This is a genomic window from Vibrio sp. 779(2023) (genome assembly GCF_033344285.1).
GTDB classification, from domain to species: domain Bacteria; phylum Pseudomonadota; class Gammaproteobacteria; order Enterobacterales; family Vibrionaceae; genus Vibrio; species Vibrio alginolyticus.
Genome location: NZ_JAWPOM010000009.1, coordinates 115,343 through 173,013, shown reverse-complemented (window position 1 = coordinate 173,013; position 57,671 = coordinate 115,343). Strand labels below are relative to the sequence as shown.

Genomic DNA, 57,671 nt, shown 5'->3' with positions numbered 1-57,671 from the left:
ATGGTTGCGTTCACAGATTAAGCAAGCAGGAAAAGTCATCAACCAATAGGAAGTGCAATGAAAAAGACAATACGTGCCATCCTTAACGGAAAAAAAGCTGGGAATCCAGAGTTAAGAGATGCAATCATGAAAATGAGAGAAAAAGGCATCGACGTACAGGTGCGTGTGACGTGGGAATCTCAAGACGTGCCGCGGCTAGTGAAAGAAGCGGTTGATGAAGGCATTGAACGTATTGTTGTCGCTGGAGGCGATGGAACCGTCAATGAGGCGGCTTCTGCGGTTATTCAAATTGACGAAGAAAAACGCCCTGAGTTAGCCATTATTCCCCTTGGTACCGCCAATGACTTTGCTACCGCTATTCAAGTACCTAATTCCATTAAGGCGTCTTTATCTCTTGCTGTTGAGGGGCAGTCCGCCTTGGTCGATTGCGTCAAAGCGAACGATCGCTGCTTTATTAACGTGGCAACAGCAGGGTTTGGCGCAGAAGTTACAGCAGAAACGCCTGTTGAACTCAAAAACTTTCTTGGCGGTGGAGCTTACACGCTAACTGGTGTTGTAAAAGCACTTGGCTTTAAACCATATGACGGAACAATAACGATTGAAGGTGGTGCGTATCAGGGAGAAATGTTGCTCGGTGCGTTTTGTAATGGGCGCCTTGCTGGAGGTGGGCAAGAGTTAGCTCCAAAAGCGATGATTAATGATGGGCTGATGGATCTAACATTGGTGCGCCCATTTTTACCTCATGAGCTGCCTAAAGTAATCGACGAGATCAATAACCCGAGTGAGAAAGGAGAGTTTGTGAAGTACACAAGAGCAAGCTGGTTGGAGATAGACTTCCCGAATCCATTACCTCTTAATTTAGATGGAGAACCCTATCATTCGAGAACCATTAGATTTGATGTTCAGCCTAAGAGTATACGATTAGTCGTACCGCAAGATTGTCCTTGCTTGACTAGCTAAACGAGCGTTCTCCATGATTATTGCTTAACACAGCCACTAAAATGTGGCTGTGTTGCTTGTGTTGAGGTATCGTCAACTTCTTAACGTTTTTGAATGGTCTCAACGTCTATCTGCGTAGTTGTCCAATCTGCGTCAACCTCTCCTCGAATCATTACGGTATCTTTTGGTGTCACTTCTTGACCCATCCAATCTTCGTTGTCGATCTCTACTTCGATCTCACCAGTGTTGTCTTTGAACAAGTAAGTCTCGTTACCAAATGATTGAACAATATGCCCGGTTAGCACTACAGCGCTGTCGTCGGTTGCGTTGCGCGCCTCTTTCACCGTATTGATTGCACTGACTTCTGGACCATTAAACGCGGCGAAAACCGAGCTTGAAAGTAGGGCAAGCATGGATGTTAACAATACTCTTTTCATTATCATCTCCTTATATTAGAAGTAATAAGTTGTGCCTACGTTAAAGGATGCAGTGTTCGCGTATCGGTCTAGTTGATATTTTGCGTTTACACCTATGGTGAGCTGCGGGAAAATTCTGTATTCCGCACCCACTGAGAACATTGCGCCTAGCTCGTTGTTTTTCTCCGAGCTATGGAAAAGCGTGTTGCTTATTTCCACATCGTCATTCGCGACAAGCTCATATTCTTGATGTTGAGCAACCTTGGCGTCGTATTGCGTGTAAGTTAAACCCGCTTTGAATTTTGTTGTCCATTTATCACTTAATGCATAGCTAAACACTGGTGCTAGCGAGACTTGTTTGGCTGTGATAGAGGAATCCCAATCCATTTCATGATGGTAATCTTTGCCATCAATTGTCTTGATACCAAGGTTCTTAGAACGGCCGTCATCAAGGTCAAACTGGCTGTAACCCAGTTCCAATGCCCAGTTGTCATTAAATGCGTAACCGACAAAGCCTGAGAAAATACCATCCTCAAGTTCTGGGTTGAGTGTTACGTTGTCAGTTGAAAAGTGAGGTTCCAAATCATGGTCAGTGGTGCCTAGTCCATATTCCAGACCTACATAAGGAGCCGCAGATACCGAAACTGAGCAGGTAACAAGTAACGCAAGAAGTGTTTTGTTCATTTTATTTTGCCTCTTCAAATCAACTTAGTGAGTAGAAGCGCATTTTGTGTGAAGAAGCGTGAAGCGATCGTGAAGAAACGAAAAAATGTTTAGAAAAAAGAGCAAGGGGCGATAACCGAGGGGCGGTTTGAGTGAACAAACACCAAGCTCTTTATATAGAGTAAGTTAAGTTGCTGCGACGTAACACACCGCAAACGGGACATTAAGGCGAGTAAACTCTTTGATCCAACGCCATTGGTTATCCTGGAGTTTATCGCCAGGGCCTTTCACTTCAATCCACTCGAACTCGTTTTCTTTAAAAGCAATGAGATCCGGCATCCCATTACGGTAAAGCTTAAGGTCGCTCAATTGTATTTTGAACAGCGCCATCAGCATATTGGTTGGGATAGTGTTGAGTGCTGTTTCGAGTAGCTCTTTACTTATTAAGTTCCAATGTACAAATGGATTACTGATGCCAAACTTCTCATCGTATTTTGTCAATAACATCTGGGTGTTGCCCGCTTCTAGTTCGGCAAAAGCGGTGTCTATCAAAGCTTGGCGCTTGGTAACAAAATCCGAGTGATATAAATCTAAAGGACGGTGTTGATAAGCGTTAATGAATGCCCCTTCAATAGGAGCAAAAATCGCATCCCAAAAAGTGAGACCAAGTAATGCATTAAGCAGTGCATTTTCGGCGTAAAATACAGTCCAGCCTAAGGACTCAAAATACGCTTTGCTGGCGAGTTCGACTCTCTGTTGAGATAAATCCAGTTCAAGGCGGTATTCCGTACAGGTTGGCTTCGTCACTCTTGGCACTTTCTCGCCTTGTTTTCGTTTTAACCGTTGCTCAAGTTTTTGTGCAACTTCGAGCTCAGACACATCGATCGGTGAGTTAAGCATATCTGTGACAATGTCACAAAATAAATCATCATGGTTTAATTTGTCATAGATACGTGCGCGTCGTTCTCGGCTCGGTGTGAGTTGAGTTTGGCCAAATAGAGATAGGGCGGTCTCTAGATCATTAAGCCGTTCGTAATCACGTGCTATGTCATTCAACATGTGCTCGCGTTTACGATCTACGTAACGGTGTTTAACGGGCTGAGGCATTGCCTCAATTAATAAGTCGAGATTGGCTTTGTCTTTTCGGTCAAATTGCCAGTACAGGTTGGCCAACTGGCTCAGTTCAATTAAGCGGTCTATTTGCTCACGTGAATCAAAGAAACGGCGCACTTTACTCAATTGATATTGCTCGAACTGATGCAAACCTAAGTCATCAAGCACAAACTGACTTAAGTCTTGATGGGTGTTGGCAAAAAACAGAGTGAGTAACACGTCGATCATATGAGCAGAATTGAGTTTGACGATCGTAAACTCAAGCCGCTCTATACGATCAAATTCCGTATTACTCAAATGTTCGACAAGGGCGTCTTTCTTGAGTGATTTCGGCAGTTCGGGATAAAGCGCGGAGATTTCTGGTTTGGTCAGTAAATTAGCCGCTAACTCTTGATGAGAAAGGGGTGGGGAAAGGGCTACAAACTCATGCTGACTCAATTCTGCCAGTGCTTCATTGATAGAAGGTATTTCTTGATAACTCAGCTTATCACTTCGAAACCAACATCCCTTTCGGCTGTATAAACGCACCAAAAGGCACTGGGCGTGTTTGCTCAAAGAATCAAACGAGCAAAGCCATGCGTGTTCTTCCTTGGTCAGTAAATCGCTGTACCAAGTTATTGCGTGATGAGTCAGCTTGAAGAAGTTCTCTAGATAGTAGTCTGGTGCAAGTTCGATAGGGCTTTCCATAAACGACCGATAACAAAAAAGGCTTAACCCATAGGTTAAGCCTTTTCGCTATCAAATCAATTCGCAATTATGCGTTTTTTAGCTGTGCTACTTTCGCTTCAGACAATGGCTTAGTGATGAACGCTAGTACGATACATACTGCCATCATTGCTGAAGAAATGGTGTAAGCCAAGGTGTAGCCGTCGCCATTTGTCATCGAGAAACCAACAACCGCTGCGCCGATTGCACCACCGATACCCCATGCTGTGTAAAGCACGCCGTAGTTAGTGCCGTAGTTTTTCAGACCGTAGAACTCAGCCGTTAGAGTAGGGAATACCGCTAGAAGTGTGCCGTAACCTACCGCTGCGATTGCTGTACCGATGATCAGTGTAAACTCAGAGTCGAACGTCGCGAACAGCACCATGTTTACGCCTTGTAGAACGAACGCGAGTAGAAGCGTACGAACACCGCCGATTTTATCTGCAAGCATACCCGCGGCAACACGACCGCCAGAGTTAAATACAGCAAGAATAGACGCTAGGTAAACCGCGTTTGGCAAGTTTGCTTGAACGCTTGCGATTGTCGTGATGTTACCAATGATCATTAGACCAACAGAAGCTGCAAACGCGTACATGATCCATAGAGAGTAGAACTGTGGCGTTTTCAACATTGCTTTCCAAGTTAAGTCATCTGACTTTTTCACCGCTTTAGGTGCTTGGCCTTCTTTTACTTTAGGCTCCGCAGGTGTGTAGTCTGCTGGTGGGTTGTTGATGGTTGCTGCAAGAGGAACCGCAATCGCTAGGATACCAACACCAAGAACCATAAAGCTAGTTTGAATGCCCATGCTGTCTATTAGCGCAGAAGTTACTGGCGCAAGGTAAATAGCCGCTAGACCAAAACCTGCCGCAATAATGCCGTTAACCATACCTTTCTTCGAAGCGTGGAACCACTTCATCGCAGAAGGTGATAGGCATGCGTAACCAAAACCGATACCTGCACCTGTGATCACACCGAAGGTAATGTTCAGCATGAGTGGAGTGTCAACAAAGCCAGACGCGATCATGCCCAGACCTGTAAGAACAGTACCTAGGATAAGGATCATTCGAGGGCCCATGCGGTCTTGGAGAATACCTGCAATAAGAAGACAGATAGAGAAAGTGATGGTTGCAGTTGCGTAAGGTGCAGAAGCTTCTGCAGCACTCCAGCCTGATTCAGTTACCAGTGCCTTGTTGAATACACTCCAAGCATACAGGATGCCAAGACAAAGGTTGATACAGAACCCTGCTAACAGGATGCGCATAGCTTTATCAATCTTGCTCATTTTTATTCTCAGTTTTTCCTCTTATTGGCAATGCCGCAAAGAAGGTTGGTTTAAAGATGTTTTTTCTCAAAATTAGTTTGCGTTTTTCAACGTTTAACGCAATGAGCGCGGATTATAACCAATAAATATGTGATTGGAATCTCTTTTTACGGTTACTGATAAAATAATTTGCAACATTAAAAGTGGATGTGAATTCATGGTTTTGTATGTAGTAAGAACGTTGTAAAAAAGTGACATTTTTTGTTCACTAATAACGAATGATGAGTCAAGAGAGAGAGGTTTTACGCTGTTGAGTGCACAGTTCACATTTCAAATAAAAAATTTCTAAATGTTTCCATGTTAACCATCTGTAACAAAAATGGCGAATTTATCATCTGACTGTCGTAAGTATCAGATGCAAAGGGTTTCTTAATTCTTAATTGTTAACCTTTTGTAATAATTGAAGCTGATTAGCTTTTATGTACATTAAGTGAGCAAAAAAGTAACTTGTAATTGCTGATTTTAGGCGCAGAATATAGTGAAAAATGAGTTTTCATTTATGAAGGGATGCTTTTTAGATTTGTTGTGAGGTGACTTATGAAACTGTTCCTATTACTCATGGCTTCGGTATCCGCTGGTATCGCATCAGCAGACCACATCCATTCATTTATGTTGGGCTTATCTATTGCTTCTTTAGCGGTAGGTAGCTGTTATTTCTTCGCATTTCGCAGCTCGCGCTTTCCACAGCTTGCTTTATTCCTACTCATTTGCGGTATGCTTTCTAAGTTGACGATAACCGTAGTCGGTGTGATGTGGGGAATGTCCGCGGAATTAATCACGTCTCCAATCGTATTCGCACTTTCATATTTATTCTTTTCGCTTGCCGTTACCTACTTATGGTTTAGCTACAGAGAGAGCATCACTAAGATTCCTGACCGATTTAAGTCAGCGTAAATCAACACATTAGAATAAAAAAAACGCCAGCACATTTGCTGGCGTTTTTAATTAAACGTAATTTTGTTCGGATATTGCTTTTAGTTTGATCGTGGCAATACCGTTAGGCACTCATTGGAACAAGCACCATAGTACCAATAATCACCGTGATAAGGCCTGCTAGAACTGGAACGGATGTGCGTTTTACAACCTCAAACGGGCTGATGTTTGCCATACCTGATGTCGCAACGATTACGCCAGATACTGGTGAGATAGTACGGCCTAGGTTTGATGCTTGAAGCATCGGGATAATTAGGAAAGCAGGGTTTAATCCCATTTTCGCAGCCAAAGATGGTGCTAACTCCACGAACGCATAAAAAGGCGCGTTACCCGAACCCGTTGCAATTGCTGCTGCAACTGTCAATGCAGTTAGAATAAGCATTAAAGCAACGCCGCCTGCACCAGCATTATCTGCTAGATGAAGTAGGTTATCGATAGCTCCGATAGACATCAGACCTTGTGCAAAAACCCCTGCGGCAACCAAAAGCATCACAACGCCTTTGAACGCGTCAGCCATGCCTGCGTAACAAGAATCTAAATCTTCTAGTGATTTCTTACCATCGAACTTATTTACAACATAATGGATCAGAGCTCCAAGGAAAATCGAACCAACCACAATAGTGTAGATGTCTAGACTAAGTCCTGGAATGGTACGACCGTTGAATAGGAAAACGCCGATGATAGGTAGAAAAGGAAGAGCTGCATAAAACGCTGGTGCGTCAGCTTTGATCTCTGATACATCAATTTTTTCCATTGGTGTATTTTCTTTCTTATCTAAGTATTTGTTCCAGAAGAACGCTGCCGCTGCCATGACAATGATTGCGCAAATAGAAACAGGCAACACAGTTTGTACCGCAAACACATCAAGCTCTAAACCAGACTTTTCTGCTGCGATAACAACATCACCAGAAGTAGGAGAAAGGATGATTGCCGCTGGAGAGGCACACACTGCAACGGCTGCTGGACGAGAAATGCCCATCGCGACCATCATTGGGAATAATGTCGCCATTAATAGTACGCCAAGGCCTGTTGCAGAACTTACCGCAAGAGACATTAAACACGCCACAATGTAAGCCGCTACCAAAAGGACGTAAGGAGACTTGATGACAGAAAGCGGTTTAGAGAACTGTTTCACTACCACGTTGTTCGCGCCGATATGAGTCATGTATGACGCAAAACCACAAAGCAGCATGATTTGCATACCAAGACCGCCACCGCGGTATTGAAGCATGTATTTCACGTATTCAAGCGCATCTGTCACCATGTTACCAGTTGAGGTGATTTTTGACGGCAGCACGTCGTGCCCCAAAACGCCAGTCATAAGAAGTAAAGCAATACCAGCTGTCAGTAACACGCCTGCAGCTTTATAGCCTTTGACAATAAAGTAACCCACCGCAATGGTAACCACTAAGCCAATTAAGAGCTCTAACATAGGGATCTCCGAATGTTATGTAAAAAAGAAAGAAACTGTTTCAGTTTATGACAAGGAATTTACAGAATTCTTAGCTGTGGCACGAGACAAATATGGGGCTTGCATGATCTGAGACAAATAATAATTTAATAAATAATTTCGTTAGATTGTATTGTTGGAATTTGGTTTTCTAAGTGTTATGTGCTGGTTTGAAGCTATTTATAGGAAGGAAAATATGACTAGGAAAGTGAATGAATAATGAGTGAATTGATTCACAATAGGAAAAAGACTTTACTCAATAAGCAATTATTGGAAAACACTCTTCACAACAAAAAAGCTTCGCCGAAGCGAAGCTAAGTAATCGTAAGAATGAGGATAAACTATGCGTATCGACGAACCATAAGGTTCCAACTACGCTGCTGCCGTTCGAACTCTGCTTTAATTTGCTGATACTTCATTTTTGTTACAGAACATTCGTATTTTTTTACCACACTGGCAGTTTTGGCACCGAGTACTTCTTTGCGCATCTCGTAGTATTCCTGCATGTGATGAACTAAAGTATCAAACTCTTGCTGTAGCTGATCGAGGATCGTTTGCGTGTTCGGTTTCGATTCTAGCTTTTCTCTTGCTTTCTTCAAAAGTTGACTCGCACGGGCTTTTTCAATTCTAAATGTAGGCGTTGTGCGCAACTTAGATGTGAGTCCTAGCCAAGAACATGACTTTATCAACCACTTCGTTGGGTCGTAATGCCACCAATACACGCCATTGCGATAGTCATTCTCGAAAATATGATGGAAATTATGGTAACCCTCTCCAAATGTGAAAAAGGCGAGTACACCATTATCGCGAGCAGTGTTTTTGTCTGTGAAAGTTTGCTTACCCCAAATATGTGCGAGGGAGTTAATGAAAAAAGTTGTATGGTGACTCATAAAGAGTCGAGCTGCACCAACGACCAATAACATCCCCCAGATATCACCGTATATCAGTCCTAGTATTACTGGGAAACCAATATTAGTCAGTAGGGCAAGTGGAACATAATACTTATGCTGCCACATGACGATTTTATCGCGCTTTAGGTCACGGCAGTTTGTATATTCGTTTTCCTTTGATTTATTGTAATCACGTAACATCCACCCAATGTGAGAATACCAAAAACCCCGCTTGGCTGAGTACGGATCTTTATCGTTATTGTCGACATGTTTGTGATGCACACGATGATCAGAAGACCAATGTAATGCACTATTTTGCAAAGAAAATGCTCCTCCAATCGCAAAAATGGCGCGCAAAATAGGATGAGCTTCGTATGTTTTGTGGCTCCAGAGACGATGATAGCCTGCTGTAATAGAAAGGTTAGTAAAACTAAATGCAATCACTCCCCAAATTAGATGTTCCCAACCCAGTCCAAAATGATATGCATACCAAGGCATTACAATAAAAGTTAGAACAAAACTGGCAGAAAATATTAATGTATTCAACCAGATAACAGGTGGTTTGTTTTGAGTCACAGGTGTATCCCTAACTTTGAGCTAACAACTGTTCGCCAGAATATCAGCGTACACATGTAAGTCAAATTAAAGTTAGACAAATGTGACTATTCCTTTGGGTGTAGATTAAGGAACTTGATGGGATATTTTGCTTTTAATTGAATAATGAGTAGTATTAAAAAATGAGCTCTGGCTTAAGGTGTATAAAATCTGCCAAGAAACAAGTGTTATAAAGGTGGAATATACCGAGACTCTATAAAGAAGCAAAAATGTAAGAAAATAGGAATACGTAATGGATTTACGATTAGCGGAATATAAGGACTACGAGCGCATTGCGCATCTTCATGCGGATAGCTGGAAGCGTCATTACCGTGGCATTCTTAGTGATAACTATCTTGAGAAAGAAGCGATTGACGACAAACTACTGATTTGGCAAACCCGTTTGACCAACCCACCATTCAATCAGCACATTGTCTTGGCGGAGGAGGGAGGTTTGCTACTTGGCTTTGTTTGTGTGTTCGGCAACCATGATTTCGAGCGTGGAACCTTTATTGACGCATTGCATGTTGATGACAGTTACCGTGGTCGTGGGATTGGTAAGCAGCTATTACTTGCTGTCGCAGAATGGCAACAGCAGTACTTTAAAGACACAGGTCTTTATTTAGAAGTTGTGTCGCAAAACATTTCTGCGATTGAATTCTATCGCCACATTGGTGGTCAAGAGGATCAAGAGCGAACTTGGCGCGCACCTGATGGCAAAGAGGTGTTAGAAAAAGTATTCCGTTGGAAGAACGCCCAGTCATTAGTTAGTGGGATTGAGGAAAACGTGATTTACTCCTAACCTAGCGTTCTAAAACATTAGATAAGAGCAGTCTCAACACTGCTCTTTTTTGTTTATGCACCCTAACGTTATGTTTTATTGAAAGCTTTCTAGAAGTTAACCCCCATGGCTTTTAGTTCGAGCTCACATTGCTGAGCATTTTCAAACTGAATAGCAGCCATGCCAACTGCTCGGGCACCTTCAACATTGTAAGGCATGTCATCAAGAAATACTGTCTCTTCGGGGTTAAGCTGATACTTTGAAAGTAGAGTTTGGTAGATCTCCGCTTGTGGTTTTAGTAATTGAACTTCAGAAGAGATGATTGCTCCATCAAACAGTGGCCAAAACTCATAGGTAGTACGAAGATGTTCCACAATTTCGTTGATGTTGTCTGTGAGCGCATATACGCCATATCCGGCTCTTTTTACTCGTTTTAACAGCTCTATACTGCCGTAAAGTAATATTTGAGTGTGTTTTACATAATAAAAGAAGCGGTCCATTTCTTCCGTCGTTACTTGGTGTTCACGTTGATAACGCTGTTTTGCTTCCCTTTCGGAGATCGTCCCTTTATTTAAATCTTTCCAGATTTGTGATGAAAATAGCATCTGAGCCATTTTCTCTGATTCTACGGAACCACCAAATGTTAAGCGAACGATTTCTACTGGAGACCAGCGTACCAACACATTACCTACATCAAAAATGACATTTTTTATCTGGACAGAATTCATAACACACCCCAAGCCAATTGTTCTTCACCACGCTATATGCGGTGAGTACTGTTTTTGAATCGTTGGAAAGTCGTGCCAAAGGCGCGACTTAAGTTTCTTGCACAAAATGAGATTAACATCCAATTGGATACAGAGCGATTATCGCAAAATTACACTAAACTATATGCAACTTTGTTTATTTGGTTGTAAATCAAGTGTAGCTGTCTTAAAAGATTGAAACTAAAGATAAGTATTGCGAGCTGTTTACGTCATTTCGCGCTGCTTATAAATGATGATTAATATATAATTAGTTAATAATAAAATGATAAAAGTGAATCAAAATCACATTGTTGTGCGTCAGGCGGAGTAAGCAAAACAGATTATATGGACTCGATACGTAAGGTTTATCAATATGCAGAACCAAACCTAACTCTCGTTGGCTGGATGGGGTTTCTTGGCTTTCCGCTGTACTACTTTGTCTGGGAGTTTGCCTTTCCACAGGCTTATGAAAATTTACCTCTTAGATTGTTTTGCTCGTTATTGTTTTTCGGCATCATTTTTAGAAACCGCTTATCATCGACTTGGAGAGATTATGTTCCTATTTACTACCAAGTGACGATAACGCTGTGCTTACCGTTTTTCTTTTTTTATATGTTACTGATGAATGACTGGTCCAATGTATGGGTTATGTCGTTTATGTCTGCAATTTTCTTACACATTTTACTGGTTCATGTTACTAGGGTCATGTTTGCTCAAACCTTTGCTGGGATAGGTTTAGCAACATTCTTCGCTTGGGTTGCAAAAGGGTTCCATCTTGACTTGACCATGGATTGGACTCATGTGCCAATCTTTCTGTTTATTTATGTCTTCGGTAATTTGTTCTATTTTCGTAACCAAGTTGAACATGAAGCGAAAGTCTCGCTGGCAAAATCATTCGGGGCAGGGATTGCACATGAAATGCGTAACCCGTTGAGTGGGCTTTGCACTTCAATAGATGTTATCCAGTCGATCTTGCCCAACATGAAAGAGGCAGGAAAAGAGCAGTACGTCATGAGTGTAGAAGATGTCACCTTATTACGTGAAGTGAGTCAGGATGCAATGAACATTATCCAATCGGGTAATGAAACCATCGATTTATTGCTGACTTCGATTGATGAAAATCGAGTTTCTCGTTCTAGCTTCAAAAAATATTCAGCTCACTCGGTCGTTGAACAGGCAATTGAAAGCTTCAGTTATAAACGTGCCACTGATCGATTTGCCATATCGTTGGATGCGAGAAGTGAGTTTGAGTTTCTAGGTAGTGATACGCTGCTTAAATACGTTATGTATAATCTTTTCAAGAATGCCTTCCATCACCGTAAATCTGAAGATTTTCACATACATGTATCCATGATAAGTTCAGAACGCTTTAATCAAATTGTTGTAACCGATAATGGTGCTGGTATTGCTCCTGATGTTCTACGCAATATCTTTCAAGACTTTTACACCACCGGCAAATCAGGAAGTTATGGTTTGGGCCTACCGTTTTGTAAAAAAGTCATGCGTTCATTTGGGGGGAACATTGAGTGTCAATCTCAGTTAGGGGAGTGGTCTCAATTTACGTTAACTTTCCCACTAACGACATCTGATACCGTTACTGAAATCAAAAACGATCTGACTAAACTCAAAACCATTCTAACGGTGACTAGCCAAGATATCTTGGTGTCTAAAGTAACAGATATTAGCCGTTTTATGGGCTTTGACTCGACAATTTTAGATGTCAACCAAGTACTCAAAAAGAAAGAGTACGAGTTCGAATTCGATCTGATTTTTATCGATCTTGAGAGCTTAGATCCAAGAGCAAACCAATTGGATAGATTAGAATCTCTCTTGTCTTTCACTGAAGCACGCATCGTTTATCTTTTTGAGCATCATCCGACTCAGAGAGCACGTAAGGCTGCATATGAACCTATTTGGATCGAAACGCAAGCCTGGTTATTGAATACTAAACCAACTATTGAGCGTCTCTTATATGATTCAAGCTATGTATCGACACCAACGGCCTCGGTGACGTTAGATAATTCAAATAAGCGCACAATTATGGTCGTTGATGATAATGAATCTTTGCGTAAATTCACGGCAATGTTACTTGAAAAGCAAGGCTTTGAAGTGATTCAGAAAGAAGACGGGCAGCAGGCTCTGGATACACTAGAGCAAGAAGATGTTGATCTCATTCTGATGGATATCGAAATGCCAATTATGGATGGTGTAGAAGCGTCTAGGCGAATTCGAAGCTCGGATAAAAACTATGCGTCGGTACCTATTATTGCACATACAGGGGATAGTTCACCTGTCACGTTGGACAAAATTGGGTCTTCGGGTATGTCTGACTTCATCGTAAAACCGGCGGATAAAAATCGTTTGTTCGATAAAATCGCAAACTGGATCTAATCATTCGCGACTTGTTTTCTTGAGGCGAGTTGCTCACAACGAATAATACGAATAAAGAGCTCAGCAAAACTGTTGAGCTCTTTAGTTTTATCTACACACTAACTTACACAAACTCTAAGTCAGGGTGTGCAAATGCTTGTTGGCAGACAGTGAGTACATGATCAACTTCAGCAGCTGTCATGTCTGCATTGACTGAAAAACGGATGATGTTTTTGTTCCTTCCAGTTGCAGGGCGGCAAAACACTGCGCCGTAAACATTTCGCTCTTCGAGAAAGTCGCGGACTCGCTCAGTGTTTCTCTCGTTACCACATTCTAATGCGATAATTTGTGATTCACTGCGAATAGTAAATCCAATGCGTTTTAAACCAACGGCTAAAGACTTGGCTCTTTCAAACAGAATATCTCGCTTATCATCTGATTTTCTTATGACGTCCAGTGTTTTCTCTAGCCGAATGATCTCTTGCGGTAATACGGTAGAACTAAATATTGCAGGGTACGCCACAAATGGAAGCGTCTTCGCCAGTTTTTCTGGGCCTAAAATCGCGCCAGCACGATAAGCAAATGTCTTGGCAAGACTAACGGTAATAAAATCTACCTTATGAGTTAAGCCAAGACCCTGCAGTATCCCCGCACCTTGTGGACCGTGTGTACCTAAAGAGTGTGATTCATCTACAACCAGGCCGCAGTCAAACTCCTGTGCTATTTCGTAGATATCACGTAGAGGAGCGATGGTCCCGATAGTGCTGTAAACCGAATCCACAACAATGATCCCTGAACCGTGACGTGAAATCTGTTTTCTTAGGTGACTGGTGTTGTTATGCATGAACGGATGAATTTGTGCTCCGGCAATACGTGCGCCTTCCCACAAAGACATATGTGCAAAGAAATCAATGTACACAGGTATGTTCGGTGCACAAATAGTCTGCAATAAACCGACATTCGCAGCCCAACCAGATTGAGAAAGTAGACAACTAGGCATACCAACGAAACTGGCTAGTTGCGTTTCAAATACAGGTTTCGATTCATCGTCTTGTAAGAAAATCGCGGACATCACGACGTTGTCATCGTGCTGGGAAATCGCATCACGATGCGCGTTTTGAATCTCCTTATTATGAGACAGTGCAAGGTAATCATTGCTTTGCAGGACAACGGCATTACACGGTGGGCGTTTACCAAGAACAAGGTGTTTTTTGTTCTCATTCGGTTCGATTAGATCTTGAATATAAAAATCTAGGCGTTCCTCGATAAAGGAGGGAAGTGGTTTGCTTTGTATAGTTTCACTCATAATAAATCTCTTCTTCATATGGAAAAACGCCAGCGCTGACACTTATTCATATTGCGGATTTTGGGGAGAGTGTCACTAACCAGGTTGCATAAGTTTGCAGACCCTTGCAAACTCGACATTTGAGGGTTGGATGGTGGCTGTAACTCTATAGGGGCCCGGTGTCTAAACTAGTTTGTGCTTAAAGTTTATACGGCGATTTTGCGGTGTTTTTTTGTGCTTCATATCTGGATTTTGGATGAGGAATGTAAAGTTTGAAAAGTGAAAAAATGGGCGCATTAGATAACAAAAAAGGCGCGAAAATCGCGCCTTGAAACATGAGTAGATAAGAGACAAGCTTATCGCTTATTACGTAAATAGCGCTTACGACGCTCTTCTTTACGTTTCGCTTTCTCTTCTTCTTTACGGGCGGTTTCAATCTCGACTTCAATCAGCTCTTGAGTGATCATTTCTGGGCGTTCTAATGTAATTTGGCCCAAAGTGCCTTGACGAAGTTCGTGCAATAAGATCTCTGATACTTTGTGCAAGTCAACACGTCCACCTGCACGTAGTGCACCGCGGCGACGACCAATTTCTTCCATGATCTCGATATCTGATTCTGGAAGCTCTTCAATTTGATAACGCTCTTTAAGCTTGTCTGCATAATGAGCTGCTAGGTATTCAATGGTATAGAATGCGACTTCGTCATATTCCATCGCTGTATCTTTTACCGCGCCAGTAGCCGCAAGGCGGAAGCCACTGTGTGGATTTTCCACTTTTGGCCATAAAATTCCTGGAGTATCAGATAATACGATGCCATTTTGCAGGTTGATACGTTGTTGACGACGTGTAACCGCGGGTTGGTTACCTGTTACAGCGATTGTTCGACCTGCGAGGGTGTTAATGATCGTCGACTTTCCAACGTTTGGGATGCCCATGATCATGGTGCGAATGTTTTTACCAATTTCTTCTCGGTGTGGGGCAAGTTTGCGGCAAAGCTCCATGATTCGATGCACTTCTTGTGGTTCAGAAGTCGTGATCGCCATTGCTTTTACATGTTGCTCTTGCTCCAAGTGCTCAATCCACAGTTGAGTTAATTCTGGATCGGCCAAATCACGTTTGTTCAAAACTTTAACGACAGGTTTGTCACCACGGATTTGAGAAATCAAAGGGTTTTCACTACTGAAAGGAATACGAGCATCCAGTACTTCGATGATCACATCCACTTGAGGGATTGCTTCTTCGATCTCTTTACGTGCTTTGTGCATGTGGCCAGGAAACCACTGGATTGAGTTATTAACCATTTGAATTTAATACCTTAATTTTTCTAATGCTCCAGCGGTTGTAAAAGTAGCAATGTGAGTCTTGAGTAATACAATACTAGAACGCATTTTCTAAAACTGTGTTTACTTCAAGCTGCTCGAAACCGCGGAGTTGAGCTTTCTTTCATGTTAATACGCCAGTTTATCATGGAATGATGATGAATCATTCAAGATGAAAGTAAAAAGCTATGGCGTGCAAACCTAAAAGCACACATCCCTTATGTATACCGACTCGCAGTGAATATCCGTCTGGGTGAGAGACCGAACGCAAACACTGTGTAGTCAAAGGTGGATTGTGTTGTCAGATTGTTCTGACGAATTTTGGTTTTTTGGTTTTATATCAAAGCTTTATTTTTATTTCGCTATTGAGCGAAGTTTGACTTTTATCTGACAAAAACTAGTCTGAGCTTCCATTCAGAGGAAGCAGTCATGCTCAGTATTCTTAGAAGTATTACGGTATCGTCCGTCGCCTTAATTTTTTTAGCGAGTTCTTTTTGCTCAACTGCCAAACAGAGTCCTAAACCGAAGGTCATCGTTGGCGTTATTGCGCAAGACGAAGCTAAAGACTCGTTTGACGGTAGAGTTGGTCCTTCGTACGGAATTAGTCTTGAGTATTTGTCTAACATTACTAAAGCTTTGGATTATGAGTTAGAACTTCGGACTTACAAGCATATTCCGTCTTTACTTGCGGATGTCGAAAGCAAGAAGATTGATGGTGCGGTTGGATTTAGTAAAACAGCAGCAAGAGAAAAGCGTTTCTTGTTTTCGATGCCTTTCTTTTCGAGCACTATCGCTGTTTGGTATCGGAATGCCACTTACCGAGATAGTGATGCGCGTGATCTTAAATGGGTGTGTGTTGAGGGCAGTGTGTATTGTGACAACCTCACTGAACGTGGTATCGATAAGATACATTACGTTAAAACACGTTTAGAGGCGTTTAATGAAGTTAAGCGAGGTAAAGCGAACGCGCTGATTTACACTTATGTTGGTATTACCCAATATTTGGATTTGAATGACATTGTAAAAGGGGTTGTCGATATTCCCAGTTGGTTGAAAAACGAAGAGGTGAGTTTTATCGCTTCGTTGGACAAACAGAGTCTGATCGATGACATCAACAAAATCCTTCAGTGGGAGCAAAATGGAAAAAACATTCGCTCCGTCGCCTCGAAAAATCCTTACCATATCAGTGATAAGTTATTGGTAGATTACCGACGTAATCATCAAAACAAACTAGTGATAACTTACAGCAGCAGTGACGAAGCTTATCCGTTTCTCTACCGAGATTCGCAAACGGGCGAGTTAGATGGCTTCTTTCCAGATTTTGTCGACTTATTGCAGTCTCGTACTGGCTTGAGCTTTAAGTATGTGAAGCCGACGTCGAGCCTTTCTAATGGATTAACGGCATTTGATGCCGATATAGTCCCCATCTCTTATGTGGGTGAGCTACCTAAGTCAGATTGGTTGTTCACTAAACCATTCATGCACAGTAATTACGTGGCTATCCAAACGGAGCAGAGCAAGCGCGATAAATCTGCACTGAAAGAAGCGGGTATTCTGCTCACTTTGAAAAAGCAAGGGTTAGTTCATTTGGGCACTTGGCAGCAAGGCCAAGTTGATCATTATGATGATTTGAAAAAGCTGCTTACCGATTTGAAATCGGGCGTTTTGGATGTGGCTTACATTCCTGACGACATCGTTCACAACATGATTGCACAAGATCAAGTCGATGGCTTGGTGATCAATGCGGAGGACGTTTTGACGTTCTCTAATGCATTTGCGGTTGCAAACCACAATACACAACTTCAACACATGTTGAACAGCATCATCGAAACCATTGATTCTAACGAGATCGAAAAACTGCTGCGTTCTCACCGAAGCTTCAAACTGACTTATGGCTATGACGCGGAGCAGATCGCTACATTTGTTGTTGCTGGTTCATTCATATTCTGTCTCATGTTAATTGCGGCGTATTTCATCTTATCTCACATGCGACTTAAAGTGAGGTTAGCCGAATTTAATGCTGACAATGAGGAAGCGGAAAAGCAATGGCTGATGGACATCATCAAAGAGATCAATAGCTTGGTTTTTATCCATAGTGAAAATAACCATATGGAGATGAGCAATTGTGCCAACTACAACAGTAAACAGTGCCAACAATGTAAGTTGAAAAGTGATTCTGCGCACGCTCCTCTGGTGAATAATTTTGATGAACTGACCACTGTTATCGCTGGAAAGCGTATTTCAGAAGAGGTTGCCTCGTCGGGCTGTGAACTTGATATTAAACATGTATATCGAGAACGCAAAGTCATCGCTTCTCCTAGCGGTAAGAACAAGTTTGTACTGACTGTTATTCAAGATATTACCCAGCAAAAAGAACGTGAGCAGGCGTTAATCGATGCGCAAAAAGAAGCGCAAACCGCGGTACGTGCGCGCGAAAACTTTTTGGCAACCATGAGTCACGAATTAAGAACGCCATTGTCGGCAGCACACGGCATCCTCGATTTGCTAAATCGCCAAGTGACGGCAGATTCAAATCGCGAGTTAATTGCCCAAGCCATACGCTCGCTCAATCATTTGAATACGCTAGTAGACGAAGTACTGGATTATTCAAAGTTAGAGGCAGGGCACTTAACCGTCGCCCCAGTTAAGACCGACTTGCTTAAAACCTTGTGCGATGTGTTTCGAAGCTTTGAACCACGAGCGCTTGCGAAAGGTTTGGATTACAAAGTGACAATCAAACCATTTTCGAATGCTTTCATTGAAATCGACGCGCTGCGATTGGTGCAAATTACCACCAATCTACTCTCCAATGCGATGAAATTCACTGCCGAAGGAGAAGTTGGAATCAGTGTCATTCTTCATGAAAAGCAGCTTATTTTGAAAGTGGCGGATTCAGGTATCGGCATGACGGATGACCAACTCGAAGGCATTCTCAATCCTTTTGTTCAAGCGGATGACACTATTACGCGTAAATATGGCGGTACTGGATTGGGGCTAAGCATTGTTGACCGATTGATCGACTGCATGGGCGGCGTGCTCTGCATCGATTCACAATTTGGCTTGGGCACGACGATTACTGTCAGACTGCCAATTGAGCATTGCGACTCTGAGCCAGACGTTTGTTTGAACTGGACGTATAGCGAGAGCTTACCACTTAATATTCGCCAGTGGTGTGACGCGTGGAAAATGCGTCCAGCGACGTTAAAAACAATGGTGGCGAACCTTCACCCTATACACGACAGCGATGCCAGTTTTAATGGCCTAATGCTGCGTGACGAACAAAGGGTACTTGGCAGTCTTACGCTAAGAGAGATTCAATATCCAGATACATTGTTCAATTTGCTCAGCCAAACGCAGCAAGAAACCAAGCTTAGTGACGTAAATCAAGAAGTGGTTTCTTGGGTTCTCGGCACGGTACTGGTCGCAGAAGATAATCCCATTAACCAAAGTGTGATAGCAATGCAGCTTCATGAACTTGGAATCGAACCTGTCATTGTGAATAACGGCCGCGAAGCATGGGAATACATCAACCAAGATGAAAACGTTGTGTTGCTGCTGACCGATTTTCATATGCCAGAAATGGATGGCTATGAGCTTGTTAGGCACGTGAAAAACTCCGAATTTAAAGCAATTCCAATCATCGGTGTGACAGCAGAAGATGCTCGTCTTGCCATTGAGCGCACACAGGATATCGGCATTGATGATGTGCTCTACAAGCCCTATGACCTTAATCAATTAAAAACCGTTTTGATTCCATTTATTGGCGAAAAAGAGAGGGGTAGGCTGCCCGGCTGGATTAAACGGTTCAAAGCACAGGACGCAAAAGAGATTGCGCGCGTGTTTAGTCAATCAATGTCTACAGATATAAAAAACTTAAACGCCGCATCGACTGAGCGAGACAAAAAACGGGTCATTCATGGCATCAAAGGAGCGGTTGGGGCGATAGGGGTAAGCATGCTGACTGAGCTTTGCATTGAGGCAGAACGAGTTACTGCTGCGGAGTTTGACAGGCGAACAGCGGAGCTAATTTTACGAATCGAGCAGGAGATCGAAAACATAAACTATTGGGTAGAGACAAATGAATACACAATTTAATGTGATGGTGATTGATGACCATCCGCTACAAACCACAATACTTACGCAAATATTGGATCGCTATTGCGCGCAAGTCATCCCTTTTAACTGTGTGGATGCCGCTATTCAGAGTGTGCAGGAACAACATTTTGACGTAATTTTTTGTGATATCCAAATGCCCGGAAAAGACGGCATCGATATGATGGAAATGCTCGATAAAGTCCAGTACCAGGGGCAAGTTGTACTGGTCAGTGCAATGGAATTGACCATTATTTCTGCGGTAAGAGCCATGTGCGAGGGATTTAGCTTTGAAGTATTAGGGAAGCTGCCTAAGCCATACGATGAAAATGAAGTCGTTGATTTGTTGGGTAAAATAAAAGATGAAAAAGCGAAACAAGTCAGCTTTGCTCAACCTATTGAAGTGGAAGATCAAGAATTCCTGTTTGCTCTGGCTGAAGGGCGAGTGAAAAATTATTACCAGCCTTTAGTCGATGTGCAAAGTGGGGAAGTGCTTGGGTATGAAGCGCTCGCGCGTTGGAATCATCCTATTTATGGTGTGTTACCCCCTCATTATTTTTTGCCAATTGTAGAGCGTTGCCGCCTTTCTGGAGAGTTGTTTCAAGCTGTATTGAGTAATGTTATCTATGACATGAAACACCGCGGATTGACGCAAAACGTATCCATCAATGTAGACCATGAAAACTTAGAAGATACGGCGTTCTCTCATTACTTTTTACAGCAATGTTTAGAGAGCGAGATTGACCCATCACAAATCACCATTGAAATTACAGAGCGAGATACATTTCAGACTAGCGCGTCCCTGTACAAGAATTTACTCAAGTTGAGGATGAACGGTGTCACTGTCTCAATAGATGATTTTGGCACGGGGTCATCGACGTTTGAAAAACTGGCTCAACTGCCATTCAACGAGTTAAAAATCGATCGTTCGTTTGTACAAGGTGTCGAATGCGACATCAAAAAACGCAACATCGTTGTTGCTATTTGCGCGTTAGCGAAAAGTTTGAATATACGACTGGTCGCGGAAGGTATTGAAGACGAAGTCACATTGCAAGCGATACGTGAGTATGGGATTGATCTTTGCCAAGGCTTCTACATTGATAAACCCATGCCACTAGAAGCCATAACCATACTAAATGAAAGATATGAATAAATTGAATTACTTGATCTTTGACGATCATCCTCTCGTTTGTGTTGCAATCAAGTCGTTGTTGGAAGAGTTAGGCAAAACAAATGGGGTATTTACTGCAACATCAGCGAAGATGGCATTACAAATATTGAAAAAGGAAGAAATTCAACTGTTGATCTTAGATGTGAACTTGGCAGATTGCGATGGGTTTGATTTCTACAAACGTATCAAATCCCATGGTTATGAAGGCAAAGTCATTTTCTTCTCCGCTGAAACTAGCCAAATGTACAGCCAAATGGCTTTTCGTTCTGGCGCTGATGGCTATGTGTGTAAATCGGAAAATCACGACATTCTTAAAGACGCGATAGAAGCGGTAGAGAAGGGGTATACCTTCTTCAAATTTAAGCAAGTTGTTAATAGCGTTCGAGAAATGCCACAACTTTCAAGCAGAGAAAGCGCAGTAATGAAGTATTTATTACAAGGAAAGTCCAATCGAGAAATCGCTTCAGTGCTATCAATAAGTGACAAAACAGTCAGCACATACAAACGTCGTCTATTGGATAAATTTAACGTAAAGAACATTGTTGAGCTAACAAGAGTGGCGGGGGCGTAAGACCGCATCATGACACTTAAAAGTATCGCGTTGTCTCTTTTCATCGCAACATTACTATTCGTCACTTCTGTCACAATGATTGGTGCGGTGTTAATTTCTTATGAAGTAAAGCAGTTCAACACTTACGCGAATAATTTAGCCAAAATAAAACAAAAAGTGATTCTCATGGGGCTAATGACGGAAGCGCAGCTCGAGCAATACAAAGGCATGAGCGTGAGTGAAGTAGAAGCGCAAACAGAGCTGAGCTTTCAAGATGCGATTTACTCCCTGTCACCTTATGAAAAACTCAATTACGTTGAATCTGTTGCACGGAAATCGCTTCATCAGGCTGAAGCGTATTTATCAAATGCGTTCAATCGACAAAATGCCGTTATGTATTTTCGTTCTTATACTGGAAACAAACTCATCTTAGAGAGACCGATTGAAGCGTTAGAGGGAGTGAAAGCCACATTTGATGTTGATTGGTGTAAAAGTAATTATTCTTGTGTGTTAGCTGCGTGGAAAGAGCAACTGACGGACCGGGTATTGTTTTCCCTACCATTTAAAACGACATACTCCGATGACATGGCGATAAGCATCATGAGTCCGGTTTACTTTCAAGGTGAGTTAGTGGGGGAGTTCTCGGAACAATTGTACCTCTCGCCGCTTTACAATGATGGGAAAGCGGTAGATGTTCAAATAGCGAATGGGAACAAGCAAATGGTGATTTATTTCGCTGGCTACCCCTTTCCATCATTCGCGTACACCCAATCATATGTTGCAGACAACAACAATCTTATCGTTTACATGTACCCATTCAGTAAAATTGTATTGGATTACGTGTTCTTGTTTATCATCTTCTTTTTCGTAACCTTAGCGTATTACAACAAAGCTTATGAATCTAAAGAGAGCAAACTTCGCCTCGCGAAAGCACTGACGAACGTGACGAAAGATGATTTAACGGGATTGTTTAACCGCAGAGTCTTTCAAGATAGCGAATTCAAACGTCGTTTGGAAACCGCGCCATATTCTGTCATTGCAATAGATGGCGATAGGATCAAGCGAATCAATGACCATTACGGTCACCATGTAGGGGACGAAGTTATTGGGATTATTGCTGATGCTATGTCTAAAGTGTTTCGAAATAGTGATTATCTAGTTCGAACTGGTGGTGATGAGTTTGTTGCGATTCTGCCGGGTTGCAGTATCAGTCAATCTTCAATATTGGCGAAGAAGCTTCGTAGTGTCGTTAAAGATAACCGACTAAAGACCTTGGATATCGAAGTTAGTGTGAGTACTGGTATCGCGACGAATGAATTACACGAAACGCTTCAGGACGTTATTGTACGTGCAGATGAAGATCTCTATGAGATGAAAAAACACAGACAAAAGTCCCATTAAGCAGCGCTAGTATTGACTCAATGTTAAGTTACGGAACATAACCATGACATAACTGTTTGATTAATTTGACCAAACAGAATGAGTGGTCTTTTATATTAGAGCAGTCAACAAATAGTGATTGCTCTATTTATTCTCGACCTTACATTTGGTGTCGCACGTGAACAAAGATCTCGACTTAAACTTACTTAAAATACTTGTCTTACTGGATAAGCACCGTCAGCTCAAGCCCGTTGCGAAAGCGATGGGGAAGAGCGAAGCGTCAATTAGCAAATACCTTGCCCGATTGCGACTCCAGCTAAACGATGAATTGTTTATTCGGCATCCTCACCACATGGAACCGACGGACTATTTAAAACGTCAATTACCTAAAATTTCCGATGCACTCGAGAAGCTTGAAACTTGTCTAATTAGAGATGAGTTTGAACCGGAAAATTACGAAAAAGACATCACCATTTGTTTACCGCAAACCGCTCAATACTCATTTGGGCATTTACTTGCAATGGATTTAATGGCGCTGTTTCCCAAGGCGCACATTTCGATAGCAACGATTACAGAGTATACGATAGAAGAGATAATCCTAGGCAAAGTGGATGCGCAGTTACATTACTTCAACGAGGATGTTCCGAAATCTGTTTATCAGAAGTTCATCGGCTATGCGCCTGCTGTAGTAGTTGTCCCTGAAGAGCTGGGAATTACCACCCTGGAAGAAGCGGCCAAACTTCCCTTTATCATGTTAGAGATTATCGGTTGGAAAGAGAAAGAGCAGCTCGTTAAGCGTGCAATGGAAAGCCACGGTATGGTCATCAACCGTATTGCGGCTCTAGACAACGTAAGCAGCGTATTGAAGCTAATTAAGCAAAAAAGCGCCGCAACCGTGTTACTTGAATATCAGGCGCCAATTGATGGATATAAATTTATAAGAGTGCCAGAGCATTTTTACCCAGATGGCTGGCCAAAAGTGGTTGTACAGGTGAAGCAAAGCTTAAGACATGATGCAATGCACCAGTTGTTAATCGGTGCTATTGCAAAATACATGAGCGCTTAGCGGCAAAACTCAATGTTTTCTGACTGAGGAATAGTATGCAGAAGTTCAATCAACGTGTCCGCATGGTACTTTTTCAGAATACGCGTTTTGTAGGTGCTGATTGTTTTAGCGCTGAGTGAAAGTTGTTCAGAAATCTTCTTATTTGAGTAGCCTTGTACAAGATAATGGAACACCATGGCTTCGCGATTTGAAAGTGTTACGTTACCTGACGATGGTGTGTGAGTCGACTTAAACATTGAGTAACCGCGTGAAACACTCACAATTGCGTCAATAATGGTCTCTCTTGTTTCATGTTTGCTTAAGAAGCCATTTGCGCCCATTTCGTACGCTGCTTTAGAAAGACTCGAGTAGTCGCGTGAAGAAACAAATAACAGTCGGCCACGATATCCTGTCGCTAAAATGTTTTTGGCTAAACGCATACCATCGCGGTCGCCAAGCACTACGTCTAAAATAATCAAATCAATCTTTTGGCCTCGGACAAGATCCATCACTTCCGCACTGCCAGTGGTTTGAATCACTTCAGCTGCGTTGATTACAGATTCAACTAGAGAAGCAAGTGCTTCGCTATACAATGGTTGAGCGTCGATAATAAGAACATTATTCAAAGTTAACCTCACCTAATACATCAACTAGTGTGCTGTCAGGCGACAGCGCAATTGGATGAATAGGATTGTAGGAAAAACCTTGCTAAGAGGAAGGAAAATGACTCTTTCCAAAAGTGAAAATCAGTGTCTTGATTATGGGAATAGCGATGTCAGGTATTGAAATACCTAGTGATAGGATGATTGCTTAAAACTTACGCTGACAGAAAACTAACAAACTGAAAGTGTTCTTTCAGTGTTCTATGCCTTCAGATTTTCTTGCGATGCCTCTAGCGCTTCGATTTAAACCCGTGTGTTCACAAGCGCAGTTTTATACCATGCCACTTGAAGAGAGCTTGTTCTACACCAGGCATGAGCACGCTAGCCAACTTTGCACTGATATCTGTTGGATAGGTTTGGCTATTGACGCTGAACATCACTTCAAATTATTTCTAAACTTTTCATTGACTCGGCCGCTAAAAGTGGAGGTGTTAATTCGCACTTTGGCCACTCATAATTTCGTGTTCAAAAATGAGACAATTTTACATGGTTTGGTATGGAAATGTGCGTTAGCCGTCCTTTTGATGGTTTACAAATTTTGTTGTAACGACTAAAAAGGACTTTTGGATTTTTAGCCAGAGAATGGCTTCTCATGGCGTTTGCATCAAACTTTTTCTGATGCGTATTTTTGGTTGGATAATTGGCTTTATGAGTAACGTAACCAGCACCATTTTGACAGAAAGTGGTACCAATGAGCTTGAAATCATCGAGTTTCATTTAGAAAAAACATTGCCAGATGGCAGCACAAAAACTTGTTATTACGGCATTAACGTTGCGAAAGTACGAGAAGTGATTCGCGTGCCAGAAACAACCGATTATCCAAACGCACAACCTCATATGATTGGTGTGTTCTCATCCAGAGATGTACTGACGCCTTTAGTGGATTTAGCTGGTTGGTTAGGTGTACCAACACGACAAGATCTGGAGCGCAAGTTTGTAATCGTTACGGATTTCAACAAAATGACCAACGGCTTCTTAATTGACAGCATTTCGCGTATTCATCGCATCTCTTGGAATGATGTGGAATCACCAAGTCAGTTTTTGGAAGCGGGCGAACAAGATTGTGTAGTAGCCGTTGTCCGTAAAGAAGGCAACCTGATCATGATTCTCGACTTTGAAAAAATCATCGCAGACATCAACCCAGAATTGAGTATGGAAAAATACGATGTGAAAGGGGACAAGTCGGTGGATCTCAACCAGAGAATGGTCGGTAAGCGTAATGCTAAAACGATCATGGTGGTGGATGACTCAGCATTTATTCGCTCTTTGATCCAAGATACATTAGCTTCTTCAGGCTACAATGTGATCACATGTAAAGACGGTGGTGAGGCGCATGAGAAGTTGATGAGCTTGATCGAGGTTGCGAAAGAAGAAAACTTGCCAGTTAAAGAGCTATTAGATGCGGTGGTTACGGACGTAGAAATGCCTCGAATGGATGGTATGCACTTAGTGAAGAGACTACGAGATACCGAAGCGTTTCATGAAATGCCGATCATTATGTTCTCGTCATTGATGAGTGAGGATAACCGAGCGAAAGCACTATCTCTTGGCGCAAATGATACGATTACCAAGCCAGAGATTGGCCGCATGGTGAATATGATGGATAAATACGTGTTTAACTTTGCGTAAAAAACCGATCAGATGAAACAAATAAGGCTGCCGATTGGCAGCCTTATTTTTATTGAGGGCAGGGAAGAATATCTAAGGTGTAACTCTCGTTTGGAGTCTGCGGTGGCCCATATAAAATTCCGCATTGAGTTAGGCTACTATTTTTATCATCTCTTGCTGAAATGACGACTTTAATGTTGTTAGTCTGAACAATTTTCCAGTCACTATCACCATGCTGATTCTCAAGTTCCGAGACTAATAGAGCTAAGCTTGTTTCATCTGCATCTGGGTAACCGTACCTAAATGTACAGTTAAGAGAGCCATTTAACTCACAGCTTGAGAAAGGCAGACTTTCTGGGCCCTTACCTGAACCTGCGTCGGTGTGTTTATTTGATATATATGGATAATGTTCCAACCCTGCAATCGCCATTTTCCCATAACCCACGCCTAATGCTGACGCAATAGCGCCTTTCATTCCTTCCAAACGTGCTTCACGTGCATCACTTTGAAGGTTTAAAAAGCGTGGCGCGGCAGTGACAGCAAGAATACCGAGCACGACAATAACTACGACTAACTCTATTAGAGTAAATCCCGTTTGTTTTTTCATATTATTTTCACAGCAAGTTAAAGGTAGAAAAACACTGACCGTACACTTGTCTATTGTGTAAATAAGTACGGTAATGATAAATCGATCAATAGTATAAAGAGGTGAGTTGTAAAGTGCTATACCGACGCCGCACTAATTGACTGAATCCATTAAATGCTACGGAGAATTCACGGGTCTAATTCGGCTAGATTTTAAGAGGTCATTAATTCCGCTGAAGAAATGCTGCGTGAACAGGCGAGCATGAATCCTCTTCGATGTAAGCAAACATGTACATCAGCGGAATGAAATACAAAATGCAAATGAGGGCGAACCGCACAAATGGATTGTCTTTTTATTCACTTTGATGAATGCTACGCGGAATTCATATCGCAGTATGCCTGAGGTATTCATCATGCGAATGTGCTTTGGTTTTGTGTTTATTTTTCAAATATAAGAATAATCTAAATGGAATTCGATTCGATAAACTTCCTTGCAATAGGTTTGATATTTCTTGGCTCTTATGTCCAGACCGCAATCGGTTTTGGCTTGGCTATTGTTGCCGCACCTTTACTGATTCTTTGGGCACCAGAATATGTTCCTGCGCCAATCTGTTTAGTCGCGTTGTTTATTTCGTTGATGAATGCGATGAAGCACCGCAGTAGTGTTGAAATCGGCGGTTTAAAGATGGCGTTGATTGGGCGAGTGCCGGGATCAATTGCTGGTGGCTTGCTACTCTTTTTTGTATCTACACAAACTCTCACGCTTTGGATTGGTTTGTTGGTGCTGTTTGCAGTCGTGGTGAGTGTTTTACCGTTTCGGGTTGAGCCTACGCCTTCGCGTATGACATGTGCTGGTTTCTTTTCTGGGTTGTTTGGTACCAGTTCTGCGATTGGAGGCCCTCCGATGGCGTTATTGTTGCAGCATCAAGAAGCGAATCAGTTACGCGGTAATTTATCGGCTTTTTTTGTTTTCAGTTCGATTATTTCACTAATAGTACAAATCCCAGTGGGCTTCTTCACATTGCATCATTTGGTCATTACTATTCCTCTATTACCTGCTGCGGCGCTTGGTTACTGGCTAGCAATGAAAACTACCCAGTCGTTACCAAAAGAAAAGATTCGGTTTGGGGCACTTATGTTGTGTTTTGTGAGTGGCTTTACCGCCGTCGTACAAGCGTTGAGCCAATAATGCCATCTGCATCATAAAGTCACTGCGGGATTGCATTCCTTTTTATGTAAGGCGGACTTGTTTACTTACGCCAAATTGGTCGTTTAGATGGGCGATAGTTTTATGAATAACACTCGTTATGGCACTTTTATGGCAGCATTCTCCTTTGTGATCTGGGGATTGCTACCAATTTATTATCGTTATTTACCGAATGCTTCTATGGATGAGTTGCTAGCATGGCGAATCATTGGGTCTGTACCTGTCGGGTTTCTAATTGTACTTGGGATAACCCGTCGAGGGCTGAATTGGAAAGAAATCTGGCTTGATAAAAAATCCTTGTGGTACACGTTTGTGGCGAGCAGTTTGATGTGTATTTCTTGGAGTGCGTTCACTTGGGCTTTGACCCATCATCGGGTCATCGATGCCAGCTTAGGCTTCTTTATTGGACCATTAGTATCTGTTGCGCTGGGCGTATTTATTCTTGGGGATAGGCTCTCAAAAGGCAAACTTATTGCAATAGTGTTGGCAACAATTGGTGTTATGTATCAAGTGATTCACTATGGTCAGCTACCCGTTATCGCACTAACGATGGGGTTGTTCTTTGCTTTGTATGGGCTGTACAAGAAGAAGATAAATTATGACTGGAGTACAACCTTGTTTGTTGAGGCGTTGTTACTGACTCCAGTTGCACTCGCATATTTGCTCTATAAACAATGGGCAACTGGTGAACTGGCTTCGGGCACAGATACCACAACATTGCTTTTGTATTTTGGCAGTGCACCTATCACACTTTTACCACTCGTATTTTATTCTATCGCAATACGTATAACTAATTTATCAACCGTCGGTCTAATGCAATACATCGAACCAAGCTTGCAGTTTGTGTTGGCAGTTATGTTTTTTGGCGAGTTGTTTGACGAAGTGAAAGCGGTGACCTTTGCATTTATTTGGGCAGGGCTGTTGTTCACAATTTTTGAAAGTATTATCAAAGGGCATCGGCGCAAAAAGCTGGTCAAACACCCCTTATAGTGGTTTCAATATTCTCACATATTAGCTTCTTTATTCTTATGCCCTCCATTCGAGGGCATTTTTAATGTCATGAAGCATTGGCTTTCGTTTTTTGCCCGAATAGAAATCATAACTTGAGATTATTTGACGCATTATCATAATGATACCGCTATAGTTATAGCCAAGTGACACGCTTATATAAGTGAAAACCAGATCAAGAAGGACGACATATGATCACAGCTCTGTATGCCAACATTCTCGCAATACTCATTATTTGGTTGGCTGTTCAAGTAATTAAGCAACGTCGCTTAAATCAAATTGCTTATGCCGATGGTGGGGTAGAGGCTCTACAAATTGCTCGTAGTGCCCAGAGCAATGCGACAGAATATATCCCCATCACCCTGATTTTAATGGCACTTTTAGAATTCAATGGTGCTTACCCAACATGGATACATCTCACCGGTATTATTTTTGTAATTGGTCGAGTTATTCATGCTAAAGGCATATTGAAAAAAGACTTGAAAAAGCGCATTAGAGGGATGCAGGTGACATTTCTGGTGATACTTTCATTGGTTGTGTTAAATATGATTTACCTGCCATACGATAAGTTATGGTAAGTCTGCGACGTTACATTCCACCACCTTGGGTACTCGTTCTGATTGGATTAGTACTGAATATTGGCGCGATCATCGTTACTAGCTTAGTCCTTGATAAGTTGGGTAAACAGCACTCGCAGCTCGCAGAGCAAACAGCAGAAAACTTGTATTCCATCCAACTCGCATGGAATAGTGTGGAAACCCTAGAAAGGAAAAGAGAAGCTTTACTGCTGCATGTGCACATAAGTCAGAGCGTAGCGATACCTTTAGAGCTAGAAGAGGTATTAGCAGGGCATTTATCTTCTTGGGTTCTCAACGAGTCGGATGAAATAAAAATTGATCAACTTCCTCAACTAATGTCAAAGATAAATCAGGCACAAGCTTCGTATAGAGACCGCATCGATAATTACTACATTGAGAATGTAGAGCTCAATGAGGTAATGGCAAAGCAGGATGAAAAGATCGCTTGGTACAAGAATATCGGACTCTTCTTGCAAGTATTCGGACTTGCGTTAATCCTTGCACGCGACTTAGCTAGGAAGCAATAAAAGCAAGAGCTAAAGATCAGGTTTATTGCGAAATGCCAATGGTAGTTTGCAAATTGCAATTTATTCTGTGAGCAAACAGTAGCTATTGGTTAAGTTTTAATGAAAGTGATTAAATAACAACCTGTTTTTGTGCGCTGAAAAGTTGGCACGCCTCATGCTTTAGTATGAGTGACCCTTTCTAAGCCGAGGGTCACCTAGCCAACTGACGTTGTTAGTGAACCATCTTGTTCACAAATATATACAGCCAATCACGACTCCTTGTGGTTGGCTTTTTTTTATGCGGTCTAGAACTGTGCTTTAATCCAGATCATGCGATGGTCGGAAGATACATCCTTACCATCACCATACTTACCGATACGTGCATCGTTAAATAGTTTACGGCCTTCTTCATAAGACGCTGACCAGTACACACCAGAGTCTATTACATTCAAATTTGCTGAAGGCAAGGCATAGTCTACCCCTAAGCCAAACGTTGAAGTGATGCGATTCGGATATGGGTGAGTTGAACTGCGGTCAACAGCGTGTTCAGCTGCACCAAAGCTTGTTGGGTAAAGCTCACCATTCATCACGGTTTGATTAACCAATGGATCGTTGTGCAGCTCTTGCATTACAGAGCTAATACCGTCACCAGCCACTGGATCAAGGTTTTGATCACCCATCATTACGAATTTAGTGCCGTTCGTTAAGCCACCTGTTTTACCCGCATCGTCGTAAAAATAGTCTTTGCCTTGAATGTAATGATGCCAAAACTCCACTTCTGCTGCGTTTTGCGCTTTGTTTTTACCGGTGTCGAATACTGGTGGAGTAGGATGAGACATCAACAAGTGTACAACTTCTTCGCCATTGCGAGTTGGAATGATGATTGGCGCGTCGACGTGATTTTTCGAAGATAGACGCACTTGATCCCATTCTTCCGCTGAGTACCATTCATCACCACACTTCATGCCGTCTGGAATCTTTTGCGAACCGTCACAGATAGTAATGGTTGGAATTTTCGCACCTTCCATATCTTTCCATTTAAATGCTTGGAATGTACGTGTGTTTGCCGTGTCAATTTTATACTTAGACATAAGGGCAAATGCATATTGACCATGGTACATGCCAAAGCCCCATGCATCACCTGGCATTTGACCAGCGGTTCCGTTGTTGTCGAGATCAAACTCACTCAACAACCCTGTATTGGTTGAATAAGATTCAGCATAAGGGTATTCAATAGGCTCAAGGTTTGCTTCACCGCCCGCGCCATCGATACTTTGCGCGACAGACAAGTAGTTCTTCTGGAATCCTTCAATGGCTGCTTCGTTTTCGCCTGTTCCGTCGTTGTTGTATTCCGCCATCATAAGAACATCAGGACGATTCTTTTGAATGATTGCTGCAACGTTACGAATTTGAATGACTTTTTCCGCAGTGGTTTTGTCTTCGGCTGCGATTGAACCGTCTAAATAAGAGGTGACCAACGCAGTTTGCTGCGTTGGTTCAATTTGCATTTCATCTACCAAAGTTTCGAAGGTAGCGCGGTCAAAAGAGAGGTTGTAAGTCGCTATTTTTACTTCTTTAGGCTGAACATTGACGTATTCAGTATCGTCATTACATCCAGATAGTAGAGCGGCGCCAACAAGGACAGCGATAGAGGTTTTGATTGCTTTCATGGGTACGTCATACCTTATAATTAATTCGGCTGAATATTAAAGTCATCAGTCATTGTTTTAAGCGATATTAGTCACACAAACGTTTTCATATTTACATGTTCAATTAGTTTTTGTGTGATTTGTGCAATAAATGCAACACTTTCAACACCAGAAGGTTATATGTAAATTGTTAAAAAACGGTGTCGTTATTGATGCGAAATAGAGAGTCCGCCACCGTTAAAAAGAAAAGCGTAGAATTTAAGCGTACATGAGATGTTTGAGTTGTATGCTTATCGCCGTGTTTTATTTTTTATGTTTAAATTTCTGTATATAATAAGCAGTCAATCAGAAGTGAGGACGACCTCACCGCTCTATCTTTTCTCGGGGACGACCCCATCTCGTTGGGAAATGTGACATGGCTTGGGGAATTCTCTTCATTGCGGGCTTGTGTGAAATCGCATGGGCTGTCGGTCTTAAATATTCACAAGGGTTTACCAAATTCGGTGCTTCGGCATTCACTATTGTCTTTATGTTATTGAGCTTTTGGTTGCTTGGCATTGCGTTAAGAACCTTGCCTTTAGGCATTGCTTATGGCGTATGGGTAGGGATTGGCGCAATAGGCACGGCAGTCGTGAGTATTTATCTGTTCAATGAGCCAGCAACACTTATCAAAGCCTTAAGCTTGCTAATGATTGTCGCTGGTATCGCAGGGTTAAAAATATCAGCTTAACGTTAGGCTAAACACAAAACAGCCAGAGTCACTCTGGCTGTTTTTCTAAATGTCGTGTTTACGGTTCTGGGTAGGTATATCAAGCGTTGCGCTTAATAAGAGGTAACCGTAAGTGATGACCAAACGCATTAATTAATGCGCCTGTAACAATCAGACCGCCACCGACGTACGTCCAAATGATCGGAACCTCGCCAAAGAAAATGATGCCTAACAACACAGAAAATACGATCTGGATATACGAATAAGCGGAGGCTTTACCCGCTTGTTGAGTTTGCATCGCTTTGGTTAACCCCAATTGCCCAATTTGGGTAAAGACACCAACTAGAACCAACATGAAAGTCAGATATAGATCGGGCATTACAAAATCGTCGCCAATCAGTAAGAGTGAAGCGGGGAGAGCAACCAACGGGAAATAGAAAATGATCACTGAGCTGTCTTCTGTCTGACTCAGTTTTCTGACAATGACGTAGGCAATTGAGCTACCAAATGCGCCTAAGATCGCAATCATGACGCTAAACATTGGTAAAGCGCTATCTGAGCCTTGCCCCGTTTCTGGGCTTACCATGATATAGATGCCGAGTAAGCACAACGCAATACAAAGGAAAGTTGACGGCTGGATGCGCTCTTTCAAGAAAAATACGGCGAGTAGTGCAGTAAACACCGGATGAATATATTGGAATATCGTCGCTTCTGCCAAAGGTAAGGTGGTCACTGAATAATATACACACATCAGAGCCATCGTGCCCACAGCACCGCGTGCAAATAGTAATGGCTTATTATTGCCCCATACAGAAATTCGTTTTCGCTTTACATCGAAATAACTAATGATAAGTGAAACGAGCGCTCTTGCTGCAACGATTTCAAAAACGGGGATACCGTAGTTGCCGACGTGCTTTACTGTAGCCGACATCAGAGCAAAGCCGAACGCGGAAAGCACCATAAAGCGCACACCGATGGGAATCATAGTGTTGAATGAATTGGACATTTTACTGCTCATTTGTTGCGACAGATCTCACTTTAGCATACTTAGTTAGCGATTAAATCCTCTCAACTCAAACACTTCTGTCGACAAGATGAATAAACAGTAGAATACGTAGCAATTAATCTGCCTCTCTCAGCGTAACAATAAAAACTCGATATTTAAGGAGCTTACATGATCCCGATAAAAGCAACGCATGTTTCAGGCGTTGTCATTTCAAAAATTGATGGCATAGAAAAAATGCTGTTACTCAAACGCGTAAAAGGTGGCTATTGGTGCCATGTTGCAGGTGGTATCGAAGCGGGTGAAGCCGGGTGGCAAACCATTTTAAGAGAGTTAAAAGAAGAGACACTAATTGGCCAAGTTGAGTTACATACAGCAGACTTCCTAGAGCAGTTCTACGAAGCAAAAAATAACCGTATCATGGTTATCCCATGTTTTGTGCTATTTTGTCCGCCTAACCAATCAGTTGTTCTTAACGAAGAGCATACAGAGTATCGCTGGTGTACGCTTGAAGAAGCTAAGCAGCTGGCTCCGTTTGCCAATCAGCATCACCTATATGAACATGTATGGAAACATTATGTAGATGTGGCATCACTAACGCCATTTACGCTGATCGATCAAAAGGGCTAAATGAACGGCAACGGCTTTGATTAGTTTTTATAGAGAGGTTTGTTCTCATAAAATGAAGCGTTAGGATTTGCGCTGAGCGTTCACAATAAAAAGGAATAACATCTATGGATGAAGTCACATGCCAAGAGACGTATCAAGGAAATCACTTACAGAAGCGTTTTTCCGTCTCGCAAAGGGTCTCAATTGAGCCCCTCAACACGAAACACGCGTCCGCTTTACTAGAGGTTGTGAACACTCACCGAGAGAGCCTTGAGGGCTATCTACCTTGGACGGATTCTGTCACGAATCATAGAGAGGCCGTGAACTACATTTCCCAGCGAGTGAACAGTAACGCGCTGGATTCCCACTGGTGTGCAATTTATTTTGATGAGCAGCTTACGGGTGTTATTGGCATTAAAGGTGTGGATTCACATACGCGTGTTACTGAAATTGGCTACTGGCTTGCCAACAATGGGCGAGGCCATCGTGTGATTGATCAAGTGCTCGCAGTATTGATCCCTTTTTTGAAGCAGAAAGGGCACGCACAATTCATTCAGTTCCATTGTATGGAAGATAACATCGCTAGCATCAATATTGCTGAGCGTGCAGGCGCCACATTAAAAGAATACGTTGATCATGAGTTCGATATGCTTGACCGCTCTCAACGACTAGGCATTTATGAACTACGTTTGATGTAGTATCCACCCCAGAAATATTTTAATCAGAGTTCGAACTCTAACTTCACGAGCGCTACAATAGTAACATTGTTGCGCTCGTGTTAACTTGGGGCGTCATTGGCAGAAACTAGGCTAGGAGAAGCATCATGAACGCAATCACAGAGGTTGAAGTAGATAACTTGTTACAGCAAAGCCTCGAACGCTTAAAAGCGGCATATGCAGCCGAGCCTTATCCTAGTTTGGATGAACGTAAACAGCGCCTCGTTTTGTTAAAAAAATCGCTGCTTGAGAACAAACAAGCTTTGGTTGAAGCGTTAAGTGACGATTTTGGCTATCGCTCAGAATTTGATACCGCCATGACCGACGTTTTGCCAACGGTCTCGCATATTAATTATACCCTCAAACGACTAAAAAAATGGTGCAAACCCAGCAAGCGCGAATCCGGCTTATTGCTCGCACCTTCTAAAGTCACCGTTCAGTATCAACCGTTAGGTGTCGTCGGGATCATTTCACCGTGGAACTTTCCTGTGATTTTGAGCCTTGCGCCTTTAGTGACAGCATTGGCTGCTGGCAACCGCGTGATGATGAAGCTCAGCGAATTTACGCCAAAAACCAATAAAGTCATCGTCGATATTTGCCGTGGGTTGTCTGAGTATGTCGAAGTTTTTGAGGGTGAAGCAGACGTCGCACAAGCATTCTGCCAACTGCCATTCGATCACCTTTTGTTCACGGGTTCTACGAGTGTTGGTCGCGCAGTGGCAAAAGCGGCAGCGGAAAACCTTACCCCGGTGACGTTAGAGTTGGGTGGAAAGTCCCCGGTGATCATTGCAAAAGATGCAGACATGAAGAAAGCCGTTGATGCTGTCTTGTTTGGTAAATGCATTAATGCAGGCCAGATTTGTGTCGCGCCTGACTACGCGTTTGTACCGCAAGAACGTGTCGAAGAGTTCATTTCGCTATTCTTAAAACGTTTTGAAAAGCTCTATTTAAAATCCAACAAGAATCAAAAGCTGACCCATATTGTCAACCAACGACAATATGATCGTTTGACTGCGCTACTTGAGGATGCAAAAGCGCAAGGTGCTAACCTTCACACTGTTGAGGCGTCGCCCCAAGAGGAACGACTTCTGTATCCTCATTTGGTCACGGATGTGTCGCCGAATATGCGAATCATGCAAGAGGAGATCTTCGGGCCATTTCTACCTGTTAAGCCCTACAATGCCGTTGATGAAGCGATTGACTACATTAATCAGCACCAAAGACCACTTGCGCTGTATGTTATGTCGGACGACAAATCGACCATCAAACATATTGTACGCAACACCCACAGTGGTGGCGTCGGCGTTAATGATACGGTTTTACATGTTGGCGCTGAAGATGCGCCTTTTGGTGGCGTTGGTGAATCGGGTATTGGGCATTATCACGGAGAGGAAGGATTCAGAACTTTTAGTCATGCGAAAACCATTCTTTACACACCGAAATGGTTGCCAAGAACGAGCGTATTAATGCGCCGTAGGGCTATGGCGATAAAAGCGATCCAAAAGATCTTTGTTCGATAATAATTATGATTTGATTGATAAAAAAACCGCCCGAATAGGCGGTTTTTTGTTTCTATATGCTCTGAAACGCTGGGCAGCAAAGTTCGAGAAACTTCCTTCGCGTGCTACCAACACAACAAATAAAGGCTCTTGTTGAAAGAGCCTTGTTCAGGAAATGTCGAGAGATTTTGGCAAGTTTAATGCAGAACTTCACTGCTGAATCTTAGATATCTACAGTCGTTCATCAGTTCTTTAAACGCCTTTCTGTCCAGCTTAATCAGAGTTTCATGATCGCCAGCTTCAAGGTAGACATGTTCCAAGTTTGCCAGTCTTTCATCGCAAACTGTCGACATGTGGTAAGGGCTACCAATCGGTGGAATAGCGCCGTGTTCACAATCGGTGAAGAGTCGGTAAACCATACGCTCTTTCACCAAGTGGAAGGTGGCATTAAATTCGTCGTTTAATCGCGACAAACTGATTTTGTTGTTGGCAGGTAAGACCGCCATCATATGACGCCCTTCATGATCCTCTAGAATCACACCTTTTGCGATATTCATTAAAGGCACACCTGCTGCAACACCACTTTGTAGCGAGCTATGACTGTGGCTGTGATTCACGGTTTGAAAGTGAATGTTATGCTCAGTCAAATATTCATCTAATCGGGTTGCAATCGTCATATAGCCTCCACGTGTATGAGACCCATAAAAAGTATAGGTTAGTCGGGCGACAATCGCGCATTTTACTCGGCGACACTGACGCTCTTTACGCTCCTGTTCTACGCTTATTGCAAGCCAGCGAGAAAGCATGGTTAACAATAATAAATAGGGGGCAACATGAGCAAGCCAATCATCGCTGATAACAAGCCGATCAAAGTAGAGTTGAAAGCTGGGCAAGAATATTACTTCTGCCGATGTGGGCGTTCTAAAAAACAACCTTACTGCGATGGGTCTCATTCGGGAACCGGCTTAAAGCCAATGAGCTTTAGTGCGGAAAAAGACGAAGATGCCTATCTCTGCCAATGTAAGCATACCGCCAATGCTCCTTTTTGTGATGGTACACACAAGCGATTTACCGCAGAGCAAGTCGGTAAAGAGGGACCGGAACAAAAGCGAGAGAAAAGAGACAAACCAACGGCGTCTGCTACTCAAGAAGAACCAACCCTCGAGTTTATCCACCAATTAGCGAGAGAAGGACTCTCTAAACTCGGTCATCATGGTCCGATGGCTGCAATGGGGGTTCCTAGGCATTTGCTACCACATTGGGATGCTATACAAATTATGGTGGCGCAAATGGCGACACAACCGTTGTTGGAAGACGTTCCTGTGTCTACCGAGTTGATTGTGGGACCAAACGCGCGTAAGCCGCTCAGACTCGCCATTCCTTTGTTGGTGTCGGACATGAGTTTTGGCGCACTTTCTGAAGAGGCGAAAATTGCACTAGCAAAAGGTGCAGAGTTGGCAGGGACTGGGATTTGCTCTGGTGAGGGTGGCATGTTACCGGAAGAACAAGCCGCTAATTCACGGTATTTCTATGAGCTTGCTAGTGCTCAATTTGGCTACGACGAATCTAAGCTTCTTAATGTTCAGGCGTTTCACTTTAAAGGTGGGCAAGGAGCAAAAACGGGCACGGGTGGTCATCTGCCTGCAAATAAAAATGTAGGTAAGATCGCTCAGGTGAGAGGCATCCCCGAGGGACAACCAGCGATATCACCACCAACGTTCAAAGATCTTCACACTACTCACGATTTCAGAAAGTTTGCTGACAGAGTTCGTGGCATCACAGGCGGTATTCCAATTGGATTTAAACTCAGTGCCAACCATATTGAGCAAGACATTCAGTTTGCGCTTGATGCTGGGGCTGATTACATCATCTTAGATGGTCGCGGTGGTGGCACGGGTGCGGCGCCAACTATGTTCCGTGACCATATTAGTGTGCCCACCATTCCTGCATTAGCTCGTGCACGTAAGTACTTAGATGAAAAAGGTGCAAGTGACCGCGTCACATTAATCATCACCGGTGGGTTGCGAGTTCCTACGGATTTTGTCAAAGCGTTGGCACTTGGAGCAGACGGAGTAGCGATAGCAAACAGTGCGATGCAATCGATCGGTTGTGTCGCGGCTCGCATCTGCAACACCAATAATTGCCCGGCAGGCATTGCGACACAAAATGCCGATTTGAGGCAGCGTCTCGACGTTGAAAAGTCATCCCAGCAACTGAAAAATTTCTTCGAATCCTCGGTCGAGCTCATGAAAGTCATGGCGAGGGCTTGTGGTCATCACGCTCTGAGTGAATTTAGTCATCATGATTTAGCGACCTGGGATCACAACATGGCGAGGCTGTCTGGGATTAAGTATTCAGGTATGGACTTAAACTGATCTCTATCCATATTTTCTGCATATAGGTACATGTTTGATAACAATTATTTATTCGCTGAAATGTTTGAAATTTTGACTTGGCGTTAACTAAAAAAACAGTGTATGAACTACGCTGTTTGAGGTGGATATTCGATTTATTGAATAACAAAGAGTGGTTACCACAACCACGACACGAAGGAGCATTATATGAGCAAAGCAAACGGCGGTTCGGTAGGTAAATGTCCAGTTATGCATGGTGGGCAAACATCTACAGATAAGTCGGTGATGGATTGGTGGCCGAATGCCTTGAACTTAGACATCCTGCATCAACACGACTCCAAAACCAACCCATTTGGTCAGGACTTTAATTACAAAGAAGAACTGAAAAAGCTAGATGTCGAAGCACTTAAAAAAGATTTAAAAGATTTAATGACTGATAGCCAAGACTGGTGGCCTGCCGACTGGGGACACTACGGTGGTTTAATGATCCGAATGGCATGGCATGCAGCGGGCAGTTATCGTATTGCGGATGGCCGTGGCGGTGCTGCTACAGGCAACCAACGCTTTGCTCCTCTCAACTCTTGGCCAGATAACGCTAACCTCGATAAGGCTCGACGCCTTTTATGGCCAATCAAGAAAAAATATGGCAACAAACTAAGTTGGGCAGACCTGATTGTCCTTGCCGGTAACATGGCGTACGAATCCATGGGCTTTAAGACCTTTGGCTTTGCGTTTGGACGAGAGGACATCTGGCACCCAGAAAAAGACACTTACTGGGGGTCTGAGCAAGAATGGTTAGCCACAAGTGACGCTGATAACAGCCGCTACTCTGGTGAGCGAGATTTAGAAAACCCGCTTGCTGCGGTAATGATGGGTCTTATCTATGTGAACCCTGAAGGGGTAGACGGTAACCCAGATCCTCTCAAAACAGCACATGACATGCGAGTGACCTTTGCGCGAATGGCAATGAACGATGAAGAAACCGTCGCGCTCACAGCTGGTGGTCACACGGTGGGTAAGTGTCATGGTAATGGTGATGCCGCAAACCTTGGCCCAGAGCCCGAAGCAGCAGACGTTCATGAGCAAGGTCTTGGCTGGATTAATCACAAAACACGTGGCATTGGCCGTGACGCGGTAACGAGTGGTATTGAAGGTGCTTGGACAACACACCCTACACAATGGGATTACGGATACTTCCACCTACTATTTAAGTATGACTGGGAACTGAAAAAGAGCCCAGCCGGCGCGTGGCAATGGGAGCCCATCGACATTGAAGAACAAGACAAGCCTGTCGATGTTGAAGACGGTTCTAAGCGCTACAATCCAATCATGACCGACGCCGATATGGCGCTCAAAATGGACCCTGAATATCGTAAGATTGCAGAAAAGTTCCAAAATGACCCTGCGTACTTTGATGACGTTTTTGCTCGTGCCTGGTTTAAGTTGACACACCGCGATCTAGGACCAAAATCATGTTATTTCGGCCCTGATGTGCCAAGCGAAGATCTTATTTGGCAAGACCCAACGCCCGCAGGTAAGACAGACTACGATGTTGATTTAGTAAAAACAAAAATCGAAGCAAGTGGCCTATCCATTAGTGAGTTAGTAAGTACGGCGTGGGATAGTGCGCGTACTTACCGTGGCTCTGACCGCCGAGGCGGTGCAAATGGCGCGAGAATTCGCTTGGCTCCGCAAAAAGATTGGCAAGGGAACGAACCTGAACGTCTAAGACGTGTTCTTGCGGTGTTAGAAAAAATAGCAGCAGAAGAGGGCTGTAGTGTTGCAGATGCTATCGTGCTTGCTGGTAACGTAGGTATTGAACTGGCTGCGCGTGCCGCAGGTCATGATGTTTCCGTACCATTCGCGCCAGGCCGAGGTGATGCTACCCAAGAGATGACGGATGTGGAATCGTTCGAAGTACTTGAGCCTGTTGCTGACGGTTTCCGAAATTGGTTGAAGAAAGACTACGCGGTTAAGCCAGAAGAGCTTTTATTAGATCGTGCTCAGCTTATGGGGCTAACGGCGCCAGAAATGACGGTACTTATCGGTGGTATGCGCGTTCTAGGCAGTAACTACGGCGGTGGAAAAGAGGGCGTATTTACTGACCGAGTAGGCACTTTGTCGAATGATTTCTTCGTGAACCTTACTGACATGGCATATACGTGGAAACCAGTGAGTGCTAATCAATATGAAATCCGTGATCGTAAAACCGACGCTGTGAAGTGGACGGCTACTCGAGTGGATCTTGTCTTTGGTTCAAACTCGATCCTGCGTTCGTATGCGGAAGTGTATGCGCAAGATGATAATCAGGAAAAATTCATCCATGACTTCATCGCCGCATGGACGAAAGTCATGAACGCGGATCGTTTTGACTTGCAATAAGTGAAACGATGCCCGTCGGTAAATGGGTTGATGAATAAGTAAGAGAGGCGGGCGAAAAGCTCGCCTTTTTCTTTACCTATCTTTTTACTTTGATTGAAAGTTAAGCTCATTTGAACCATAATAACTGGACCATATGAACCATAGGAGCTTGATATGGCAACTGCAGCATTAAAAAGCTTCAAACCGAAACAACCTCATAAAGCCAATTTCTGGTTTATGTTGGGTATTGAAGACGCTGAAACAGGTCGCACTGATGCGGTTCACAAAGGCTTTGAGCCAAAGGTGTATCGCAATATTGTTGAGCGTGTGAAGCTTTCTCAGAGTGAGTTTCAAAACGTCACATTGATACCTGTTAGCACGATCAAGCGTCGTCTAAAAAACGATGAGCGCTTCAATACGCAAGAAAGTGATGCAATCTATCGATTAGCGATGTTATTGAAACTCGCGACAGAACTGTTTGACGACGAAGAGCGCGCGTTAAAATGGATGAGAGAGAATGTGTACGGCTTAGGTGGAAAACGTCCACTTGATATGGTCTCGACCACGGTGGATTTTGAAATCGTAAAAGATTTGATCGGCCGTTTAGAGCACGGGGTATTCTCGTAATATGAAGCTCTATCGTCTCACACAAAAGAAATTTGCTGACACGCCATTCAGCCCCGTTGGCGCAAAGTTGTTTGGAGGGCGATGGAACTCAAAAGGAACCGAAGCCCTCTACTTCTCTGAATCGGAATCCCTTTGCTCGTTGGAAGTATTTGTTCACGTAAACAACGATCCTGCTATCACCAAACTTTACGATTTATATCGTATTGAAATGCCAGAATACCTCATCGCCACCTTAGATGAAGAAGATCTCCCTGTGACGTGGCGGGCAATACCGGCGAGCGAGTCTACGCAGTACATTGGTGATCAGTTTCTCAATGATCCTCATCCAGAGTTTGCCGCGCTGCAAGTGCCTTCAACGATTTCACCTCGTGATAAAAACTACGTGGTGAATCCAAATCATCCCAAAATGAAAGAGATCATCAAGAAAGCCGAAAAGCTCGATTTCGCGTTTGATCCGCGCATTTTCAAATAGACGCCTAGCTTTGTCTTGCTTTAAAGCATTCAGCGCTTACCTGAGATAAGCGCTGAAGCATAAAAGTTTATTTCCTTGGTTATTGTCGGTCGTAAGTGAACTGTTGCGCTTCATTTGTAGTGTTGAGGTAATGCCCAAGCACCAACTCAGCGCCTTTGTAAGATAAATGGCTGTCATCCGTATACATCGCATTGTTTGCTCCAACTCTCATTCGACATACGCCATTTCTGCAAATGGCATCGGTCAAGTCGACAAACTCAACGTGCTCAAATTGCTCAAAGTAGTTCACTAACTTCGCCACGTTTTGAGGGTGATGTTGTTTGGGAGAAAAGTCGCAGGCAGACTCTTCTGTCTCGCCAAACAAACGCGCTTTCCAAAGGCATTCTCCTACCGCAAACGGTGCAGAAGGGGTTGGACCGAAAACGACCACTTCCTTTCCTTTCAGTTCATTCAATAATTTGGTTAATGATGCTTCATAATCGGCTTGTGAAAGCTCTTTATTGAAATTAGAAGAGATAACAACGCGACGAATGGAAGGGGTACTTAGAATGGTATCGACAGCCTCATTGAAGAACTGTCGGCAAGAAATTGAGCCAGCAGCTTCTAGGATGTCGACATAACCGACCGCACAGGAATCTTGAGTAAGTTGCACCACGCCAGTTGGTGTTACTTCAGATAGACGCTTCACGTAAACCATGCTGTGACTATTGCCTAACACAGCGATGGCGGGCTGCGGCGCAGACGAGCACACATCGTTAACGTTGGTGTTGCCGTTGCAATCTAAACCATAACCGTTGTTAACGCGCATGGCCTCGAAAAATGCGCTTCTTTCTGGAAAACCACCGTTTTGATGACCGATAACGCCGAGTGTTAGCAAGGGCAACGTCAACAACACAATAACCGCGGACACAGTGCGCATGCTCATGGCTTTTCGGCTACGGAACGGCTTTTCAATAAAGCGCCAAGTGAAGTAAGACAGTACAAAAAGAGCGATCACGTAAAGCGGGATATTGATGTCTTGTGTTGTGTCCAACACGTAGCGGTAAAAGACAAATAATGGAATGTGCCACAAGTATAAGCTGTAGCTGATTAAGCCGACGAACACGACCCACTTTAGGCTCAGTAATCTACCGCAGACATTGCCTTTAGAGGCAAACAAAATCACCAACGCGCTACCGATGACCGGCACCAGCAGCGTAATGCCCGCGCCATCTTGCGATTTTTCAAATAAAAGCGCGGAAGCCAATATCAAAACGATGCCAATGGTTGCTAGAGTATCGTTAGATTGAACTTGGACTTTTCTCATCACTAATGCGAGTAATGAACCGGTTGCCAGCTCCCAAGCGCGAGAGAAGATCATGTAAAAAGCGAAATCAGGATCGTTGCTCGCGTAGACAATAGTCATCAAACTCAGCGCAAATACCGCGATGAAAAAAGTCAGGTAAAACGCGTTTTTGCCACGAGCGAGTAGCATGAGTAGCAAAGGAATGACAATGTAGTATTGTTCTTCAACGCCCAAGCTCCAAGTGTGAAACAGCGGGTTGGCTTGATCTTCTAAACCGAAGTAATTGTGGCCTTTCAAATACAGAAGAATGTTGGATGAAGAGAGAATGGAAGACACTGCAAATTGACCAACGTCTTTGTGTGCTTGCGGCAAAAATAGCCACCAAGACATCAAATAGCTGACGGCGATCACCACCAGTAAGAGGGGGAGTATGCGACGAATGCGTCGCTCATAAAAATCACCAAGGCTGAACTTCTGGTTTTCTAAGTCGTTAATCACGATGGTGGTGATCAAATAGCCGCTGATCACAAAAAACACGTCGACGCCAATAAAGCCACCAGCGAATTGCTCAACTCCTGCATGAAACAAAATCACCAACGTGACAGCAATCGCCCTTAATCCGTCTACTTCTGCTCTGTAAGTCATATCGTGTTGCTCCAACATTCCGTTTAATGAAGTAGAGCAAAATATGAACCAGAAATAATGTTTATTTAAATCAGTGTCTTAAAGTGGTTGTCAAAATGAAAATGCTAGGTGGGTTAACGAATTCCCAAATTGAATTTCAATATGGAAAACCCATAAAGAATGATCTTAAGAAGCGCTAAATCAAAGAACGTAAAGCGCGAGGCACTTAGACTTCATTGAAAATGATTACGCTAAAGAAACGATGACAAAGAATACGATTCAGGAAAAAATTGCCAGCTTTACTTGTATCGAAGAGGCTTTGAATTACTTCGACATCGAGTTTGATAGCCGATTTATCGAAAACAATCGAACCGAGTTGGTTAAGAGGTTTCACGGCTACTCAATCCTCACTAAACCGGATGATTGGTTTTCAGGTCGTCGTGCTTTAAAGAATGCTTACTGTAAAGTACAACGCAGTTTGCTCAGTAAAAAGACGCGCTCTGCGTGTCGAGGTTGTACATCTTGTCAAAGACGTTAATTCTGATGGCTTGCCTAAAAAGAACCCTGCATCTTGGCGTTACAGGGGGAAGAGCAAGGTTCTTTTGGTTTCGCTATTGGTTTGTCGCGAGTTGCGAATCAGCTTTACGTAGATGAATTAACCCGCGTGGTACGCAGGGTAGTCCACTAAGCCTTTTTCACCGCCGCCGAACAATGTGGCAGGGTCATGTTCTGCCAGTGGATAGCCATGCTTGATGCGGCTTGGTAAGTCGGGGTTTGCAACAAACGGACGGCCAAAGCCAATCATGTCAGCTAAACCACTTTCGATCGCGTGTTGCGCCTTTTCATCGTTGTAACGACCGGCATAAATCAGTGTACCTTTGTACGCCTCACGAACTGCGGTTTTAAAGTTGTGCGGAGTGTCTGGCGCGTCGTCCCAATCCACTTCTGCAATGTGAATGTAAACCACATTGAGTTTATCAAGCAGCGCTGCAGCGGCGGTGTAGGTTTCGACTGGCGTACTATCAACGGTGCCATTTAACGAAGTGAATGGCGCAAGACGAACACCAACACGCTCAGCGCCAATGGCTTGCGTCATCGCTTCTATCACTTCACCAAGAAAACGCAGACGGTTTCCAATAGAGCCACCGTATTCATCGGTGCGGTTATTCGCTTCAGAATCGATAAACTGGTTAACCAAGTAGCCATTCGCTGCATGAAGCTCGATACCATCGAATCCGGCTTCTATCGCGTTTAGTGCGGCTTGGCGGTACTCTTCAATAACGTTCTTGATGTCTTGTTTGGTCATTTCACGTGGCTCAACCACGTCGACAAAGCCCGGTTCGTCTGTGCCGTTATCGACAAATACTTTCACGTTTTCTGCTTTTAGCGCAGAAGAAGAAATAGGTTGCTCACCGCCAATGTTATCAGGGTGAGTCACACGACCAACGTGCCACAATTGCGCGAAGATAGTGCCGCCTTTCTCGTGCACTGCATCAGTTACTTTTTTCCAGCCAGCAATTTGCTCTGGGCTGTAAATGCCTGGTGTCCATGCATAGCCTTGACCCATTGGCGAAATTTGTGTGCCTTCAGCAACGATTAGGCCCGCTTCAGCACGTTGAGCATAGTAGGTCGCCATCATGTCGTTAGCGATATTACCTGGTTGAGAAGCACGAGAACGCGTCATCGGAGGCATAACGATACGGTTTTTTAATGAGAGAGAGCCAAGTTGAATGGGTTGAAATAATGCATCTGTCATAGGAAACCTCGTTATTTTTGAGTTTGGATGAGTTCGATTTGGTAACCATCGGGATCTTTAATGAACGCGATGTGAGTTTCTCCGCCTTTCATTGGACCTGGCTCGCGAGTAACGTTGCCACCAAGCGCTTTAATTTTTTCGCAAGCGGCGTAAATATCTTCAGACCCCAGTGCCATGTGTCCGAATGCGTTACCCAAGTCGTAACTGTCGGTATCCCAGTTATAAGTTAGCTCGATGGTCGCGCCATCTGGTTGATCAGGGTTACCAACAAACACCAGTGAGTAACGGTATTCTTGGTTTTCAAAACGATCCAAAACACTCATTCCCAGAACTTTTGTATAAAATTCGATAGATTTGTCTAGGTCAGCTACACGGATCATCGTGTGGAGAAACTTCATAAGTCGCCTTTTCATAACGTTGCGTAATCACTATGCAAACCATATCGCCACTCTAAATAAACTGGAAATTATCGTTAATTATTAAAATGATTATTTAGTGTTATGAAAAGCGAGGTTGCTGGCCCTGCAACATGCAAACAAAGATTACTCGCCGTTTCTTTTTAATTGTTGGCATATGCTAATTACTCTTTTGAGAAACCGAGTAACTATCATGTCCACAAACAGCTACTGTCATTACACTCACGAATCTCATCATCAATGTGCGGTTTGTTCTTCAATTAATGTGAATCCGAACTCTTTGGCCGTGAACTACCAATACCTAGCCGATGGTTCTGTTGTCGGAGAGTTTCACGTTTTACCGCGTCATCAAGGTTACACAGACCTGTTACATGGTGGTATTGCCAGTTCGCTTCTCGATGGTGCAATGACGCATTGTTTGTTATCTAGAGACATTCAAGCCCTTACGGCGCAGTTGGATGTGCGCTACCATGCACCTATTCAGTTAGATGATCGAGTCACGATTACTGCACACTGTGAAGGTGAACGACGCGGTATATATCAACTGGTGGCTCAATTACGGGTCAATAGCGAAGTTAGAGTGACGGCTAAAGGGAAGTTTATTCGTCCTAAAAAGGCATAAATAAAAACGTGTTCTACGGAGAGGCAATGAAGAAATTTGATGAGCTGTATGCAATTGCGACGAGAAAATCTCAATATGACCAAACCAATACTTGGTTTAAAGGCGTAGAGACTTATCTGGAGGCCATTGGCAAAGAAGTTGATGAAGTCCGCGAAGAGATTCGTGAGGATCGCCTTTGTCATTTGGAAGACGAGTTAGGCGATGTGTTGTGGAACTATCTTAACGTATTAAAAGCGCTGGAAAGAGAAAAGGGTATAGATCCTGAGAAAGTACTCGAAAGAGCCTGCAACAAATACGATCAGCGTGTATCTGCGATTGAGTCGGGACGCAGTTGGGATGAGATAAAACAGCAGCAGAAACAAGCCTTGAACGCAGAGCATGAAGCCGCGCAGTTAGAAGATGTAAAGAGCCAATAACTGCGCTTGGTATTGAAAGGGTTGGTTAATAGGGAATACCTAGTCAGCCCTTGGAACTGTTGACCAACAGTAGGTCACAAGGTGGTTGATCAAGTAACGTGTCTACAGTGCTGCCAGACCAAAATTGAGATGACATGCTTCGTTTACATGCTCCCATAATCAAAATCGACGCTTGTGATTGCTTAACTGCTTTTGGTAACGCCGTTTCAGGGTTTCCTTCCGGTAATAGTAATGGAACTCGCGTTAACTTTTGCGCACTAATAAAATCTGTAATGCCTGCTTTTTGATTGCTTAATATCTCTGCACGATAGCGAGAGAGGTATGGTGCGACGTATCGGCAGTAAACGAGCGTCATTTTCCCGCTTAAGGTTTGTTCTAATTTTGAGCCTCGCGAGACGATGGCTTTATCTACTATCGACTTTTCATCCCCTCGATGAAGTGGGTCGATTGCACAAAGCATGTTGGCGTGAGAAGGCCATGACCGCTCACTCAGTAGCAACAAGTCGCAATCTTGTTGTGCTAGTTCTGTGAGCATCGTTTGAATCTCGTGTTTGTTAAAGTGTCCCACGAGCAGTAAGTCAGTGTGGTCAACAAGTCGTTTCGCAACTTGCTCAACCCAATGGCTCCCTTTGAAATGCTCGTAAGAGAGCGTTGGTGTTTCAAGCTCTTCTTCTTCACAAAGTTCGACAATTAATGCGTTGAACTTTAAGGTCCAAGCTTCAAACTCAGCTTGTCTTTTTTCTATATGGTCAGAGTTGAAACTGAGAAAATGAGCGAATGCGTGATCTTCACTTCGGCGATGGTCTTCCACTAAAACTACAATAGGCTGAGCCAGCGCTGTCGAAAATTGAATCACTTTACGAAGCACCTTACGACTTGGTAAGGCGGCCTGCTGAGTCAGAAAAAATACAGGTGCCATTGATTACTCCATTATCAAACAAGGCGAATGAGCCTGACACACATTCAAGTCTATACCATGAACTGATGCAGAGGCGTTTTGTTTCTGCGAGCGAAATATAAATTCCGCAATTAAGTCAACTATCGCCTAGAATTTTAACATCAAGAATTCATGCCTTCGGATAGCACATATCGTCAATGCGGCGAATGTGGTAGTGAAAGCTATAGGTAAAAGTAATGATAGATTCCAACCAATTGCAAATTAACCGCAAAGTGCCACATTTGCTTGCTGAGATCATTAAAGCGATAGAATCGACCGAAGACTTGAGCTTTTTGAAAGACTATCAAGAAGCACAGATTGCGAACATTTTGGAATCGGTCAACATTGCTTACCGTAAGCGTGTCATAGAAGCAGTGCCGCCTGAGAAGTATTGGACGGTATTAAATTTGCTCCGATACGACACCGCCAAGCACATTCATCAATCACTCAATAAAGACTTACAACATGAACGCTTGGCGTACATAACGGATTCAGAACTGATCATCTTTGCGGACTTTCTACCGACCGAATTTGTAGATGAATACCTTATTGATCAAAGTGAAGAGTCTGTCGCGCATATCCAACAAGCATTGTCGTATGAAGACAACAAAGTTGGACGTTATGCCGAGCCTCACTTTCTGGTCGCAAACCCTAAAAACAGCGTAGGAGGCATCAAAACCGAGCTGCTAAAACGCGGGCAAAGTCCAGTGCGGTTGATTATTGTGCGTGATGCAAGTGGTGTGATTGGTACGATAGAGCCGCAAACCCTGTTGCTGCACGAGAATCATATCAAACTTACCGACTTGACCGTAGTTACGCCAATTCTAGAAGATATTCAAACGATTCAAAGCGTCAGCAAACAAGTCTCGATTGATGGTGGAGCACATTGGTTTCCTATCATGGCTGGTGGCAAAATTATGGGCGTCTTGTCGATGGCGACCATCGCGATTACCTTGCGTGAACTCAGCCTACAAGCTGTAGTGGCAGAAAACGTACGAAGCGAAGAAGATTTGTTTACACCATTAAGCGTGGCGACAAGGCTAAGAGCACTTTGGTTGGTGATTAACTTGCTGACCGCTTTCGTAGCCTCCGCCATCATTGGGCTTTTTGATAATGTGGTCGAGCAAGTCGTTGCGCTTGCGATCTTAATGCCTGTCGTGGCGAGCATGGGCGGCATCGCGGGTAGCCAAACCTTAGCGGTGGCCATTCGAGGTATCGCACTAAACCACTTGCACCAAAGTAACTTGAAGCTATTGGTGAATAAGGAATTAAAAATCGCCACCATTAATGGTTTAATTATGGGATTGGTGATCGCGGGTGTCGTTTACATGGTGTTTGACTCTTTGCCATTGGCGCTTATTATTTGCTGTGCCATTTTCCTCAATAGTTTGGCGGCCGCGGCATCGGGTACGTTGATACCATTCACGTTGAAGAAGTTTAACATTGACCCCGCCGTGGCTGGCTCGGTAGTATTGACGACCGTTACCGATGTCGTCGGTTTCTTTGCGTTCTTAGGCTTAGGTGCCATTTTCTTGATATAGATATCCAATTGACGCGTTAACCAGCAGAACCAATCGCACCATTTCCCAACCCAGTATTTTGGGCGAGCTTGCTTCGCTCAGCATTCCTCCGTTTTCCATAACCGATGAACACGTCGTTTCGGTTCTTACTTTGTAAATCTCTTCACTGCTCAGTTCTATTCCCCAAATTTCCCACTACCGATCCTCGCTTAACGTTAGCGTGCCAAATTCCAATTTCAAACGCCAGATGATGCCCATTTTCTTGGCTGTACACGCATTACTTCACTCAAACAAAAAAATAAGGAAAAGATTTTGAACAAACTCATTGTATTCACTGGTGGTCCCGGTGCAGGAAAAACCTCGGTTATCGAACAACTAAAAACACAAGGCTTTATCTGCGCGCCAGAAACCGGCCGTCAAATAATACAAACGCAGGTTGCCAATCACGGTTCAGCATTACCTTGGAATGACAAACAAGCTTTTCGAGACGAAATGATGAAGGCAGAAGTGAGCAATTACCGAGCTTTCAATGCCCACCAAGGGGACGTGTTTTTTGATCGCAGTATTGTGGACGTATATGGCTACAGCAAGTTGGAACAACTGCCAATCTCGCATGAGCTCATCACGCATTGCCAGACGCTTCGTTATCATTCTCAAGTGTTCATTTTTCCACCTTGGGTATCGATATTCAGCAACGACGAAGAGCGAAAGCAAGATTTTTCTGAAGCGGTGGCTACGTATCAACAGATGGCCAACGCTTATCACAAATTTGGTTATCAATTGATCGAAGTGCCCAAAATGTCAGTCGAAGACAGAGTAGCGTTTATTCTCGGCTCAGTCATCGAACAAGGCTGAAAGATGATTGATGCAAACAAATGAGTAAGGCTATTGTGAGCACGACAACAATATGCGTAAAGGGAGTTATTTATACTGGATAAAATTCAATAACTTAATTGAGTGTTATGTCTTTTAAATATCTTACCTTATTGCTCGCAACGACGAGCATGAGCAGCTTTGCTGATGTAGGCCTGCCTTCGGGGGATGATTGGTTAGACCATGTGACGAATGGCCTAGCCCCATATTGGATGATGGAAAGCGCGCATGGACAACCTGCGGGGAATTTTCCGACTTTTCGTTGTGATAACGGTGTCATTCTCGATCCACAAAAGCCGTGTGGAGAATTAAACAAAGGGTGGATTAGCCCGCACTTCGATCGCGAATACACCCGCATGAAATCGCGCCAAACTTACGCTTATGGCGTGCTTTTTCATCTTACGGGTGACAAGCAAGCATTAGAGCTGGCAAAGAAAGGGGCTTATTACCTGATTGATCATCTACAAGATGAGAAAAACGGCGGCTTTGTGAGCTTTACGCGTAGTGGGAAACCGGGGATGGAGTGGCAACAACGAACTTCTCAAGACCAAGCATACGCCTTAGTGGGTTTGGCGATGTACTACTACTTGACTCAAGATCCAAAGGTCGAACAAGCGCTTATCGACCAGCAAGCGTTTATATTTAAACAATACCGACGAAGCGATGATCGCGGTCTGGCGTGGGTTTTGAAAGACGGTGATGGGGAAAGTGCGAAGCAGCAAGAGCTAGTCGCTCAACTTGACCAGATCAATGGCTATCTGTTGTTAACGGCGCCACTTTTACCAGAACCAGCGCAAGCCAAGTGGAAACAAGATCTGGAGTGGCTGACGCAAGTGATGCTGGATAACTACCACTCCAACAAAGAGCGGCGTTTTTATGGCGCGATACACCACAAAGCGGTAATGATGCCAGATGCGAAACACAATGATTTTGGACACACCATCAAAGCGTATTGGATGACGTATCTCACTGGTCAGTTGTTGGAGAATTCCAATTGGACAGAGTTTGGCTTCAAAGGAATGAAACACACACTTAAACAAGCGCAATACCAGCAAAACTTTGAGCAAGTCAAAGCGCGCTTCTCACCAGAAAGGCAGAGCTATGCTTCTCTTTGATATTATCCGACAAAACGTTAGAGTACTAGCTAATCGAGTACACAATGCAAATCTAGAATCATCTGGCTGCATTTTGATTGTTAATGTGAAGTATTTGAAAGTCGAAAGGGAATATGGGAAAGCTCCTCAACTATCTAGAGTTTCATTAGCAAGTATAATTTCTCAAGAAGACAAGTATAACTTTGATTCGAGTGCTTATGTTCGTGGTCAAATTGCCAATATGTGTGAAGCTAGTGCTAAAGCTCCGATCAATACAAAGTTTCAAATTGTAAGCGGTCAGTATGACGATTCATACTCGACAGCAGTCTTGTTTATCAAATGTACATGGGAATAACATGAGAATTGTTAACGTTTTATTCGTAGTGCTCCTTGTTACGGCATGTAACGATACTACGTCAAAGTTTGAGGCAACTAAAACGACAGAAAGCCTCCTAACTAAGAACCGAGAAGCTCCAGAGCAGTTGTACAGCGAAGCAAATAAATTTTATGAACAAGGTGATGTGCAAGGAGCAAAGTCTTTATTGATCAAAGCTATCGAAGTGGATGATGTTCATAGTAAAGAGCTTTTAGGGGTAATCCTTCTGAAAGAGCCAAAAGTCATGGATGTTAAGCGGGGCTTTTCTTTAATCTCAGAGGCTGCTGATGATGGGTTGGCTAGTGCACAATTTTATTTAGGATCATGTTTGTATGATGATGGCTGTGGTTTACCTGAAAATAAGGTGCTTTCAGCCTATTACTTGACGCAAGCGTTAAATAATGGTGAAGGTGGTGCACAAATGCTACTTGGATTTCTAGATGAAGAAATAGGTGACACTGCGATTGATCAAAAAACATATGCGGTAGAGCTGAATCGCTATATAGAACAACTCAATTAATATTGCGGCTTAATGTTTTATAGGGTTTTAATCTAACCTCAAACAGAGAGTGCTGGACTTCTACAAAGCAGTAGAAGCCACAGCGAATCTGCAACAATAATCGAGTGTGTAATAGAAAATAAAAAGCCGTCAGAACCAACTGGTTTTGACGGCTTTTTATTCTATGACAGGTAGAGGATTCAATTTTCAGCGCGATAGGTCCATGAAAACTTAAGTGAGATTCCAATCACGTCGCATAATCTCACTAGTGTCATTGGAAATAAATGAATTGTTTCTGATACATAGAACGTATTAACATGGTTGCACTAGGCCCATATGAGTAAACTTATTGAATATACAATTTGAGAGAGAGGGTTTAGTTTTAAAAAATAACAGTTAGTTGGAATCTAGGTTAAATGAAAATAAAACTATTTAAAAAGCTACAAGTTGTATTTCTTGTGGTGTTGTTTCTCTAGGTTGTCCAAGCGGAAGCATGATCTAAAACGCTTATTTTATTCAAATAAATGGAAAGAAATGAAAGTGGAATTAAAAAATAACTATTCAGAATCAGAAATAAACCAGCCACCATCGGTACTTCTTGTTACGTCTCTGTTGTGTCTGGCGTCCGTTTGTTGGGCTGCATTGCTGTTGGCCATTGAATATATTGTTGGGATAGAAATGAGTGGTACAGGCTTTCTTAGCACGTTAATCCCAGCCATGAGTGTTGGTTATTACTTCGGCTACAAGACTGGAGATGTAATGCCATCAAAAACAAGATGGTATGCTGTTTTACTGTGGACTTTAGCAAGTTTGGTAGTGTTCTCTCTTATCTTAATGTCGTTAGATATTTCTCCGTTTTATTTATTATCTGAGCTCGGTGGGGTAAGTATTTTTATTGCTATCATAATGCTAATAACGATTGGCATCGCCTACTTAATTTTAAAAAGTGGTGAGAAAATGGCGATTAGAGTATTACTCAAAGCCAAGGAAAGTCAGTAGATAAAATACAACAAACGATTCAATTAGGATCATGACAAGACGCCAGCCATAATGTGCTGGCGTTTTAGTTTCCTGTTTGTAGGATTTTTTGTCTAAAAGGCAAACCCATTTATTGTGTTGTCGTTTGAGTTAATGGTTTATGCCTTGTACGCAAGATAGCTTAGCAGGTTTATGTATCGAGAAACGTGTGTATAATTCGCCACGAATTACGATTTATAGATATGAAAGGTAAGTATGGCAGTCCTCGAAATTCTCTCCATTCCAGACCCAAGGCTTAAAGTAAAAGCAGAAAAAGTCACTGATGTATCGACAGTACAAACGCTGATAGACGATATGCTAGAAACACTTTACGCAACGGGCAATGGTATCGGTTTAGCTTCAACCCAAGTAGGCAGAAAAGAGGCGGTTGTTGTCATCGATATCTCTGACGAACGCAATGATCCTTTAATCTTGGTTAACCCAGAAGTGGTGAGCGGAGAAAACAAAGCACTTGGTCAAGAGGGATGCCTCTCTGTTCCTGAGTACTACGCAGATGTAGAGCGTTACACGTCAGTTGTTGTTTCTGCACTAGACCGTGATGGCAACCCGATTACAATCGAGAGCGATGAGTTCTTGGCGATTGTGATGCAGCACGAAATTGATCACCTATCTGGTAACTTGTTCATTGATTACCTTTCACCGTTAAAGCAAAAAATGGCGATGAAAAAAGTGAAGAAGTACGTAAAAGCGAAAGCTAAGTAATATGAAAGGAAGTAACTCACAACCGCGAGTTACTTCCTTTTAAATCAAGAATAGGAAGGTAGTGAGAGCGGTTTATCTCTGTTTTTGGGGGACATAACGCTTTACGACCTTCATAAGCTTCTGAAATGAAGAACAGTCCATATGTGACTCATGAGGGCAGGTGGCAACATGGTTTAGGCTGTCTCGCACCGCTTTCAAACGTTTTATTTGCTCATCAATCTCAAGTGCCTTTTTCGTTAGTAAGTCACGATCGATATATGGCTTTGAAACTTCTGATTGATTCAACATTTCTGCCATTTCGTTAAGCGATATTCCAGCGATACGCCCCAAACTAATTAAATTGAGTGTATTGAGTACCTCTGATGAATATTGGCGTCTCAATCCATTCCTTCCTATCGAGCGAATTAACCCCAGCTGTTCGTAATACCTGAGCGTTGAAGTCGGCAATCCTGATTTTCTAACCACTTCTGCAATATCCATATTATTCCCCATTGACTTCAAGTTGGCTTTAAGTTGTAGCATGCAACTAAGACCTTAACAAATCAAAAACTTGAGGAGAGAAAAATGCTGCTTTTAATGGGATTGCAAGCTGTGCTAATAGGGATTGGTGCCACTTTGATAATGGATTTATGGGCATGGTTACAAAGGAGAGTGTTTGGTATTCCTTCATTAAACTATGCGTTGGTTGCGCGCTGGGTTTTGTACATGCCCCAAGGAAAGTTTATGCATGCGCCAATTATGGCGTCAGAGGCGATGCCGGGAGAAAAGTCACTTGGCTGGTTTTTGCATTATGCCATCGGCGTTACTTTCGCTTTGGCTCACGTTACTGTTTTTGGTCATCATTGGTTGGTAGAGCCCAGTCTAATGCCCAGCTTAATTACAGGCGTGGTAACGTTGATCTTCCCATTTTTGGTCATTCAACCTTGTCTAGGATTTGGTTTTGCTGCGAGTAAAACCCCAACACCTTGGAAAGCCCGTTTTCTTAGCACATTGGCGCATTTGGGTTATGGTTTGGGTTTATTCATAGCCGGGTTTGCAATCAAAGTTACGAGCCAGTATTTTGCATAGAGAACATGAGCATCATGCAAACGAGTGGTTTTTATCTATGATGCTCAACTCTTGGTTGTTTTTTGCGCTTTGATCATAGTTGACCGATATGTCTAAAGTCTGTTGCATTTATCCAAGACGTAAAGTCGGCGGACATTTAACATTGCCTTAACGTCAGAATGGCAAGCGGTTTACCAAGAAAAACTAAAATTATCTGGTTTGACATAAAGAATATTAAGGGTTTCAGATGGCTTCAAAAGTGGCAGGGATATCAATACTGAGTTTATTGGCAGCGCCAGTTGCGATGGGAGAAACAGCCAGTGCTTATGATTTATGTTTGCTAGACAAAATAAAGCAAAGCAAAGGTGAGGAAACCATAAAGAGCATTCGCGTGCAGTGTGAGCTTGACACAGTAACCAGCACAGTGCCCGCAGATCCAGAAATTGAAGAGCCTGAAGAACTTCAGGAAAGCTTGGTCGACAAGCGTTTGGAATCAGAACGAGAAAACGCGTTCGAACCGTTTAGCCTAGTCGCGCATCGCGTTAACTATATTCTTCCGTTTACGTACAGTGATCGAGTAAATAAACGCGCGTATGCCGACACCAAATACGGCGATGAACTGCGTAAGGAAGAGGCGGAGTTCCAAATCAGTTTTAAAGTACCAATGAACTATGATGACTTGTTGTTTGATGGCGATGGTCTGTTTTTTGGAATGACTCTTAAATCATTTTGGCAGGTATACACGGGTGCAGCATCTCGTCCATTCCGTGAAACCAATTATCGTCCAGAGCTTTTTTACTACACCCCAACTGACTGGATACCACTTGATGGTTCGACTTGGTTAGGTTTTGGTATTGAACATGAGTCTAACGGTCAGAGACAGGAGCTATCGCGCAGTTGGAACCGTGTCTATGCCAACGTAACCTTTGCAAAAGACAATTTTGCGGTTTCTATCCAGCCTTGGTGGCGTATACCTGAAGATGAAAAGACATCGCCTAATGATCCCAAAGGTGATGATAACCCGGATATCGAAGACTATATGGGACACTTTGAGCTATCGAGTGCTTACAAGTGGAATGGTTACGAGTTTACCTTTTTAGGTCGCCAGAACTTTCAAACACATAAGGGTTTTGCAGAACTGGGTGTGTCATTTCCGATTTGGGGCAAAGTTCAGGGGTACGCACAATACTCAGCGGGTTATGGTAAGAGCTTGATCGACTATGATCATAATCAGCAGCGGATTGGTGTTGGTATTGCAATCAACGGTGTTTTGTAGTTTTTCGTAGATGGATAGAAATTAACACTGGCAATTGAAATTTCAATATTTAGAATGCGAGGCTGAAATTGATTTCTAACCTAGAGTGATTTTATGCTTCGTGATTACACCTTCGATTGTCTTGTAACTATGCCTCGCCATGAGCTGGAAGAGTTTAGTGCTCGTATGATCAGTAAAATGGTGCCAGAAGACGTGATGAATGAGCTGTTCACTTTTGATCAAGAAGAAGTGGATAGTGAAGACCGCATGTTGTCTGCACGTCTTGATGCAATGCTACGCATGACAGCAATCGCACTGAGTGAAATTCAACAAGCGTTTGATGACTCAGACAACGCAAAGCAAAATAGCGAGCGAATGACGCGATTGGTGCTTTGGCATTTCTACGCGATCTCATTCCGTTTGGAAGAGGCCATCACGCTAGAAACACACTGTGCTCTAGTGGAAAAACTAATCGAAAATGCACCTTCGGATGTTTTTGCGTGGGTAAAAACATTGACGGAGCTGCTGCACACTTACGCTGAAATCAACGCGAAAGAGAATCCTCAAGACTAAACACCTGTCGTTTATCGTTCAGTAAATTAGAAACAAGGCGAGCCATTTGGTTCGCCTTGTTTTTTCGCGTCAGATAAACCTTCGGGTTTGAAATACCAAACAAGCCTAGACTCAGATTTGTTCGTTCACTAGCGAACGGCGTGATTCCTTCTTACACTAAATCAAGGTGTTTGTTGCTAAACAAGCAAATGCATGACTAAGTCGTGTATTGTTTTCCACTTAAATGCGGATAATTTATGTCGAAGAACCTTCTGGTTTTTAAATTGGAACCGACTATTGAGCGTTCACGCTTTCCAGCTGAGCTTCATCTATCTAAAGGAAGTGAACGATGGATCCGTTAACGCAAGGTTTATTGGGTGCAGCTTTGCCACTGGCCGTGAGCAACAAGCGAAACCTTGCAGTTGTTGGCGTGTTGGGCGTGGTCTCTGGGATGGCTCCGGATTTAGATGTGCTCATCCGTTCTTCAACTGATCCTTTGCTGTATTTGGAATACCATCGCCAATTTACTCACTCGCTCTTGTTTATCCCGTTTGGTAGTTTCATTTGTGCTTTGGTGTTGTATCCATTGTTCGCAAAAAAGCGAGGACTAAGCTTCCGGCAGAGTTGGTTTTACTGCGCGCTTGGTTATAGTACCCATGCGTTATTAGACGCATGCACCAGTTATGGAACACAGCTTCTATGGCCGATAAGCAACACGCGTTATGCTTGGAACACTATTTCGG

54 protein-coding genes and 1 pseudogene (2 of these 55 running past the window's edge) are annotated in these 57,671 nt (G+C 43.1%); 36 read left to right on the top strand and 19 right to left on the bottom strand.

What is annotated here, in order from left to right; translation table 11 throughout:
• Positions 1-49, top strand: partial view of a LysR family transcriptional regulator gene (locus tag R8O70_RS13640; RefSeq protein WP_053349403.1) — the 3' portion only. The gene continues 857 nt to the left of window position 1, outside the view; the window shows 49 of its 906 coding nt (coding positions 858-906); its start codon lies off the left edge, out of view; its stop codon occupies positions 47-49.
• A gap of 8 nt (positions 50-57) precedes the next feature.
• Positions 58-960 (top strand): lipid kinase YegS, encoded by a 903-nt coding sequence (yegS, locus tag R8O70_RS13635; RefSeq protein ID WP_318184211.1) that lies wholly within the window; start codon positions 58-60, stop codon positions 958-960.
• 80 nt (positions 961-1,040) lie between these two features.
• On the opposite strand, the gene R8O70_RS13630 is transcribed toward yegS, so the two are convergent.
• The 4 genes from R8O70_RS13630 to R8O70_RS13615 all read right to left on the bottom strand — a co-directional run bounded on the left by R8O70_RS13630 (position 1,041) and on the right by R8O70_RS13615 (position 5,118).
• On the bottom strand, positions 1,041-1,376 hold the full coding sequence (locus R8O70_RS13630) for a YgiW/YdeI family stress tolerance OB fold protein (protein ID WP_042520734.1): 336 nt from the start codon (positions 1,374-1,376) through the stop codon (positions 1,041-1,043).
• Positions 1,377-1,391: 15 nt separating this feature from the next.
• On the bottom strand, positions 1,392-2,039 hold the full coding sequence (locus R8O70_RS13625; protein WP_042520735.1) for an AcfA family outer membrane beta-barrel protein: 648 nt from the start codon (positions 2,037-2,039) through the stop codon (positions 1,392-1,394).
• A gap of 165 nt (positions 2,040-2,204) precedes the next feature.
• On the bottom strand, positions 2,205-3,818 hold the full coding sequence (locus R8O70_RS13620) for a VRR-NUC domain-containing protein (RefSeq protein ID WP_053307626.1): 1,614 nt from the start codon (positions 3,816-3,818) through the stop codon (positions 2,205-2,207).
• Between the two features lie 67 nt (positions 3,819-3,885).
• The gene (locus R8O70_RS13615; protein WP_017635352.1) at positions 3,886-5,118 is read right to left on the bottom strand and encodes an OFA family MFS transporter; all 1,233 of its coding nucleotides are present in this window, start codon (positions 5,116-5,118) and stop codon (positions 3,886-3,888) included.
• Positions 5,119-5,694: 576 nt separating this feature from the next.
• On the opposite strand from R8O70_RS13615, the gene R8O70_RS13610 reads away from it, so the two are divergent.
• Positions 5,695-6,051: a hypothetical protein gene (locus R8O70_RS13610; protein ID WP_005376535.1), complete on the top strand. Its 357-nt coding sequence runs from the start codon at positions 5,695-5,697 to the stop codon at positions 6,049-6,051.
• A gap of 103 nt (positions 6,052-6,154) precedes the next feature.
• On the opposite strand, the gene dcuC is transcribed toward R8O70_RS13610, so the two are convergent.
• Together dcuC and R8O70_RS13600 are read right to left on the bottom strand one after the other, a co-directional pair.
• Positions 6,155-7,522, bottom strand: a complete 1,368-nt coding sequence (gene dcuC, locus R8O70_RS13605) for an anaerobic C4-dicarboxylate transporter DcuC (protein WP_005376528.1) — start codon at positions 7,520-7,522, stop codon at positions 6,155-6,157.
• Between the two features lie 359 nt (positions 7,523-7,881).
• On the bottom strand, positions 7,882-9,006 hold the full coding sequence (locus R8O70_RS13600; protein WP_104976143.1) for an acyl-CoA desaturase: 1,125 nt from the start codon (positions 9,004-9,006) through the stop codon (positions 7,882-7,884).
• A 271-nt stretch (positions 9,007-9,277) separates the two neighbouring features.
• On the opposite strand from R8O70_RS13600, the gene R8O70_RS13595 reads away from it, so the two are divergent.
• The gene (locus R8O70_RS13595; RefSeq protein WP_005376525.1) at positions 9,278-9,826 is read left to right on the top strand and encodes a GNAT family N-acetyltransferase; all 549 of its coding nucleotides are present in this window, start codon (positions 9,278-9,280) and stop codon (positions 9,824-9,826) included.
• Positions 9,827-9,915: 89 nt separating this feature from the next.
• On the opposite strand, the gene R8O70_RS13590 is transcribed toward R8O70_RS13595, so the two are convergent.
• On the bottom strand, positions 9,916-10,533 hold the full coding sequence (locus R8O70_RS13590; protein WP_017635351.1) for an HAD family hydrolase: 618 nt from the start codon (positions 10,531-10,533) through the stop codon (positions 9,916-9,918).
• A 363-nt stretch (positions 10,534-10,896) separates the two neighbouring features.
• On the opposite strand from R8O70_RS13590, the gene R8O70_RS13585 reads away from it, so the two are divergent.
• A complete protein-coding gene (locus R8O70_RS13585) occupies positions 10,897-12,942 on the top strand; it encodes a response regulator (RefSeq protein ID WP_053303516.1) in 2,046 nt (681 codons plus the stop codon).
• Between the two features lie 103 nt (positions 12,943-13,045).
• Here the strand turns inward: R8O70_RS13585 and cqsA are convergent, their stop codons facing one another.
• The gene (gene cqsA, locus R8O70_RS13580) at positions 13,046-14,227 is read right to left on the bottom strand and encodes an alpha-hydroxyketone-type quorum-sensing autoinducer synthase (protein ID WP_017635350.1); all 1,182 of its coding nucleotides are present in this window, start codon (positions 14,225-14,227) and stop codon (positions 13,046-13,048) included.
• Between the two features lie 335 nt (positions 14,228-14,562).
• Positions 14,563-15,507, bottom strand: a complete 945-nt coding sequence (gene ylqF / locus R8O70_RS13575) for a ribosome biogenesis GTPase YlqF (RefSeq protein WP_005376521.1) — start codon at positions 15,505-15,507, stop codon at positions 14,563-14,565.
• A 447-nt stretch (positions 15,508-15,954) separates the two neighbouring features.
• Here ylqF and R8O70_RS13570 point away from each other — a divergent pair, with 447 nt between their 5' ends.
• The 5 genes from R8O70_RS13570 (at position 15,955) to R8O70_RS13550 (ending at position 23,784) form a co-directional block, all read left to right on the top strand.
• Entirely contained in the window at positions 15,955-19,620 is a 3,666-nt protein-coding gene (locus R8O70_RS13570) for an ATP-binding protein (protein ID WP_318184210.1), read from the top strand.
• Positions 19,604-20,770, top strand: a complete 1,167-nt coding sequence (locus R8O70_RS13565; RefSeq protein WP_017821555.1) for an EAL domain-containing protein — start codon at positions 19,604-19,606, stop codon at positions 20,768-20,770. The genes R8O70_RS13570 and R8O70_RS13565 overlap by 17 nt, the downstream gene beginning before the upstream one ends.
• A complete protein-coding gene (locus tag R8O70_RS13560) occupies positions 20,763-21,359 on the top strand; it encodes a response regulator transcription factor (protein WP_017635347.1) in 597 nt (198 codons plus the stop codon). The genes R8O70_RS13565 and R8O70_RS13560 overlap by 8 nt, the downstream gene beginning before the upstream one ends.
• A 9-nt stretch (positions 21,360-21,368) precedes the next feature.
• Complete coding sequence (locus R8O70_RS13555; protein ID WP_318184209.1) at positions 21,369-22,739, top strand: GGDEF domain-containing protein; 1,371 nt, start codon at positions 21,369-21,371, stop codon at positions 22,737-22,739.
• Positions 22,740-22,896: 157 nt separating this feature from the next.
• A complete protein-coding gene (locus R8O70_RS13550) occupies positions 22,897-23,784 on the top strand; it encodes a LysR family transcriptional regulator (protein WP_017635345.1) in 888 nt (295 codons plus the stop codon).
• Here the strand turns inward: R8O70_RS13550 and R8O70_RS13545 are convergent.
• Positions 23,781-24,389 (bottom strand): response regulator transcription factor, encoded by a 609-nt coding sequence (locus tag R8O70_RS13545; RefSeq protein WP_206954610.1) that lies wholly within the window; start codon positions 24,387-24,389, stop codon positions 23,781-23,783. The two genes, R8O70_RS13550 and R8O70_RS13545, sit on opposite strands and share 4 nt — an antisense overlap.
• A gap of 684 nt (positions 24,390-25,073) precedes the next feature.
• Here R8O70_RS13545 and R8O70_RS13540 point away from each other — a divergent pair.
• Positions 25,074-26,054 carry a chemotaxis protein gene (locus R8O70_RS13540; RefSeq protein WP_025998672.1) on the top strand — a complete coding sequence of 327 codons (981 nt, stop codon included), beginning with the start codon at positions 25,074-25,076 and terminating at the stop codon, positions 26,052-26,054.
• A 49-nt stretch (positions 26,055-26,103) separates the two neighbouring features.
• Here R8O70_RS13540 and R8O70_RS13535 read toward each other — a convergent pair whose 3' ends face one another.
• Positions 26,104-26,640 carry a prepilin-type N-terminal cleavage/methylation domain-containing protein gene (locus R8O70_RS13535; protein WP_154204316.1) on the bottom strand — a complete coding sequence of 179 codons (537 nt, stop codon included), beginning with the start codon at positions 26,638-26,640 and terminating at the stop codon, positions 26,104-26,106.
• A 444-nt stretch (positions 26,641-27,084) separates the two neighbouring features.
• Between R8O70_RS13535 and R8O70_RS13530 the strand changes: the two genes are divergently transcribed.
• The 4 genes from R8O70_RS13530 (at position 27,085) to R8O70_RS13515 (ending at position 29,938) form a co-directional block, all read left to right on the top strand.
• A complete protein-coding gene (locus R8O70_RS13530) occupies positions 27,085-27,807 on the top strand; it encodes a sulfite exporter TauE/SafE family protein (protein ID WP_042520743.1) in 723 nt (240 codons plus the stop codon).
• A gap of 102 nt (positions 27,808-27,909) precedes the next feature.
• Positions 27,910-28,815, top strand: coding sequence for an EamA family transporter RarD (gene rarD, locus R8O70_RS13525; RefSeq protein WP_064369681.1), 906 nt, complete (start codon positions 27,910-27,912; stop codon positions 28,813-28,815).
• A 209-nt stretch (positions 28,816-29,024) separates the two neighbouring features.
• A complete protein-coding gene (locus R8O70_RS13520; RefSeq protein WP_258624014.1) occupies positions 29,025-29,411 on the top strand; it encodes an MAPEG family protein in 387 nt (128 codons plus the stop codon).
• A complete protein-coding gene (locus R8O70_RS13515; RefSeq protein WP_033906497.1) occupies positions 29,405-29,938 on the top strand; it encodes a hypothetical protein in 534 nt (177 codons plus the stop codon). Before R8O70_RS13520 ends, R8O70_RS13515 begins: the two co-directional genes overlap by 7 nt.
• Positions 29,939-30,222: 284 nt before the next feature.
• Here R8O70_RS13515 and R8O70_RS13510 read toward each other — a convergent pair whose 3' ends face one another.
• Positions 30,223-31,587, bottom strand: a complete 1,365-nt coding sequence (locus R8O70_RS13510; protein ID WP_213968434.1) for an endonuclease/exonuclease/phosphatase family protein — start codon at positions 31,585-31,587, stop codon at positions 30,223-30,225.
• A 394-nt stretch (positions 31,588-31,981) separates the two neighbouring features.
• Here R8O70_RS13510 and R8O70_RS13505 point away from each other — a divergent pair, with 394 nt between their 5' ends.
• On the top strand, positions 31,982-32,296 hold the full coding sequence (locus R8O70_RS13505; protein ID WP_005376506.1) for a DMT family transporter: 315 nt from the start codon (positions 31,982-31,984) through the stop codon (positions 32,294-32,296).
• A gap of 79 nt (positions 32,297-32,375) precedes the next feature.
• Here the strand turns inward: R8O70_RS13505 and R8O70_RS13500 are convergent, their stop codons facing one another.
• Entirely contained in the window at positions 32,376-33,281 is a 906-nt protein-coding gene (locus R8O70_RS13500) for a DMT family transporter (protein WP_213891373.1), read from the bottom strand.
• A 168-nt stretch (positions 33,282-33,449) separates the two neighbouring features.
• Here R8O70_RS13500 and R8O70_RS13495 point away from each other — a divergent pair, with 168 nt between their 5' ends.
• The 3 genes from R8O70_RS13495 (at position 33,450) to R8O70_RS13485 (ending at position 36,123) form a co-directional block, all read left to right on the top strand.
• Positions 33,450-33,908: an NUDIX hydrolase gene (locus R8O70_RS13495; RefSeq protein ID WP_258475609.1), complete on the top strand. Its 459-nt coding sequence runs from the start codon at positions 33,450-33,452 to the stop codon at positions 33,906-33,908.
• Positions 33,909-34,012: 104 nt separating this feature from the next.
• Positions 34,013-34,585 carry a GNAT family N-acetyltransferase gene (locus R8O70_RS13490; RefSeq protein WP_047101443.1) on the top strand — a complete coding sequence of 191 codons (573 nt, stop codon included), beginning with the start codon at positions 34,013-34,015 and terminating at the stop codon, positions 34,583-34,585.
• A gap of 125 nt (positions 34,586-34,710) precedes the next feature.
• A complete protein-coding gene (locus R8O70_RS13485; RefSeq protein WP_258624012.1) occupies positions 34,711-36,123 on the top strand; it encodes a coniferyl aldehyde dehydrogenase in 1,413 nt (470 codons plus the stop codon).
• Between the two features lie 176 nt (positions 36,124-36,299).
• Here the strand turns inward: R8O70_RS13485 and R8O70_RS13480 are convergent, their stop codons facing one another.
• Positions 36,300-36,779: an aminoacyl-tRNA deacylase gene (locus R8O70_RS13480; RefSeq protein ID WP_005376501.1), complete on the bottom strand. Its 480-nt coding sequence runs from the start codon at positions 36,777-36,779 to the stop codon at positions 36,300-36,302.
• Between the two features lie 156 nt (positions 36,780-36,935).
• On the opposite strand from R8O70_RS13480, the gene R8O70_RS13475 reads away from it, so the two are divergent.
• The 4 genes from R8O70_RS13475 (at position 36,936) to R8O70_RS13460 (ending at position 41,916) form a co-directional block, all read left to right on the top strand.
• Complete coding sequence (locus tag R8O70_RS13475; RefSeq protein WP_158159341.1) at positions 36,936-38,477, top strand: glutamate synthase-related protein; 1,542 nt, start codon at positions 36,936-36,938, stop codon at positions 38,475-38,477.
• A gap of 186 nt (positions 38,478-38,663) precedes the next feature.
• Positions 38,664-40,838 (top strand): catalase/peroxidase HPI, encoded by a 2,175-nt coding sequence (katG, locus tag R8O70_RS13470; protein ID WP_158159342.1) that lies wholly within the window; start codon positions 38,664-38,666, stop codon positions 40,836-40,838.
• Between the two features lie 153 nt (positions 40,839-40,991).
• A complete protein-coding gene (locus R8O70_RS13465) occupies positions 40,992-41,444 on the top strand; it encodes an antitoxin Xre/MbcA/ParS toxin-binding domain-containing protein (protein ID WP_017820987.1) in 453 nt (150 codons plus the stop codon).
• Position 41,445: 1 nt separating this feature from the next.
• Complete coding sequence (locus R8O70_RS13460) at positions 41,446-41,916, top strand: RES family NAD+ phosphorylase (RefSeq protein ID WP_005376497.1); 471 nt, start codon at positions 41,446-41,448, stop codon at positions 41,914-41,916.
• A 79-nt stretch (positions 41,917-41,995) separates the two neighbouring features.
• Here R8O70_RS13460 and R8O70_RS13455 read toward each other — a convergent pair whose 3' ends face one another.
• Positions 41,996-43,846 carry an acyltransferase family protein gene (locus R8O70_RS13455; protein WP_258624010.1) on the bottom strand — a complete coding sequence of 617 codons (1,851 nt, stop codon included), beginning with the start codon at positions 43,844-43,846 and terminating at the stop codon, positions 41,996-41,998.
• A 241-nt stretch (positions 43,847-44,087) separates the two neighbouring features.
• Here R8O70_RS13455 and R8O70_RS13450 point away from each other — a divergent pair, with 241 nt between their 5' ends.
• On the top strand, positions 44,088-44,363 hold the full coding sequence (locus R8O70_RS13450) for a nitrogenase-stabilizing/protective protein NifW (RefSeq protein WP_158159344.1): 276 nt from the start codon (positions 44,088-44,090) through the stop codon (positions 44,361-44,363).
• 117 nt (positions 44,364-44,480) lie between these two features.
• On the opposite strand, the gene R8O70_RS13445 is transcribed toward R8O70_RS13450, so the two are convergent.
• Together R8O70_RS13445 and gloA are read right to left on the bottom strand one after the other, a co-directional pair.
• Positions 44,481-45,581, bottom strand: coding sequence for an alkene reductase (locus R8O70_RS13445; RefSeq protein ID WP_104976130.1), 1,101 nt, complete (start codon positions 45,579-45,581; stop codon positions 44,481-44,483).
• An 11-nt stretch (positions 45,582-45,592) separates the two neighbouring features.
• Entirely contained in the window at positions 45,593-45,979 is a 387-nt protein-coding gene (gene gloA / locus R8O70_RS13440; RefSeq protein WP_005376490.1) for a lactoylglutathione lyase, read from the bottom strand.
• A gap of 211 nt (positions 45,980-46,190) precedes the next feature.
• Here gloA and R8O70_RS13435 point away from each other — a divergent pair, with 211 nt between their 5' ends.
• Positions 46,191-46,619 carry a PaaI family thioesterase gene (locus R8O70_RS13435; protein ID WP_017820983.1) on the top strand — a complete coding sequence of 143 codons (429 nt, stop codon included), beginning with the start codon at positions 46,191-46,193 and terminating at the stop codon, positions 46,617-46,619.
• 26 nt (positions 46,620-46,645) lie between these two features.
• Positions 46,646-47,035, top strand: a complete 390-nt coding sequence (locus R8O70_RS13430; RefSeq protein WP_005376487.1) for a MazG nucleotide pyrophosphohydrolase domain-containing protein — start codon at positions 46,646-46,648, stop codon at positions 47,033-47,035.
• Between the two features lie 43 nt (positions 47,036-47,078).
• Here R8O70_RS13430 and R8O70_RS13425 read toward each other — a convergent pair whose 3' ends face one another.
• Positions 47,079-47,954, bottom strand: a complete 876-nt coding sequence (locus tag R8O70_RS13425) for a universal stress protein (protein WP_258624008.1) — start codon at positions 47,952-47,954, stop codon at positions 47,079-47,081.
• Between the two features lie 215 nt (positions 47,955-48,169).
• On the opposite strand from R8O70_RS13425, the gene R8O70_RS13420 reads away from it, so the two are divergent.
• The 6 genes and pseudogenes from R8O70_RS13420 (at position 48,170) to def (ending at position 54,074) form a co-directional block, all read left to right on the top strand.
• Positions 48,170-49,513, top strand: a complete 1,344-nt coding sequence (locus R8O70_RS13420) for a magnesium transporter (protein WP_017635328.1) — start codon at positions 48,170-48,172, stop codon at positions 49,511-49,513.
• 291 nt (positions 49,514-49,804) lie between these two features.
• Entirely contained in the window at positions 49,805-50,347 is a 543-nt protein-coding gene (locus R8O70_RS13415) for an AAA family ATPase (RefSeq protein WP_258645146.1), read from the top strand.
• 107 nt (positions 50,348-50,454) lie between these two features.
• A pseudogene (locus R8O70_RS13410) lies at positions 50,455-51,465 on the top strand (AGE family epimerase/isomerase); the annotation flags it as partial.
• Positions 51,466-51,815: 350 nt separating this feature from the next.
• Positions 51,816-52,355, top strand: a complete 540-nt coding sequence (locus R8O70_RS13405) for a tetratricopeptide repeat protein (protein WP_064354738.1) — start codon at positions 51,816-51,818, stop codon at positions 52,353-52,355.
• 513 nt (positions 52,356-52,868) lie between these two features.
• The gene (locus tag R8O70_RS13400; RefSeq protein WP_017635325.1) at positions 52,869-53,333 is read left to right on the top strand and encodes an ABZJ_00895 family protein; all 465 of its coding nucleotides are present in this window, start codon (positions 52,869-52,871) and stop codon (positions 53,331-53,333) included.
• 234 nt (positions 53,334-53,567) lie between these two features.
• Positions 53,568-54,074 (top strand): peptide deformylase, encoded by a 507-nt coding sequence (gene def, locus R8O70_RS13395; protein ID WP_017635324.1) that lies wholly within the window; start codon positions 53,568-53,570, stop codon positions 54,072-54,074.
• Between the two features lie 72 nt (positions 54,075-54,146).
• Here the strand turns inward: def and R8O70_RS13390 are convergent, their stop codons facing one another.
• On the bottom strand, positions 54,147-54,554 hold the full coding sequence (locus tag R8O70_RS13390) for a helix-turn-helix domain-containing protein (protein ID WP_169644070.1): 408 nt from the start codon (positions 54,552-54,554) through the stop codon (positions 54,147-54,149).
• 84 nt (positions 54,555-54,638) lie between these two features.
• Between R8O70_RS13390 and R8O70_RS13385 the strand changes: the two genes are divergently transcribed.
• From R8O70_RS13385 to R8O70_RS13370, 4 genes are all read left to right on the top strand, one after another.
• Entirely contained in the window at positions 54,639-55,142 is a 504-nt protein-coding gene (locus tag R8O70_RS13385) for a DUF2938 domain-containing protein (protein ID WP_025767821.1), read from the top strand.
• A 226-nt stretch (positions 55,143-55,368) separates the two neighbouring features.
• Positions 55,369-56,397 carry a phospholipase A gene (locus tag R8O70_RS13380; RefSeq protein ID WP_064354739.1) on the top strand — a complete coding sequence of 343 codons (1,029 nt, stop codon included), beginning with the start codon at positions 55,369-55,371 and terminating at the stop codon, positions 56,395-56,397.
• Positions 56,398-56,490: 93 nt separating this feature from the next.
• Positions 56,491-56,949: a hypothetical protein gene (locus tag R8O70_RS13375; protein ID WP_005388759.1), complete on the top strand. Its 459-nt coding sequence runs from the start codon at positions 56,491-56,493 to the stop codon at positions 56,947-56,949.
• A gap of 328 nt (positions 56,950-57,277) precedes the next feature.
• Positions 57,278-57,671, top strand: partial view of a metal-dependent hydrolase gene (locus R8O70_RS13370; protein ID WP_154204330.1) — the 5' portion only. The gene runs 611 nt beyond the window's last position; the window shows 394 of its 1,005 coding nt (coding positions 1-394); its start codon is at positions 57,278-57,280; its stop codon lies beyond the right edge, outside the window.

Bases quoted from the DNA above. Each gene is read 5' to 3' on its own strand.
- R8O70_RS13570 (WP_318184210.1), top strand. From the start codon at position 15,955: ATGCTCAGTATTCTTAGAAGTATTACGGTATCGTCCGTCGCCTTAATT.
- ylqF (WP_005376521.1), bottom strand. From the start codon at position 15,507: ATGGTTAATAACTCAATCCAGTGGTTTCCTGGCCACATGCACAAAGCA.
- R8O70_RS13475 (WP_158159341.1), top strand. From the start codon at position 36,936: ATGAGCAAGCCAATCATCGCTGATAACAAGCCGATCAAAGTAGAGTTG.
- R8O70_RS13450 (WP_158159344.1), top strand. From the start codon at position 44,088: ATGACAAAGAATACGATTCAGGAAAAAATTGCCAGCTTTACTTGTATC.
- cqsA (WP_017635350.1), bottom strand. From the start codon at position 14,227: ATGAGTGAAACTATACAAAGCAAACCACTTCCCTCCTTTATCGAGGAA.
- R8O70_RS13480 (WP_005376501.1), bottom strand. From the start codon at position 36,779: ATGACGATTGCAACCCGATTAGATGAATATTTGACTGAGCATAACATT.
- R8O70_RS13490 (WP_047101443.1), top strand. From the start codon at position 34,013: ATGGATGAAGTCACATGCCAAGAGACGTATCAAGGAAATCACTTACAG.
- yegS (WP_318184211.1), top strand. From the start codon at position 58: ATGAAAAAGACAATACGTGCCATCCTTAACGGAAAAAAAGCTGGGAAT.
- R8O70_RS13505 (WP_005376506.1), top strand. From the start codon at position 31,982: ATGGCTTGGGGAATTCTCTTCATTGCGGGCTTGTGTGAAATCGCATGG.
- R8O70_RS13520 (WP_258624014.1), top strand. From the start codon at position 29,025: ATGATCACAGCTCTGTATGCCAACATTCTCGCAATACTCATTATTTGG.
- R8O70_RS13405 (WP_064354738.1), top strand. From the start codon at position 51,816: ATGAGAATTGTTAACGTTTTATTCGTAGTGCTCCTTGTTACGGCATGT.
- R8O70_RS13590 (WP_017635351.1), bottom strand. From the start codon at position 10,533: ATGAATTCTGTCCAGATAAAAAATGTCATTTTTGATGTAGGTAATGTG.
- R8O70_RS13620 (WP_053307626.1), bottom strand. From the start codon at position 3,818: ATGGAAAGCCCTATCGAACTTGCACCAGACTACTATCTAGAGAACTTC.
- R8O70_RS13420 (WP_017635328.1), top strand. From the start codon at position 48,170: ATGATAGATTCCAACCAATTGCAAATTAACCGCAAAGTGCCACATTTG.
- R8O70_RS13615 (WP_017635352.1), bottom strand. From the start codon at position 5,118: ATGAGCAAGATTGATAAAGCTATGCGCATCCTGTTAGCAGGGTTCTGT.
- R8O70_RS13535 (WP_154204316.1), bottom strand. From the start codon at position 26,640: ATGAAAAAACAAACGGGATTTACTCTAATAGAGTTAGTCGTAGTTATT.
- R8O70_RS13400 (WP_017635325.1), top strand. From the start codon at position 52,869: ATGAAAGTGGAATTAAAAAATAACTATTCAGAATCAGAAATAAACCAG.
- R8O70_RS13380 (WP_064354739.1), top strand. From the start codon at position 55,369: ATGGCTTCAAAAGTGGCAGGGATATCAATACTGAGTTTATTGGCAGCG.
- R8O70_RS13485 (WP_258624012.1), top strand. From the start codon at position 34,711: ATGAACGCAATCACAGAGGTTGAAGTAGATAACTTGTTACAGCAAAGC.
- R8O70_RS13555 (WP_318184209.1), top strand. From the start codon at position 21,369: ATGACACTTAAAAGTATCGCGTTGTCTCTTTTCATCGCAACATTACTA.
- R8O70_RS13500 (WP_213891373.1), bottom strand. From the start codon at position 33,281: ATGTCCAATTCATTCAACACTATGATTCCCATCGGTGTGCGCTTTATG.
- R8O70_RS13565 (WP_017821555.1), top strand. From the start codon at position 19,604: ATGAATACACAATTTAATGTGATGGTGATTGATGACCATCCGCTACAA.
- R8O70_RS13530 (WP_042520743.1), top strand. From the start codon at position 27,085: ATGGAATTCGATTCGATAAACTTCCTTGCAATAGGTTTGATATTTCTT.
- R8O70_RS13385 (WP_025767821.1), top strand. From the start codon at position 54,639: ATGCTGCTTTTAATGGGATTGCAAGCTGTGCTAATAGGGATTGGTGCC.
- R8O70_RS13465 (WP_017820987.1), top strand. From the start codon at position 40,992: ATGGCAACTGCAGCATTAAAAAGCTTCAAACCGAAACAACCTCATAAA.
- R8O70_RS13425 (WP_258624008.1), bottom strand. From the start codon at position 47,954: ATGGCACCTGTATTTTTTCTGACTCAGCAGGCCGCCTTACCAAGTCGT.
- gloA (WP_005376490.1), bottom strand. From the start codon at position 45,979: ATGAAGTTTCTCCACACGATGATCCGTGTAGCTGACCTAGACAAATCT.
- R8O70_RS13430 (WP_005376487.1), top strand. From the start codon at position 46,646: ATGAAGAAATTTGATGAGCTGTATGCAATTGCGACGAGAAAATCTCAA.
- R8O70_RS13540 (WP_025998672.1), top strand. From the start codon at position 25,074: ATGAGTAACGTAACCAGCACCATTTTGACAGAAAGTGGTACCAATGAG.
- def (WP_017635324.1), top strand. From the start codon at position 53,568: ATGGCAGTCCTCGAAATTCTCTCCATTCCAGACCCAAGGCTTAAAGTA.
- R8O70_RS13390 (WP_169644070.1), bottom strand. From the start codon at position 54,554: ATGGATATTGCAGAAGTGGTTAGAAAATCAGGATTGCCGACTTCAACG.
- R8O70_RS13610 (WP_005376535.1), top strand. From the start codon at position 5,695: ATGAAACTGTTCCTATTACTCATGGCTTCGGTATCCGCTGGTATCGCA.
- R8O70_RS13585 (WP_053303516.1), top strand. From the start codon at position 10,897: ATGGACTCGATACGTAAGGTTTATCAATATGCAGAACCAAACCTAACT.
- R8O70_RS13460 (WP_005376497.1), top strand. From the start codon at position 41,446: ATGAAGCTCTATCGTCTCACACAAAAGAAATTTGCTGACACGCCATTC.
- R8O70_RS13455 (WP_258624010.1), bottom strand. From the start codon at position 43,846: ATGACTTACAGAGCAGAAGTAGACGGATTAAGGGCGATTGCTGTCACG.
- R8O70_RS13515 (WP_033906497.1), top strand. From the start codon at position 29,405: ATGGTAAGTCTGCGACGTTACATTCCACCACCTTGGGTACTCGTTCTG.
- R8O70_RS13560 (WP_017635347.1), top strand. From the start codon at position 20,763: ATGAATAAATTGAATTACTTGATCTTTGACGATCATCCTCTCGTTTGT.
- R8O70_RS13445 (WP_104976130.1), bottom strand. From the start codon at position 45,581: ATGACAGATGCATTATTTCAACCCATTCAACTTGGCTCTCTCTCATTA.
- R8O70_RS13630 (WP_042520734.1), bottom strand. From the start codon at position 1,376: ATGAAAAGAGTATTGTTAACATCCATGCTTGCCCTACTTTCAAGCTCG.
- R8O70_RS13375 (WP_005388759.1), top strand. From the start codon at position 56,491: ATGCTTCGTGATTACACCTTCGATTGTCTTGTAACTATGCCTCGCCAT.
- dcuC (WP_005376528.1), bottom strand. From the start codon at position 7,522: ATGTTAGAGCTCTTAATTGGCTTAGTGGTTACCATTGCGGTGGGTTAC.
- R8O70_RS13510 (WP_213968434.1), bottom strand. From the start codon at position 31,587: ATGAAAGCAATCAAAACCTCTATCGCTGTCCTTGTTGGCGCCGCTCTA.
- R8O70_RS13625 (WP_042520735.1), bottom strand. From the start codon at position 2,039: ATGAACAAAACACTTCTTGCGTTACTTGTTACCTGCTCAGTTTCGGTA.
- katG (WP_158159342.1), top strand. From the start codon at position 38,664: ATGAGCAAAGCAAACGGCGGTTCGGTAGGTAAATGTCCAGTTATGCAT.
- R8O70_RS13495 (WP_258475609.1), top strand. From the start codon at position 33,450: ATGATCCCGATAAAAGCAACGCATGTTTCAGGCGTTGTCATTTCAAAA.
- R8O70_RS13435 (WP_017820983.1), top strand. From the start codon at position 46,191: ATGTCCACAAACAGCTACTGTCATTACACTCACGAATCTCATCATCAA.
- R8O70_RS13595 (WP_005376525.1), top strand. From the start codon at position 9,278: ATGGATTTACGATTAGCGGAATATAAGGACTACGAGCGCATTGCGCAT.
- rarD (WP_064369681.1), top strand. From the start codon at position 27,910: ATGAATAACACTCGTTATGGCACTTTTATGGCAGCATTCTCCTTTGTG.